General features: G+C 63.5%; 55 protein-coding genes and 2 tRNA genes (1 of these 57 only partly in view). 22 read left to right on the top strand and 35 right to left on the bottom strand.

The features are described from left to right. The 4 genes from sctQ to sctN form a co-directional block, all read right to left on the bottom strand. Positions 1-290, bottom strand: partial view of a type III secretion system cytoplasmic ring protein SctQ gene (sctQ, locus tag AC25MA_RS19165; protein WP_062361115.1) — the start only. Its footprint begins 634 nt before the window's first position; 290 of the gene's 924 nt are visible here — the first part of the coding sequence; it begins with the start codon at positions 288-290; the stop codon falls past the left edge of the window. Further along, a complete protein-coding gene (locus tag AC25MA_RS19170; protein WP_486972325.1) occupies positions 287-793 on the bottom strand; it encodes a type III secretion system needle length determinant in 507 nt (168 codons plus the stop codon). Before AC25MA_RS19170 ends, sctQ begins: the two co-directional genes overlap by 4 nt. Before the next feature lie 328 nt (positions 794-1,121). Beyond that, positions 1,122-1,592, bottom strand: a complete 471-nt coding sequence (sctO, locus tag AC25MA_RS19175; protein WP_083242053.1) for a type III secretion system stalk subunit SctO — start codon at positions 1,590-1,592, stop codon at positions 1,122-1,124. After that, complete coding sequence (gene sctN, locus AC25MA_RS19180; protein WP_062361198.1) at positions 1,583-2,911, bottom strand: type III secretion system ATPase SctN; 1,329 nt, start codon at positions 2,909-2,911, stop codon at positions 1,583-1,585. Before sctN ends, sctO begins: the two co-directional genes overlap by 10 nt. Before the next feature lie 208 nt (positions 2,912-3,119). On the opposite strand from sctN, the gene AC25MA_RS19185 reads away from it, so the two are divergent. The 11 genes from AC25MA_RS19185 (at position 3,120) to AC25MA_RS19235 (ending at position 12,480) form a co-directional block, all read left to right on the top strand. After that, a complete protein-coding gene (locus AC25MA_RS19185; protein WP_062361121.1) occupies positions 3,120-3,962 on the top strand; it encodes an HrpJ domain-containing protein in 843 nt (280 codons plus the stop codon). Then, positions 3,943-4,227 carry a TyeA family type III secretion system gatekeeper subunit gene (locus tag AC25MA_RS19190; RefSeq protein WP_062361122.1) on the top strand — a complete coding sequence of 95 codons (285 nt, stop codon included), beginning with the start codon at positions 3,943-3,945 and terminating at the stop codon, positions 4,225-4,227. Before AC25MA_RS19185 ends, AC25MA_RS19190 begins: the two co-directional genes overlap by 20 nt. 2 nt (positions 4,228-4,229) lie before the next feature. Beyond that, complete coding sequence (locus AC25MA_RS19195; RefSeq protein WP_051555750.1) at positions 4,230-4,601, top strand: type III secretion system chaperone family protein; 372 nt, start codon at positions 4,230-4,232, stop codon at positions 4,599-4,601. A gap of 95 nt (positions 4,602-4,696) precedes the next feature. Beyond that, positions 4,697-4,954: a type III secretion apparatus assembly protein SctX gene (gene sctX, locus AC25MA_RS19200; RefSeq protein WP_158216127.1), complete on the top strand. Its 258-nt coding sequence runs from the start codon at positions 4,697-4,699 to the stop codon at positions 4,952-4,954. 4 nt (positions 4,955-4,958) lie between these two features. After that, complete coding sequence (sctY, locus tag AC25MA_RS19205; protein ID WP_028692481.1) at positions 4,959-5,288, top strand: type III secretion apparatus assembly chaperone SctY; 330 nt, start codon at positions 4,959-4,961, stop codon at positions 5,286-5,288. Next, positions 5,285-7,384: a type III secretion system export apparatus subunit SctV gene (gene sctV / locus AC25MA_RS19210; RefSeq protein WP_028692480.1), complete on the top strand. Its 2,100-nt coding sequence runs from the start codon at positions 5,285-5,287 to the stop codon at positions 7,382-7,384. The genes sctY and sctV overlap by 4 nt, the downstream gene beginning before the upstream one ends. A 258-nt stretch (positions 7,385-7,642) precedes the next feature. After that, positions 7,643-8,491 (top strand): virulence-associated V antigen, encoded by an 849-nt coding sequence (locus AC25MA_RS19215; protein ID WP_486972314.1) that lies wholly within the window; start codon positions 7,643-7,645, stop codon positions 8,489-8,491. 8 nt (positions 8,492-8,499) lie between these two features. Beyond that, complete coding sequence (locus tag AC25MA_RS19220; RefSeq protein WP_081791636.1) at positions 8,500-9,006, top strand: SycD/LcrH family type III secretion system chaperone; 507 nt, start codon at positions 8,500-8,502, stop codon at positions 9,004-9,006. Beyond that, positions 8,996-10,156, top strand: coding sequence for a type III secretion system translocon subunit SseC family protein (gene sctE, locus AC25MA_RS19225; protein ID WP_158216128.1), 1,161 nt, complete (start codon positions 8,996-8,998; stop codon positions 10,154-10,156). Before AC25MA_RS19220 ends, sctE begins: the two co-directional genes overlap by 11 nt. Before the next feature lie 14 nt (positions 10,157-10,170). Next, positions 10,171-10,992, top strand: coding sequence for a hypothetical protein (locus AC25MA_RS19230; protein WP_486972315.1), 822 nt, complete (start codon positions 10,171-10,173; stop codon positions 10,990-10,992). A gap of 255 nt (positions 10,993-11,247) precedes the next feature. Next, positions 11,248-12,480 (top strand): hypothetical protein, encoded by a 1,233-nt coding sequence (locus tag AC25MA_RS19235; RefSeq protein ID WP_247284299.1) that lies wholly within the window; start codon positions 11,248-11,250, stop codon positions 12,478-12,480. 54 nt (positions 12,481-12,534) lie between these two features. On the opposite strand, the gene AC25MA_RS19240 is transcribed toward AC25MA_RS19235, so the two are convergent. The 5 genes from AC25MA_RS19240 to trhP form a co-directional block, all read right to left on the bottom strand. Next, a complete protein-coding gene (locus tag AC25MA_RS19240) occupies positions 12,535-12,972 on the bottom strand; it encodes a YqaA family protein (protein ID WP_028692475.1) in 438 nt (145 codons plus the stop codon). Then, positions 12,972-13,400: a DUF411 domain-containing protein gene (locus tag AC25MA_RS19245; protein WP_028692474.1), complete on the bottom strand. Its 429-nt coding sequence runs from the start codon at positions 13,398-13,400 to the stop codon at positions 12,972-12,974. Before AC25MA_RS19245 ends, AC25MA_RS19240 begins: the two co-directional genes overlap by 1 nt. Before the next feature lie 66 nt (positions 13,401-13,466). After that, on the bottom strand, positions 13,467-14,372 hold the full coding sequence (locus AC25MA_RS19250; RefSeq protein WP_088851415.1) for a copper resistance protein B: 906 nt from the start codon (positions 14,370-14,372) through the stop codon (positions 13,467-13,469). Then, a complete protein-coding gene (locus tag AC25MA_RS19255) occupies positions 14,365-16,101 on the bottom strand; it encodes a copper resistance system multicopper oxidase (RefSeq protein WP_486972316.1) in 1,737 nt (578 codons plus the stop codon). The genes AC25MA_RS19250 and AC25MA_RS19255 overlap by 8 nt, the downstream gene beginning before the upstream one ends. Positions 16,102-16,180: 79 nt before the next feature. After that, on the bottom strand, positions 16,181-17,515 hold the full coding sequence (trhP, locus tag AC25MA_RS19260) for a prephenate-dependent tRNA uridine(34) hydroxylase TrhP (RefSeq protein WP_486972317.1): 1,335 nt from the start codon (positions 17,513-17,515) through the stop codon (positions 16,181-16,183). 124 nt (positions 17,516-17,639) lie between these two features. On the opposite strand from trhP, the gene AC25MA_RS19265 reads away from it, so the two are divergent. Next, complete coding sequence (locus AC25MA_RS19265; RefSeq protein ID WP_069016833.1) at positions 17,640-18,704, top strand: AI-2E family transporter; 1,065 nt, start codon at positions 17,640-17,642, stop codon at positions 18,702-18,704. A 44-nt stretch (positions 18,705-18,748) separates the two neighbouring features. Here AC25MA_RS19265 and AC25MA_RS19270 read toward each other — a convergent pair whose 3' ends face one another. From AC25MA_RS19270 to AC25MA_RS19350, 17 genes are all read right to left on the bottom strand, one after another. Further along, positions 18,749-20,800 (bottom strand): TonB-dependent receptor family protein, encoded by a 2,052-nt coding sequence (locus tag AC25MA_RS19270; RefSeq protein WP_486972318.1) that lies wholly within the window; start codon positions 20,798-20,800, stop codon positions 18,749-18,751. A 151-nt stretch (positions 20,801-20,951) separates the two neighbouring features. Continuing rightward, complete coding sequence (gene nuoN, locus AC25MA_RS19275; RefSeq protein WP_028692468.1) at positions 20,952-22,421, bottom strand: NADH-quinone oxidoreductase subunit NuoN; 1,470 nt, start codon at positions 22,419-22,421, stop codon at positions 20,952-20,954. Positions 22,422-22,428: 7 nt separating this feature from the next. After that, the gene (nuoM, locus tag AC25MA_RS19280) at positions 22,429-23,961 is read right to left on the bottom strand and encodes an NADH-quinone oxidoreductase subunit M (protein WP_028692467.1); all 1,533 of its coding nucleotides are present in this window, start codon (positions 23,959-23,961) and stop codon (positions 22,429-22,431) included. Between the two features lie 40 nt (positions 23,962-24,001). After that, positions 24,002-25,855: an NADH-quinone oxidoreductase subunit L gene (gene nuoL, locus AC25MA_RS19285; protein ID WP_028692466.1), complete on the bottom strand. Its 1,854-nt coding sequence runs from the start codon at positions 25,853-25,855 to the stop codon at positions 24,002-24,004. After that, a complete protein-coding gene (gene nuoK / locus AC25MA_RS19290) occupies positions 25,852-26,160 on the bottom strand; it encodes an NADH-quinone oxidoreductase subunit NuoK (RefSeq protein WP_008096201.1) in 309 nt (102 codons plus the stop codon). The genes nuoL and nuoK overlap by 4 nt, the downstream gene beginning before the upstream one ends. Before the next feature lie 3 nt (positions 26,161-26,163). Further along, positions 26,164-26,664, bottom strand: coding sequence for an NADH-quinone oxidoreductase subunit J (nuoJ, locus tag AC25MA_RS19295; protein WP_023631348.1), 501 nt, complete (start codon positions 26,662-26,664; stop codon positions 26,164-26,166). 10 nt (positions 26,665-26,674) lie between these two features. After that, a complete protein-coding gene (gene nuoI, locus AC25MA_RS19300) occupies positions 26,675-27,223 on the bottom strand; it encodes an NADH-quinone oxidoreductase subunit NuoI (protein WP_003251442.1) in 549 nt (182 codons plus the stop codon). Positions 27,224-27,234: 11 nt separating this feature from the next. Continuing rightward, positions 27,235-28,242 carry an NADH-quinone oxidoreductase subunit NuoH gene (nuoH, locus tag AC25MA_RS19305; RefSeq protein WP_028692465.1) on the bottom strand — a complete coding sequence of 336 codons (1,008 nt, stop codon included), beginning with the start codon at positions 28,240-28,242 and terminating at the stop codon, positions 27,235-27,237. Further along, positions 28,239-30,953 (bottom strand): NADH-quinone oxidoreductase subunit NuoG, encoded by a 2,715-nt coding sequence (gene nuoG, locus AC25MA_RS19310; RefSeq protein WP_062361143.1) that lies wholly within the window; start codon positions 30,951-30,953, stop codon positions 28,239-28,241. Before nuoG ends, nuoH begins: the two co-directional genes overlap by 4 nt. A 132-nt stretch (positions 30,954-31,085) precedes the next feature. Continuing rightward, complete coding sequence (gene nuoF, locus AC25MA_RS19315; protein WP_028692463.1) at positions 31,086-32,453, bottom strand: NADH-quinone oxidoreductase subunit NuoF; 1,368 nt, start codon at positions 32,451-32,453, stop codon at positions 31,086-31,088. After that, entirely contained in the window at positions 32,450-32,947 is a 498-nt protein-coding gene (gene nuoE / locus AC25MA_RS19320) for an NADH-quinone oxidoreductase subunit NuoE (protein ID WP_012313767.1), read from the bottom strand. The genes nuoF and nuoE overlap by 4 nt, the downstream gene beginning before the upstream one ends. Before the next feature lie 2 nt (positions 32,948-32,949). Further along, on the bottom strand, positions 32,950-34,731 hold the full coding sequence (gene nuoC, locus AC25MA_RS19325) for an NADH-quinone oxidoreductase subunit C/D (RefSeq protein ID WP_232853811.1): 1,782 nt from the start codon (positions 34,729-34,731) through the stop codon (positions 32,950-32,952). Between the two features lie 79 nt (positions 34,732-34,810). Next, complete coding sequence (locus AC25MA_RS19330) at positions 34,811-35,488, bottom strand: NuoB/complex I 20 kDa subunit family protein (RefSeq protein WP_008096180.1); 678 nt, start codon at positions 35,486-35,488, stop codon at positions 34,811-34,813. 9 nt (positions 35,489-35,497) lie between these two features. After that, positions 35,498-35,911: an NADH-quinone oxidoreductase subunit A gene (locus tag AC25MA_RS19335; protein ID WP_028692461.1), complete on the bottom strand. Its 414-nt coding sequence runs from the start codon at positions 35,909-35,911 to the stop codon at positions 35,498-35,500. Between the two features lie 381 nt (positions 35,912-36,292). Continuing rightward, positions 36,293-36,955 carry a lysoplasmalogenase gene (locus tag AC25MA_RS19340; protein WP_062361147.1) on the bottom strand — a complete coding sequence of 221 codons (663 nt, stop codon included), beginning with the start codon at positions 36,953-36,955 and terminating at the stop codon, positions 36,293-36,295. Between the two features lie 265 nt (positions 36,956-37,220). After that, positions 37,221-38,546 carry an isocitrate lyase gene (gene aceA / locus AC25MA_RS19345; protein WP_050706488.1) on the bottom strand — a complete coding sequence of 442 codons (1,326 nt, stop codon included), beginning with the start codon at positions 38,544-38,546 and terminating at the stop codon, positions 37,221-37,223. Between the two features lie 494 nt (positions 38,547-39,040). After that, positions 39,041-39,805 (bottom strand): secretin N-terminal domain-containing protein, encoded by a 765-nt coding sequence (locus AC25MA_RS19350; RefSeq protein WP_238348096.1) that lies wholly within the window; start codon positions 39,803-39,805, stop codon positions 39,041-39,043. Between the two features lie 142 nt (positions 39,806-39,947). Between AC25MA_RS19350 and AC25MA_RS19355 the strand changes: the two genes are divergently transcribed. The 3 genes from AC25MA_RS19355 (at position 39,948) to AC25MA_RS19365 (ending at position 42,350) form a co-directional block, all read left to right on the top strand. After that, complete coding sequence (locus AC25MA_RS19355) at positions 39,948-41,390, top strand: SulP family inorganic anion transporter (RefSeq protein WP_028692458.1); 1,443 nt, start codon at positions 39,948-39,950, stop codon at positions 41,388-41,390. 158 nt (positions 41,391-41,548) lie between these two features. After that, positions 41,549-41,625, top strand: a tRNA-Val gene (locus tag AC25MA_RS19360). 155 nt (positions 41,626-41,780) lie between these two features. Continuing rightward, positions 41,781-42,350 (top strand): SPOR domain-containing protein, encoded by a 570-nt coding sequence (locus tag AC25MA_RS19365; protein ID WP_028692457.1) that lies wholly within the window; start codon positions 41,781-41,783, stop codon positions 42,348-42,350. 56 nt (positions 42,351-42,406) lie between these two features. Here AC25MA_RS19365 and AC25MA_RS19370 read toward each other — a convergent pair whose 3' ends face one another. Next, on the bottom strand, positions 42,407-43,426 hold the full coding sequence (locus tag AC25MA_RS19370; protein ID WP_197866915.1) for a helix-turn-helix domain-containing protein: 1,020 nt from the start codon (positions 43,424-43,426) through the stop codon (positions 42,407-42,409). Between the two features lie 136 nt (positions 43,427-43,562). Here AC25MA_RS19370 and AC25MA_RS19375 point away from each other — a divergent pair, with 136 nt between their 5' ends. Continuing rightward, complete coding sequence (locus AC25MA_RS19375; protein ID WP_028692456.1) at positions 43,563-44,384, top strand: class I SAM-dependent methyltransferase; 822 nt, start codon at positions 43,563-43,565, stop codon at positions 44,382-44,384. A 55-nt stretch (positions 44,385-44,439) separates the two neighbouring features. On the opposite strand, the gene AC25MA_RS19380 is transcribed toward AC25MA_RS19375, so the two are convergent. The 4 genes from AC25MA_RS19380 to AC25MA_RS19395 form a co-directional block, all read right to left on the bottom strand. After that, entirely contained in the window at positions 44,440-45,207 is a 768-nt protein-coding gene (locus tag AC25MA_RS19380; RefSeq protein ID WP_028692455.1) for an SDR family oxidoreductase, read from the bottom strand. A gap of 27 nt (positions 45,208-45,234) precedes the next feature. Next, positions 45,235-46,302, bottom strand: a complete 1,068-nt coding sequence (locus AC25MA_RS19385) for a phosphotransferase family protein (protein WP_197866916.1) — start codon at positions 46,300-46,302, stop codon at positions 45,235-45,237. Between the two features lie 196 nt (positions 46,303-46,498). Then, the gene (locus tag AC25MA_RS19390) at positions 46,499-46,816 is read right to left on the bottom strand and encodes an SCP2 sterol-binding domain-containing protein (protein ID WP_028692453.1); all 318 of its coding nucleotides are present in this window, start codon (positions 46,814-46,816) and stop codon (positions 46,499-46,501) included. A gap of 54 nt (positions 46,817-46,870) precedes the next feature. Next, complete coding sequence (locus AC25MA_RS19395; RefSeq protein WP_062361157.1) at positions 46,871-47,584, bottom strand: histidine phosphatase family protein; 714 nt, start codon at positions 47,582-47,584, stop codon at positions 46,871-46,873. Positions 47,585-47,783: 199 nt separating this feature from the next. Between AC25MA_RS19395 and sohB the strand changes: the two genes are divergently transcribed. The 3 genes from sohB (at position 47,784) to AC25MA_RS19410 (ending at position 49,395) form a co-directional block, all read left to right on the top strand. Continuing rightward, positions 47,784-48,800, top strand: coding sequence for a protease SohB (gene sohB, locus AC25MA_RS19400; RefSeq protein WP_028692451.1), 1,017 nt, complete (start codon positions 47,784-47,786; stop codon positions 48,798-48,800). Between the two features lie 144 nt (positions 48,801-48,944). Then, positions 48,945-49,018 (top strand) — tRNA-Cys (locus AC25MA_RS19405). Positions 49,019-49,179: 161 nt separating this feature from the next. Then, the gene (locus tag AC25MA_RS19410) at positions 49,180-49,395 is read left to right on the top strand and encodes a hypothetical protein (protein WP_486972319.1); all 216 of its coding nucleotides are present in this window, start codon (positions 49,180-49,182) and stop codon (positions 49,393-49,395) included. A gap of 69 nt (positions 49,396-49,464) precedes the next feature. On the opposite strand, the gene AC25MA_RS19415 is transcribed toward AC25MA_RS19410, so the two are convergent. Together AC25MA_RS19415 and AC25MA_RS19420 are read right to left on the bottom strand one after the other, a co-directional pair. Further along, positions 49,465-49,671 (bottom strand): DUF6434 domain-containing protein, encoded by a 207-nt coding sequence (locus AC25MA_RS19415; protein WP_062361201.1) that lies wholly within the window; start codon positions 49,669-49,671, stop codon positions 49,465-49,467. Positions 49,672-49,759: 88 nt separating this feature from the next. After that, complete coding sequence (locus AC25MA_RS19420; RefSeq protein WP_486972320.1) at positions 49,760-50,656, bottom strand: LysR family transcriptional regulator; 897 nt, start codon at positions 50,654-50,656, stop codon at positions 49,760-49,762. Between the two features lie 111 nt (positions 50,657-50,767). Between AC25MA_RS19420 and AC25MA_RS19425 the strand changes: the two genes are divergently transcribed. Together AC25MA_RS19425 and AC25MA_RS19430 are read left to right on the top strand one after the other, a co-directional pair. Beyond that, on the top strand, positions 50,768-51,418 hold the full coding sequence (locus AC25MA_RS19425; RefSeq protein ID WP_028692447.1) for a DsbA family protein: 651 nt from the start codon (positions 50,768-50,770) through the stop codon (positions 51,416-51,418). Further along, positions 51,415-51,807, top strand: coding sequence for a nuclear transport factor 2 family protein (locus AC25MA_RS19430; protein ID WP_028692446.1), 393 nt, complete (start codon positions 51,415-51,417; stop codon positions 51,805-51,807). Before AC25MA_RS19425 ends, AC25MA_RS19430 begins: the two co-directional genes overlap by 4 nt. A 66-nt stretch (positions 51,808-51,873) precedes the next feature. On the opposite strand, the gene AC25MA_RS19435 is transcribed toward AC25MA_RS19430, so the two are convergent. Then, positions 51,874-52,593, bottom strand: a complete 720-nt coding sequence (locus AC25MA_RS19435; protein ID WP_230962652.1) for an META and DUF4377 domain-containing protein — start codon at positions 52,591-52,593, stop codon at positions 51,874-51,876. 336 nt (positions 52,594-52,929) lie between these two features. After that, positions 52,930-53,286, bottom strand: coding sequence for a hypothetical protein (locus tag AC25MA_RS19440; protein ID WP_028692444.1), 357 nt, complete (start codon positions 53,284-53,286; stop codon positions 52,930-52,932). A gap of 184 nt (positions 53,287-53,470) precedes the next feature. Here AC25MA_RS19440 and AC25MA_RS19445 point away from each other — a divergent pair, with 184 nt between their 5' ends. Beyond that, positions 53,471-53,896, top strand: a complete 426-nt coding sequence (locus AC25MA_RS19445) for an anti-virulence regulator CigR family protein (RefSeq protein ID WP_028692443.1) — start codon at positions 53,471-53,473, stop codon at positions 53,894-53,896. Positions 53,897-53,995: the final 99 nt, after the last annotated feature.

Here is a 53,995-nt window from a genome sequence, read left to right on the forward strand (position 1 = left end):
GGGGTGTCCCGTTGCAGCACCGCCAGCTGCAGTGCGCTGGGGAGGCTGGCGAAGTCGGCTGCCTGCAACTGTGGTGCGAGCCATTGCGCCAGCTGCTGCCGACGACACAGCAGGCGAGCCGGCACGCCGTGCCAATCGATTAGCACGGTCAGGTCCAGGTCATCGCCTGGAGTGCTGACGCTCAGCGAGACCTGCCCTTGATCGTCGGCATAATGGGGTTGGCGATGGCTCAGTGACTGCTGCAAGCGCAGTTCCTGAGTGTGGGCGACAGGCAAGTTCGATGTACTCATGGTTCAGGCCAGCCTTCGTCCTCTACATGGCGCTTGTTGCGCGAGCCTTGATGGTTGTCGCCATTTGCGCCAAAGCCGAGGCTGACCGGCTGTGCGGGATCGAGTCGTTGCAGGCGCTCAAGCAGGTCCGTACCGGCCACCTGCAATTGCCGCAGGGCGGCCGGCGCAGCCTGGATCTCCACCTGCAGGCCAGCGCTCGCAGGGTTCATGCGTACTTCGACCTGGCCCAGCTGAGGTAACTGCACCTGCAACAGGGCCTGTTCGCGGTTGCCAGTCCTGCTGACGAACAGTTGCAGTTGCAGGCGCTCAACAAGCGTCTGCAGATCCTGGACGGGGGCAGCGACAGTTGATGACAGGCCCTTGTCGATCAGGGGGCGCTCGCTCGATGGGATGGGGGGGCAAGGATTGGGTCGATATCGCGGAGTAGCAGACGATCCGGCACGTTGTTGGTATTGTCGTGGACATTTTGAGGGCCCGCCTCGGCTCGACGTGCTTCGGTCAATGAGGTTGGCTCGACTGCATCAGGTATCGCTGGCATGGGCTCCGGAAGGGGACGTTCGATGACGTCCTCGAGCAGCGCAGGTCGTTCTGCTGCGCAGGCGCGCGGGCACTTTGCGATCAAGTCAGCCATGTTCAGGACCACTTGGGTGACAGGGCGTTCAGGGCAGGCTTCGTCCTGGGTGGGTCGATGGCCAGTCTCCTGCGGCGTCCTGCGCTTTATCCGTGGATCTTCCAGCAGGTGTTCGAACAACCGTCGCTGCTCGTTGCATGGCCTAAGTCCAGGCGTTTCAGGCAATCGGTTGTCCGGCAGCGCAGGGACAGGCTCGGTGTTCAGCATGGAGAACCTCCCTGGCCATGGCGCTCCTCCACTTCGAGCTCCTGGCTGTGCTCTGTACGCCGAGCGGTTTGCCGGGAAGCTTGCTCGTGCAGCTGCTTGAAACTGTCCAGCTGTTGTCTGGCCTTGGCGAGCTTCGTTTGCGCCTGCTGGCGTGCCGAGTGCTGGCGCATCAGCGCGTCCTCGCAGGCCACGACCTGTCCACGCAGGCTCGCTTCGCGCTCACCGAGCAGACCGACCTGTCGACGCCAGTGCTCCAGGCCATGGAGGTTGGTCAGGCGGCCCATCTGCGCATCGAACAGACGCTGTTCCTCCTCGAGGGCCCAGCGCCGATAAGTCAGATGCACTTCGAGCGATTGCGCCTGGTCCGCCTGGGCTGCCTGCAAGCGGACCTGTTGAGTGTGCGCTTCGCGCTCGGCCCGTTGCAGCCGGCGTTGCATGATGGATAACAGGGCGGTCAAGGACACCGGGCGATCTCCAGCAGTTGTTCGAGGCTCTGTTGCAGCGAACTGCGCTCATGCGGCGCCTGGCACAGCCAGGCGCGAATGGCATCGCGCTTGTCGATGGCCTGATCCACGGCAGGGTCCTGGCCTCGGGTGTATTCGCCGACTCGCAGCAGCAGCTCGACTTCTTCATAGCACGCCATCCACTGGCGCAACTGGCTGGCGGCGGCGCGGTGGGCAGGGCTGACCACCTGGTGCATCACCCGGCTGACCGAGCGCAGCACGTCGATGGCCGGGTAGTGGTTGGCCGCCCCCAGTGCCTGGGACAGCACGATATGGCCATCGAGGATCGAGCGGGTTTCCTCGGCGATCGGTTCGTTCAGGTCATCGCCTTCCACCAGCACGGTGTAGAGCGCGGTGATCGAGCCCTTGTCCGCGTGCCCGGCACGTTCGAGCAGGCGTGGCAACTGGGCAAACACCGACGGCGGAAAGCCGCGTCGAGTCGGCGGTTCGCCCGCGGCCAGGCCGATCTCCCGCTGGGCCCGGGCGAAGCGGGTCAGCGAGTCCATCAGCAACAGGACCTTGCGGCCCTGATCACGGAAATACTCGGCCACGGTGGTGGCGACGAAGCCCGCACGGGCCCGCTCCATCGCCGGACGGTCGGAGGTCGCGACCACCAGTACCGCACGGCGCAGGCCCTGTTCGCCGAGCTCATGGTGAATGAACTCGCGCACTTCTCGGCCGCGTTCGCCGATCAAGGCGAGGACGATCACGTCTGCCTGTGCGTTGCGCAGCAGTGAGGCCAGCAGCGTGCTCTTGCCGCCGCCGGCGGGTGCGAAGATGCCGACGCGCTGCCCTTCAGCGCAGGTGAGCAGGCCATCGATGCAACGGATGCCCAGGCTCAAGGGTGTGTCGACCAGCTTGCGGCTCAAGGGAGCCGGCGCATCCCGATGTACCGGGTACCAGGCTTGCGGCGCGGTCTGTACGTTGCCGTCGAGCGTGTTGCCCAGGCCGTCGAGTACCATTCCCAGCAGATGATCACCCACACCGACGCGATGCTGGCTACCGGTGGGGCAGACCTCGGTGCGCGTGCAAAGCCCCTGTATGTCGCCCAACGGGGCGAGCAATGCCTGGTCCTGTTGCAGGCCGATGACCTCGGCCAGCAGTTCCTGCTCATGGTCCGGCCTACGCAGCCGGCACAGTTCGCCGACCCGCACCCCAGGCGCCAGTGCACGGATCAGGGTGCCGGTGACCTGGGTGACCTTGCCGTTGACCTGGACCAGGGTGACGTCGTTCACGGCGGCTTTCAGGGCCTGGGGAATCTGGAGCAGCGATGGCGACATGGGAAGGGTGTTGGTGCGCAAAGGAAGGACGCCATTCTAGGAGGCTTGCCATGGGGCGGATTTCACTGTGAGTCGCATGTTTTTAGATTTCGGCCGCCCTCTTTGACGCCTTCCGAAAGGCTAAAAAGAAGCGCCCGGCAATGACAGTAAGGCTCATGGCAGGCCTCTAGCATGCCGCTCATTCATGTAGTTCGATAATGAGGTGGGCATGAGTGTAGGCATCGGCTTAGCGCAGGTTGAATCGGCGGTGGTCGTCGGGGGCGGATGGGAAGGGCAGGCAACCATCCAGGTGCGGCAGGTAACCCCGATGGGGCAGCAGGTCGAGATGGCGGAAGAGGTGTCGATGGCGTTCTCGTCGTTGGCCAATGCCCGGCTCGGTGCCCGTAGCCGCATCACCGATGCGCGCCAGCATGGCTTGCAGGCAGGCCAGGCGGCCGAGGAGATGCTGGCCAAGGTGCCGGATGTGCAGCGTCGTGCCCTGGATGAACTGGTGGCCTGGTTGCGCCAGCATCCCGATCTGACGCCGGGAGAGTTGCAAGCACGGCTGGATGGGTTTTCAGGCGAAGCCTGCCATCGCTACCTGGCCTTGGCCTATGCCCGTGCCGCATTGGGCAATATGGCTGATGACAGCGGCTTGCCTGGGAAGCTAGATCAGGCCATGGCGGGCATGGCGCAGGCGCAGGGCCGGATGATCGAGCTGGGAATCGAGATCGGTCCGCTGGCCCAGGCTACCCAGGAACAGGGGGTCGCCGAAGTGGCCGCGCTGCGTGGGGTGTACTGCGATTTTTTGTGTGGTTATCGCGGTCTCAAGCACGCCTGGGATGAGCTGCGCGCACGCTTCGGTGACGCGGCCATCGGCGATGTCGCCCAGTTCATGCTCAACGGCCTGGCCAGTCATATCAGCGGGCCGTCCTCGCACCTGGACAGCAATCAGCTGCAGCAGGTCATCGGCGACATGAAACTGGTGCAGGCCCTGAAGAAACTGGAAAGCGACACTACCGCGCTGTTCCGCCAGCTTGCCGGAGAGCCCAGTGGCGTACGGGCCTTCTGATCTGGTCAGCGACCTCTTGGCGCTGATCGACAAACGCTGGGCCGGCGAGCAGGACATCCTGCGCCTGCTGGCCGTGCTGCCGCTTGCTCCTGGCGGGCAACGCATCCACTGCCTGCGTGAACTGCAGCGCATCTTCCGGCTGTTGCCTCTGCAGGTTTTCAGCGATGAGACCCAGCGCGAGCACCTGCTGATGGTCTGTCAGTTGACCATGGACCGGCTCATCGACGATGAGGAAGCGTCGCTGCGTGGCGTGCGGGAGGAATGAGCATGGACCCTTGTAGCGAGGCCATCGTCCGGTTCTGCCGCGATCAAGGCGTGGTACTGGCGCATCTGCCGGAAACACGGCTACGCCTGGATCTTCCGGATATCGGTGTCCTGCAGTTCGAGCGGCTGGCGGGCCAGGTGACGCTTTGGCTGAGCTTTGCCGTGCAGGGCGCATTGTTCGAGCATGCCATGTCGAGTGCCCTCAGGCATGTCCAGGACCACCAGGTACCTGGGCAGCTGTTGCGATGCGGCCTGCTGCCTGACGAACGTCTGGTGTTGCTGGTCAGTCTCGATGAACGTCGCGTGACGAAACAGGTATTGCACGAGGCTTACCAGTTGCTGTCGCGGATGCGCGTCGAAGTGCTTGCGGCATGAGCCTGATAGAACGAGGCGGGCAGCTCCATGCCCCGTGGCTGCAATCCTTGGCAGCCGACACCGTGTTCCCCCGATCGGTTGGCGAACCGCTGCCGATGCCTGGGCAACCTGTGCAGGCACACCTGCGTGAGCTGTACCCGCAGTATCGGATGGCAAGCCTGCGGCTGTCGTACGCCAGTCCCGAACAGGAGCTGCGTGCCCTGTACGACCCACATCGCTTCGCCATGACGCTGGGCTCCCTGGCAAAGCAACTGCTGAGCGCCAAGGAGCGCCAGGCGGCGGTACTGCTGCAAGCGTTGCTGGCCGACCGGCACGCGCTGGCGTGCTACGCGAACCTTCTGCTCAAGGTATGAACAGATGCAATTGACGATCGAACAGTGTGATGTCCTGCAACTGTTGGCCTGGCTTCATCTGCGATGTGGACGACCTGACGGTGCGCAAACATTGCTGGAGGTGCTGTTGCGGGTTGATCCCGATCACCTCGCCGGGCGGCGCGCTTCGGTAGTGGCCGCCCTCGAGCTGGGCGACTGGGCGCGCGCCGAGCAGCAGTGCCTGACGCTGCGTGACGCCGGCGAGCAGCAGGCATCCTTATGGCTGTGCTTGAGCCAGGCGCAGCAGATGGCGGGCCGCCTGGAGCAGGCGCAGGCCACCTTCGCCGAGTACCTGCGACTCAAGGATCAGTCATGAACACCTTGACCCGGATGCTCGGCCATGTCGGCGCGCGCAAGGACCTGATGCTGGCGGTGATGCTGCTGGCAGTGGTGTTCATGATGATCCTGCCGTTGCCGCCGCTGTTGCTGGACCTGCTGATCGCCCTGAACATTACCATCGCCGTCGTGTTGATGATGATGTCGGTGTACGTTGTCTCGCCGCTACATTTCTCGGTGTTCCCGTCGGTGCTGCTGGTCACCACGCTGTTTCGCCTGGCGCTGTCGATCAGCACCACGCGGATGATCCTGCTGGAGGCCGACGCCGGGCAGATCGTGCAGACCTTTGGCGACTTCGTGGTCGGCGGCAACCTGGTGGTGGGCTGCATCCTGTTCCTGATCATCACCATCGTGCAGTTCCTGGTGATCACCAAGGGTGCCGAGCGGGTGGCGGAGGTCAGCGCGCGGTTTTCCCTCGATGCCATGCCGGGCAAGCAGATGAGCATCGACGGCGACCTGCGCGCCGGGGTCATCGACGTCAACGAGGCCCGTTCGCGCCGTGGCGAAGTGGAAAAGGCCAGCCAGATGTACGGGGCCATGGACGGGGCGATGAAGTTCGTCAAGGGCGATGCCATCGCCGGTTTGGTGATCATCGTGGTCAACTTGCTGGCTGGGCTGGCCATCGGCGTGATGCAGAAGGGCATGACGGCGGCCGACGCCTTGCAGCTCTACGCGGTACTCACCGTGGGCGACGGCATGGTCAGCCAAGTGCCGGCGCTGCTCATCGCCATCACCGCGGGCATCATCGTCACCCGCGACGGTGAAGGTGCCCGCGACCTGGGGGCGAACATCGGCAGCCAGGTGATGGCGCAGCCCAAGGCCTTATTGATCGGCGGCGCGCTGCTGGCATTGTTCGGTATTATCCCAGGGTTTCCGACGTTTACTTTCTTCAGCCTGGCGCTGTTGGTTGGCGGCGGTGGCTGGTGGGTAATCCGCCAGCGACGCATCGAGGAGGACGGCCGGCAGCAGAGCGGTGGCCTGCCGGCGCTGTTGGCCAACGGCGCCGGCGCGCCTACGCTCAAACCAACCGGCAGGGCGAAGTTGGCCGGTGATACACAAGCTTTTGCTCTGACCGTGCCCTTGCTCATCGATGTGGACAGTGGCCTGCAAGCCGCCCTTGAAGCCGTCTCGCTGAACGACGAGCTGGCGCGGGTGCGCCAGGCGCTGTACCTGGATCATGGCGTGCCGTTTCCCGGCATCCGCCTGCGTTTTACCAGCGCGCTTGGCCCCGGCGAGTACCGCATCCTGTTGCAGGAAGTGCCGGTGGCGCGTGGGCGGCTCATGCCGGAACGGCTACTGGTGCAGGAAAAACCCAGCCAGTTGGCGCTTGTCGGCGTGTCCTATGAGGAAGGCGAAGCCCTGCAGCCGGGGCGTGTGGCGCTATGGGTGGAGCAGGCGCAGCGTGAGCGCCTGGAGCGCGCCGGGTGCGCCTTCCTGGCGATCGACCAGGTGCTCGCCTGGCATCTTTCGCAGGTTTTGTGCGAATACGCCGGGGATTTCATCGGCATCCAGGAGACCCGCTACCTGCTGGAGCAGATGGAGCAGGGCTATGGGGAACTGGTCAAGGAGGTGCAGCGCATCCTGCCGTTGCAGCGCATCACCGAGGTCTTCCAGCGGCTGGTGGGCGAGGGCATCTCGATCCGCAACATGCGCTCGATTCTCGAGGCTCTCGTGGAGTGGGGGCAGAAGGAAAAGGATGTGGTGCAGTTGGCCGAATACGTGCGCAGCAGCCTCAAGCGCTACATCTGCTACAAGTACGCCAGCGGCCACAACCTGCTGCCGGCCTATCTGCTGGACCCTGCGGTCGAGGAGATGATCCGCAGTGGCATCCGCCAGACCAGCGCCGGCAGCTACCTGGCGTTGGAGCCGGCGCAGAGCGACGCCTTTCTCGCCCAGGTGAAAGCCGTGGTGGGCGACCTGCAGGATGTTCAAGCCAGGCCCGTGCTGGTGGTGTCGATGGATATCCGCCGCTATGTACGCAAGCTGGTCGAGGGCATCTATTTCGAGCTGCCGGTGCTGTCGTTCCAGGAGCTCACCACGCAGATCAACATCCAGCCGCTGGGGCGAATCGGCTGACGCTCATCGGGTGTCAGAAAGCGTTATCCGGAAACTACAAAATCGCGGCCGGGCCTGACGGAGCGGTTGTTCGCCCTTCAATAGACTCATCTGCATGTACCCCAAGAAGGGTACCTGGCCAACCGGATACAGATGATGAGCAGTTCTATTGAAGCAAGTAGTCGCCCTGTCCCATTGCCGTATGTAGACCGTGTCGCGCCGCCGGACACCTGGCAAGACATAAGGCGCCTGGAGGAGGTCCTGGATCAACACGGGATCATGGCCATGGGCGGCCAGGGGCAGCCGCTGGACCTGGTACATCGAGCGCAGGCCATCGAGCAGTTGTTGGGCCCCGAGGGGCAGGCGCGCCTGGTGCAGAGTCGTCCCTATTTCGAGGGGTTGCTGGCGCGACCGCTGCCTGAGCAGCATGTCGATGCGCTTTGCCAGTTGCTCGAGGCTTATGCCGGCTGGTTGCCGGGAGCTCCCTTGCAGTTGCAGAACCTGGGTGAGCGCTTGCGCATGGACGAGCTGGTGATGGCGGCGATGGGCCTGCGCATGCGCAAGCAGAAGGCCGAACGCACCGAGCTTAGCGAGCAGCTCAGGTGCCTCACGGCGGAGCTGAAGATCTTCAGCGTGATCCAGTCGAAGGTCAACGTGGTGATGGCTGACAAGGGCACCTTCAAGCTGGAAGACGGTAGTTTCAACCTCTTCGACCGCAAGCTCTATGACCTCGATGCGGACAGTTGGGAGAAGAGTTTCGAGCGCCGACTGCTCTCGAGCCTGGACACGTTCAAGCCCACCTTCAACGGCTCTGGGGTCGTCACGGTGCGGCATTTTCTCGAGGGCACGCAATCCGTCACTGCGTCGAGTGCAAGCGGTAGCCGCCTGCACAAGGTCAGTGGGCCGATGACCGATCTGAAAGCGCAGTACGCCTGGGACAAGGACAACAACCCGTTGGCCAATTTCTCCCAGGCATTGAGCGACCGCACCCGCATCGTCAACGACAAGGTGACCGAACAGACCACCCTGCTCAACGACGTGGGTTCGCGCTACACCACCTCCACCGAGGTGATGATGAAGTTCGTCGAGACCTGGTTCTCGATGCTGTCCAAGATTCTGCAGAACTGAGGTAGGAGATGACAGTAGTACAACAGATGGCCGGCGGCGATGCTGATGCCAACAACGTCGATGCGATCGAGCGCTTCTTCGGCGATGGCGGCACATTCGCCATGCTGCGCGGGGTTTGCGTGGCACAACTGGAAACGCTTTATGCCCAAGCGTTCAACTTCTACCAGGCGGGACGGCTGGAGGATGCGCTGACGATGTTCAAGGGGCTGGCGGCACTCAACCACTACGATCCCCGGGCGTTTCTGGGCGTGGCAGGTGCCTACCAGGCCCTTGAGCGCTACCAGGATGCATTGCCGGCTTATGCCTATGGCGCGATGCTCGCGCCGCAGGACCCGCGTTTCACCTTCCATGCCGCTCAATGCCACCAGCACCTGGGCGACCTTGCCTCGGCGCGCAGCGGTTACGAACAGGCGCAGATCCTGGCGGTGGACAGCGAACATGCCGGTCTGGCAGGTCAGGCACAGGTGCTGCTCGAGGCCCTGCAGCAGAAGGAGGGCGCACGTCATGCGAGCTGAACTTCTTCCTGTGGAGCAGCCGCTCCTGATGCCGGCTGAAATCGAATCGGAACCGCGTCTGCCGGGTGCGGCGATCCAGTTGCCCGGCGAGACCGGCACACCGTCCAGAATCGCAACGATCAAGCAGGACATGAATGTCCGGCTGGATCCTCCGGCGCCACTGGCGACGGGACAGCTACAGGGGCAGGTAGTCGACAAACTGTTCGACGCCGAAGGCCTCATGCAACCGGTGCTGGTCGCGGTACCCGATGTCGGGGCACTGATACTTGGGCAGCTCGCCGGGGACATCTCCGACGCTGAGTTGGATATTCGCCTCACCGAACTGCTGAGCCAGTTGGGTGCTCGCCAGACCGAGCTGAATCTGCAGCAGGTACGTCAGCTCACCGAGCAGAACCGCCAGCAGATGGCGCTCAACGCGCAAAAGATGGAGGAGGTGGCCCAGCGACACCGGGATGCTGGCACGGCGAGCGTGTTCGCCAAGGTTTTTGGCTGGGCCGCCGCCATCGTCTCCATCGTGGTGGGGACCGTCATGGTCGCCACCGGCCTGGGCGCCGTCGCGGGCGCGCTGATGATCGCCGGTGGCGTCATGGGCGTGGTGTCCATGTCGTTGAACCAGGCCGCCGAGGACGGGCACATCTCCAAGGAGGTAATGAAGTACCTCGGGCCGGTGCTGATGGCGGTGGAAGTCGCCCTGGCGCTGGCCTCGGTGGTGCTGACCTGCGGCGGTAGCCTCGCGGTGGTCGCTGCCCGGGTGGCCGGCAAGGTGAGTGGCAAGGTCGCTCAGGCGGTCCTGTCGGTGGGCCAGAAGATCCAGAGCGTCGCCTCCACCGGTGTCATCTCGACCGCCAGCGCGGGCACCCAGGCCAAGCTACAGATGACCCTGACAGGCGCCAGCATGGCGACCACCACGCTGTCCAGCGCCGGGCAGGCGGCCAGTTCGATCATGCAGGGGCTGGCGTTGCGCAGCGAGGCCCAGCTGGCGGAGATGCGCCTGCTGCTGGACCAGGGACACAGTTTTCTCGAGCAGTTGGCCAAGGCGCTGGAACAACTGCTCGCGGGGAAGGAGCAACGCTTCGAACAACTGCTGGAACTGTTGAACAACCGCAGCAAAGCCTGCGCCGATATTGCTTGCCGAAACGTCATTGCCTGATCAAGGAGTCAATCATGAGTCTGTCTATTTCCACTATTGATCATTCGTCCCACGTGAATGCCCAACTGCCGGTCACCGAGGGGCAGAAGGTTGGGCAGCCGCTGTGGGCGATGCTGGCCATGCCCGGTGCAGCGACGAGCGCGGCATTTGCCGAGAAGCAAGGGCGGGTAAGCCTGGATACGCCGCAGGCTACGCCCTGCAGCCAGGACCTGGAGAGCCTGCTGGCGATTCTCCGAGCCGCCATGCAGGTGCGCGATGGCAATGCGCAGGGGCGCAGGACCCAGGCCGAAGTCAGCGTGCTGGCGAGCAAGGAACAGATCGGCTGGATGAGAACCGCCAGCAATGCGCTGTTCGCCTCGGCGGCTGTCAGCGGTGCATTGGGTATGTTCACCCTGGTCAGCGGTACCACCGGGATGCTCAAAAATCTGGGGGATGCGCGGAGTATCAAGGGAGTGGAGCAAGCCAGTCATGCTGCCGAGTTTGCCAAGCCCGGTGAGGTGACGATGGCCTCAAAGAAGCTGATCGCCGAGAATCGTATCGAGGTCAAGCAACTGCAGAACGGCATCGACACCCGCAATACCACATTGCACACGCTCAATGGCGTGGCCCAGAGTGGCGCAGCCTTCGGCACGGGCATCGCCCATGCCATCAAGTCGTTGCAGGATGTCTGGGCCAAGGAGCAGGAGCTTGAGGCGGCGGTTGCCGGTAACCAGAAGGAGTTGTTCCAGCGCTGTACCGATGATTTGGCGAAGATGATCGACCAGGTGCGTCAGCTGATCCAGGAAATCCTGCGCAATGACAACCAGGGGCTCAGGGCTGCTGGCATCATGGCCTGAGAAGACCCGGTTTCTTGAAGGATGTTAGACGCCGCAAGGGTCCAGGCTCTTGCGGCTTTTTCATGCTTGCGTATCAACCAATACCGTGCCATCACACCAACGCCGAAAAGTGCAAAAAAGGCGATAAGGGCTGATGGGGCCTGATGTGCAGCGCCAGTATCGTTTGCTCAGCTTCCACCATGCTGGAGGCAAATTACTGCGGAGAAGACTTTTGTTCTTGCTGGAGTGAGAGCGGTCTTTTCCACAAGTTAAACGATGCTGCAAGAAGAGGTTTGCACGATGATTGAATCGGTTTCAACCAGTTGGGTGTGTGGCGCCGACCTGGACCCCGTCAACGCGGGCAGTGACTGCAAAGAGGTAAAAACCAGCGAAACGGCGCAGCGCCTGGCACGTCACGAGGAACCGCAGAAGCATGGCATCCTGATGCGCCTATTCATCGCGATTGCCGAGTTCCTCGGCTTTCGTTCCAGTGTGGCGACGGGGGGCGCGCAGGCCGCGGATTCGACGTCGGACGTGATGCGCTCTTTGAACGAGCAGGTGGCCAAGGGGCTGCCGGATGTCATGAGGTCGCAGGCCAACGGGATACTGGCGAAGCAGGAGCATCTGCCCACCGAGCAGTTCATGACCAGTTACACGGAACAGCTCACGGGTAGCAATATCATGCGTAACGCCAACTGCCTGTTGTCGAATATCGACATGCTGGGCAAGCTTGTGCCTGAGCTTAAGGTCGAGACAAGTATTAACAAGGTCGATATTGTCGGTGGGTACACCCTGATTGCAGCCCAGTCTCCGGACAGTATCGCGCTTATGCAGAACGACTCGATGGCTGCCGCCAAGGTGCTCGATGCGGTAATTTTCCTGGCCTCGCGATTTGCCGAGTTTCCGGATCCCGAGCAAGTGGGGGCTGAAGCGGTGGTGGAGTTTGTCAAAGAGGTCGATGCCGAGTTCATCGAACGGTTCGCCCAGAAGCCTGATCCAGTGGCGCCAGTTGTCGTGGGGGATGCAAGCGACCATACCCATCCGGTGGTGGCCGGCACATTAGCCCAAGCGAGCGCGGCACGGCCTGTGGAGCCTGAAGTGGCTTATCACGCGACGACCATCGAACAGTCTGATCCGGTAACGTCGCTCCAGGCCGTCAAGCTCGACTTTGTCAAGATTGATGATGAGGTCGCTCTGCCTACGCGTAATGACTTCAACGCGACCATCCATTCGCTACAGCGGCCGGCTAGTCCGCTCTCGCAGTCGTTCGAGCACCTGGAGCATCTTGCCGAAAAGGGCAGTGCTGCCGAAAAGGCAATCGCTTCAATGGTCCTGGACCACACGGCGGTGGGGCAGTCCCACTCCTTCGGCGACCTCTTCGGGCAGCGTAAACTGGAGCCCAATCTGTTGCAGTTCCACACCGCGCAATCGTTCATGGACACGTTGCAGAATAAGCTGGACAAGGCAGGGCGCCTACTTGGCAACCTGCAGGCTGCCAACGCGGCTTGAGCGTAACACTGGCTGAGGCCTTCGGGCTTCAGCCAGCGCTTCGAATCCCTCCGATCACCCTGTGTGAAACCCGCCCAGGGTGATCATTGCCACCACGATATAGCGCCCGCCCTTGGCCAGGGTGACCAGCAGTACGAAACGCCAGAACGGCTCGCGCATGATCCCGGCGATCAAAGTCAGCGGGTCGCCGATCACCGGCATCCAGCTCAGCAGCAGCGACCACTGGCCCCAGCGCTGGTAGCGTTGCTGGGCGCGTTCCAGCTGGCTGGCGCTGAACGGAAACCAGCGGCGTTCGCGCAGGTGATCGACGGCCCGGCCCAGCAGCCAGTTGACGATGGAACCGAGCACATTGCCGAGGGTGGCCACCAGCAGCAGAGTTGCCCAGGCACTCGGTTCGCGAATCAGCAGTCCGACCAGCACCGCTTCGGACTGCAGCGGCAACAAGGTGGCGGCGCCGAAGGCGCTGAGGAACAGCGCCCCAAGGCTGAGCATCAGTAGCTGGCGACCACGGTATCCTGGCCATCCAGGGTCACGCCGATGACTTGGTAGGCGTCCTTATGGTCACCCATCTCCATGCCCGGCGAACCCATGGGCATGCCCGGTACCGCGATACCCTTGAGGTCGTTGCGTCTGGCCAGCAGGCGTACCTGTTCGGCCGGCACATGGCCTTCGACGAACTTGCCGTCGATCACCCCGGTGTGGCACGACGCCAGGCGTGGCTCGACGCCCAGGCGTTGCTTGACCGCGCTCATGTTCGGTTCGACATGGTCGTTGACGGTGAAACCGTTGTCGCTCAGGTGCTTGATCCATTCCTTGCAGCAACCGCAGTTGGGATCGCGGTAGACATCGATGGTCTCGGCGGCCTGGGCCAGGCCGGTGACGGCCAGCAGGCCGAGGGTGAGCAGGTGTTTGCGCAGCATGGTGGAGCTCCTATGAAACAGCATGATTCATTGGCCAGGTGGCGGCCTGGTGGGAGCGCGTGTGCTTCAGAAGCGCAGGCGTAACCCCACCACCAGCCGAGTCTGGCCGATGTCCTCGCCATTCTCCCGGGCCTGGTCTGCACGGTCGCCGTGCAGGCGGTTGAAGCTGACGCCGACATAGGGCGCGAACGCGCGGGTGATCTCGTAGCGCAGGCGCAGGCCCACTTCGCTTTCGGCCAGCCCCGAGCCTTGCTCGCGCCCGGCATCATTGCGCCCGAAGAAGTTGGCTTCGACGGTCGGTTCGAGGATCCAGCGATTGGTCAGCAGCATAGCGTAACCGGCCTCCAGGCGCAGCGCGGTCTGCTGTCGCTCGCCGGCGTAGGCGGTGGCTTCCAGCTCCAGGCCGTAGAGCGGCGTGCCCTGGATGCCGAAGGCGGCCCAGCCCTGGCCGCTGGCGGGCTGGAAGTCCTGGCGTACACCGCCGACCAGTTCCCACCAGGGGCTGATGGCATGGCCCCAGAGGGCCTGCAGCTCGGCCTTGTGGGTCTTGCCTTGTTCCCGCTCACCCTCGGTGCGCAGCCATAGGCGGTCGATATCGCCGCCGACCCAGGCAGTGGCGTTCCAGTTCAGGGCGCCGCTGCTTTCGAAGTTCTGGTATTCCAGCTGGTCGACGATCACCGCCCAGTTGGTCGCCTGGTCGTGCACCTGATGCCCCGGAAGCGGCGGGAAAGCGGCACGGCGGTCGGCGTCGGTGATCACCGGAAGCGGTGTGCGCGGTTGGCTGGGGGGCGTCGCCGTGTGGTTCATCTGGCTGTGGTCCATGGGCATGCTGTCATGGTTCATTTGGCCGTGGTCCATCGGCATGGTGCCATGGTTCATGTGGTCCATGCCCGCGGCCAGGGCCCGTTCACTGGCCAGCAAGGCCATAAGCGCGACACAGGTGACGATGTGGCGGTTGCGGTTCTCATTCATCGACCCGTACCTCGCGGAACATGCCGGTCTCCATGTGGTAGAGCAGGTGGCAGTGGTAAGCCCAACGGCCCAGGGCGTCGGCGCTGACGCGGTAGCTGCGCCGGCTTCCGGGTGGCATGTCGATGGTGTGCTTGCGCACCAGGAAGCGCCCTTGTTCATCCTCCAGGTCGCTCCACATGCCGTGCAGGTGGATGGGATGGGTCATCATGGTGTCGTTGACCAGGATGATGCGCACCCGCTCGCCGTATTTCAGGCGCAGGGGCTCGGCATCGCTGAACTTGATGCCGTCGAACGACCAGGCGAAGCGTTCCATGTGGCCAGTCAGGTGCAGCTCGATGTTGCGCGACGGTTCGCGCCCGTCCGGATCGGGGTAGGGGCTGCGCAGGTCGGCGTAGGTCAGCACTCGGCGGCCGTTGCCGCGCAGGCCAATACCAGGATCGGCCAGGTTGGCGCGGGGGGCCATGGTCTGCATGTCCACCAGCGGGTTGTCGATCTCGCTGGCGGGGTGGCCTTGCATCATGGCCATACCGGCCATGTTCGAGTGGTCCATGCCCGCCATGTTGGCGTGGTTCATCGCTGGCATATTCGAATGCTCCATCCCACCCATGTCGCCGTGCCCCATGTCGTCCATGGTCAGCACCGGGCGCGGGTCTGGCTCGGGTACGGGGGCCTGCAAGCCCGCTGCACGGGCCAGGGTGCCACGGGCGAAGCCGGTGCGGTCCATGCTCTGGGCGTACAGCGTGTAGGCGGGCAGGTCGCCCACGGTGACCAGCACGTCGTAGGTTTCGGCCACGGCGATGCGTAGCTCGTCCACGCTCACCGGTGTCACTGGCAGGCCGTCGGCGGCGATTACCGAGAGTTTCAGGCCTGGAATGCGGAAGTCGAAGTAGGTCATCGCCGAGGCGTTGATCAGGCGCAGGCGCACGGTCTCGCCGGGCTGGAACAGGCAGGTGAAGTTGCCGTCCGGGGGCTGGCCGTTGAGCAGGTAGGTGTAGCTGGCGGCGCTGATGTCGGCCAGGTCGGTCGGGCTCATGCGCATTTTCGCCCAGGTCCAGCGGTTGTCGACGGCCTTGCCCCAGCCGTTTTGCGCGACATCGTCGACGAAGTCGCCGACCGTGCGCTTGTGGTAGTTGAAGGCGTCGGACTGCTTCTTCAGGGTGGCCATCAGCGCTTCTGGCGCCTGGTCCGACCAGTCGCTGAACAGCAGCACATGGTCGCGCTGGTACTGATGCGGTTCAGGCTCGCGGGGCTCGATGACGATGGCGCCGTACACGCCGGCCTGCTCCTGCAGCCCGGAGTGGCTGTGGTACCAGTAGGTGCCGCTCTGGCGCAGGGTGAACTGGTAGAGGTAGTCGCCGCCGGGTTCGATGCCAGCGAAGCTCAGGCCCGGCACGCCGTCCATGTTGGCCGGCAGGATGATGCCGTGCCAATGGATCGAGGTGGGCTGGTCCAGGCGGTTGCGCACGCGCAGGGTCACGGTGTCGCCCTCGCGCCAGCGCAGCTGCGGGCCGGGCAGGCTGGCGTTGATGGTCTGCGCGGTGCGCGGCCGGCCTGTGATGTTGACCGGGGTCTGGCCGATGAACAGGTCGAACTGCAGGCCGCTCAGCTCGTGCAGCGGCAGGCGGCCCTCGGCGGCCTGGGCCAGCGGGCGCCAGAGGCCGAGGCCGGCCAGGGCGCTGGCGGCACCCAGGCCCTTGACGAAGGTGCGGCGGGTTGGAGTCGGTGGCATGGCGTGCTCTCGCTACGGAACTGCCACGATCCTCGCCGCCCGCGCCTGTCAGCCACCTGAGGCGCGGATTACAGATTTGTCAGGCAGCGGCCTCGCCACTCTCCAGGTCGCGCATCAACAGGCCGAACTCCAGCGAGACCTGCTCGGGAATCGGCAGGTACACCACATGGCCGTCGCCCGGCGCCACCTCGATGGCCTGCTGCAGGCGGTCGCACAGGCGGTGCAGGTCGAAGTGGTAATTGCCGCGCGGGGTCATCAGCTCCAGGTGGTCACCCACGGCGAAGCGGTTCTTCACCTTCACTTCGGCCAGGCCGTCCACGCGCACTCCGGTCAGTTCGCCGACGAACTGCTGGCGCTCGGACACCGAGTTGCCGCGCTCGTAGTTCTGGTACTCGTCGTGCACGTGGCGGCGCAGGAAACCTTCGGTGTAGCCGCGCTGGGCGAGGGATTCGAGGTTACTCATCAGGCCGCGGTCGAACGGCCGCCCGGCCACGGCGTCGTCGATGGCCTGGCGGTAGGACTGCACGGCGCGGGCACAGTAGAAGTGCGACTTGGTGCGGCCCTCGATCTTCAGCGAGTGCACGCCCATCCGGGCCAGGCGCTCGACGTGCTGGATGGCGCGCAGGTCCTTGGCGTTCATGATGTAGGTGCCGTGCTCGTCCTCGAAGGCCGGCATCTCTTCGCCGGGGCGGTTGGACTCCTGGAGCAGGAACACCTGCTCGGTCGGCGCGCCGAGGCCCAGGGTCGGCTCGCACTCACGGACGATATCGCCGGTGGCATTCTCGGTGGCCGGGGTAGCCTGGTACTTCCAGCGACAGGCATTGGTGCAGGTGCCCTGGTTGGCGTCACGCTTGTTCATGTAGCCCGACAGCAGGCAGCGCCCGGAATAGGCCATGCACAACGCGCCGTGCACGAAGACTTCCAGCTCCATCTCTGGCACCTGCTGGCGGATCTGCTCGATCTCTTCCAACGACAGCTCCCGCGACAGGATCACCCGGGTCAGTCCCAGGCCTTGCCAGAACTGCACGCTGGCCCAGTTCACCGTATTGGCCTGCACCGACAGGTGGATGGGCATCTGCGGGAAGTGCTGGCGTACCAGCATGATCAGTCCCGGGTCGGACATGATCAGTGCATCCGGGCCCATTTCGATCACCGGCGCCAAGTCCTTGAGGAAGGTCTTGAGCTTGGCGTTGTGCGGGGCGATGTTGACCACCACGTAGAAACGCTTGCCCTGGGCCTGGGCCTCCTGGATGCCGAGGGCCAGGTTGGCGTGGTCGAACTCGTTGTTGCGCACCCGCAGGCTGTAGCGCGGCTGGCCGGCGTAGACCGCGTCGGCGCCGTAGGCGAAGGCGTAGCGCATGGTCTTGAGGGTGCCAGCGGGGGCGAGCAGTTCGGGCTTGGCGAGAGGGGTCATGGTGCGCACCGGGGGCAAAAGGCGCGGATGCTAAGACGGAGGCGATGTTCAGGTATTGATCTGGATCAACGGCACTTTTGCCGGCGCGCGGGGCACTAAATTGTTGAGCCCTCGAGGAATGCCCATGAACGAAACCTTATTGCAGAACAAAGCCCTGACCGTGCTGCTGGCACTGGTGACCATCGCCTTCATCTGGATCCTGTTGCCGTACTCCGGCGCGATCTTCTGGGCGGTGATCCTCGGGATTCTTTTCGCGCCTCTGCAACGCCAGCTGTTGCTGCGCTTTGGTGGGCGGCGCAACCTGGCCACGGCGACGGCGCTGGTCATCTGCCTGCTGATCGCTGTATTGCCGGTGATCGTCATCGGCGCCCTGCTGGTGCAGGAGGGCGCGACGCTGTATCAGCGCATCGAAAGCGGCCAGCTGGATATCGCCGGCTATATCGAGCGCGGCAAGGACATGCTGCCGGCCTACGCCCAGCATTTCCTCGACCGCATGGGTATGGGCAACCTCGATGGCCTGCGTGACAAGATCACCAAGTGGGCGACCCAGGGCAGCCAGTTCCTCGCCGGGCAGGCGTTCAGCTTCGGCCAGGGCACCTTCGAGTTCCTGGTGAGCTTCGGCATCATGCTCTATTTGCTGTTCTTCTTCCTGCGCGAGGGCGCGGAGGTGGCGCGCAAGGTGCGCCAGGCGGTGCCGCTGCCCGAGCAGCAGAAGCGCCGCCTGCAGTTGAAGTTCAAACGCGTGGTACGGGCCACGGTCAAGGGCAACCTGCTGGTGGCGATCACCCAGGGTGCGCTGGGCGGGCTGATCTTCTGGGTGCTGGGCATTCCCAGCGTGCTGGTGTGGGCGGTGCTGATGGCGTTCCTGTCGTTGCTGCCGGCGGTGGGCGCTGGGATCGTCTGGGGGCCGGTGGCGTTGTACTTCCTGCTGACCGGGGCGATCTGGCAGGGGATCGTGCTGACCGCGTTCGGTGTGCTGGTGATCGGATTGGTGGACAACCTACTGCGGCCAATCCTGGTGGGCAAGGATACGCGGATGCCGGATTACCTAGTGCTGGTGTCGACACTCGGTGGGCTGGCGGTGTTCGGGCTCAATGGCTTCGTGATCGGGCCGTTGATCGCGGCGTTGTTCATCTCCAGCTGGGCGATCTTTGCCTCGACCAAGCCGCAGGTGCAGTTGCCTTCATGAGGACCATCGTGGGGCAAGTCGCATCGGCGCACCGCCATTGGCGATTATCGGAAGCTGTAGGAAACCCCCGCATACACCCCAAACCCTTCACCCGGCGTCGAGCGGGCGATGTCTTGCCCGGCATCGTTGTACCCCGGCGTCACCGTCGCCGCGTAACGTTTGTTGGTCAGGTTGCGCAGGTCGAGCCAGGTCTGCCAATCCCGTTTCGGCGAATCCCAGCCCAGGCGCGCGCCGAGCAGGGCGTAGGCGTCGGCGTGGTAGCTGTTGGCGTAGTCCACCTGCACCTTGGAGGCCATCTGCGTGTTAACCCCGGCATGGAAGCCTCTCGGCCAGTCGTAGCGCAGTTCGGCCTGGTAGTAGTGCATGGGGATGCCGGGCAGGCGGTTGTCGCCGAACGTGTCGTCGTCGCGGTAGTGGAAGTCGCTGAAGGTGTAGGCCTGGCGCAAGCTGAGCTTGCCGGTGCCCGGTTGTTCCCAGAGGAGGCTGTCCAGGCCGGCCTCGATGCCCTGGTGCACGGTGGGGCTGGCGTTGAACTCCTTGAACGGCAAGCCTTGCACGACTTCCACGTTTAACAGTTCGTGGCGTACCTGAGCGTAGTACCAGGCCAGGTCCCAGCGTCCCAGTGCCGAATCGCCGCGGGCGCCTAGTTCCAGGGTGGCGGCGGTCTGGTTCTGCATCTTCATGGGTTGGTTGGCGACTGGCGCACTCCAGACCAGCGACCACGGGTGCGGCGGCTCCACCGAGCGACTGAGGTTGCCGTAGACCTGCAGGTCCGGGCGGAGGTCGTAACGCAGGCCCAGGCGTGGGGCGTAGTCCCAGTCATGCTGACTGACCTTGCCGCCACTGGTTGGGTAGGTGACGTCGCTTTCGCGGCGGGTGTAGATCATCGCCAGGCCCGTGGTCAGCCACAGGTCCGGAATCAGCTCCAGGTCGTTGCCTGCATGCAGCACGGTGTCCGAACCCTGGTAGCTGAAATCGCGGGTGCGGGCACCGAAATTGTCGCCGCCGGGGCGAGCGAACTGCGAAGCGCCGCTGTTGGGCAGGTGCTTGGTGGTGCGCCAGCCGAGGGTGGTCTTGCTCTCATGACCGAACAGCGTGTCGCGACGCAAGTAGTTCAGCGTGCCACTGACATCGGTGTAGGCGACCTTAAGGCGCATCGGGCCTTCACGCAGGTCCATGGGGTAGTCGTGATAGACCAGCCCCGCCTCCAGGCGCGAATCGTCATCCAGGAAGAAGGTGGTCTTGTTGCCCACCCAGGTGCTGCCCGGTTGCGGGCGTCTGTCGTCGCGGGCCAGGTAGGCTGGATTGGCGGCACGGGGATGGTGCTTGATCTGGTCCTTGGTCAGGCGTCCGGCCAGGTCGTTCTCGGTTTCCCGGTAGCGCAGGTAGAAGCGCGTCTCCAGGTTCGGGTTGAAGCGGTAGCCGACGTTGGCGGCGATGCCCTTGGCGCTGCCGCTGCTGTGGTCCTGATAGCCGTCGTACTCGGCATCGGTCAGGGCCACGTAGTAGTCGAGGTTGCCCAGCACCTGTCCGGTACTGATGTGCCGGCGCTGGTAGCCACGGCTGCCGACTTCGTAGCGCACCTGCAAGGGCGCGGCATCGTGACCGGTGTGGGTCACGTAGTTGATCGCGCCACCCAGGGCCAGCGAGCCCTGGTCGAAGCCATTGGCGCCGCGCAGCACTTCGGCGCGGCTCAGCCACAGCGCTTCGAACAGTTCATAGGGCGTGCCGCCCGGGCCGGTCAGCGGCAGGCCGTCGAACATCGTGTACACGCCCGAGCCGTGGGCGCCCGGCGCGCGGTTGATGCCCGAACCACGGATCGACAGCTTGATGCCGTCGTTGCCCGCCGACTGGGCGAACACCCCCGGCTGATAGGCCAGCACGTCCTGGTTGCTGGCCACCCGGCCCTGGCCCACCTTGTCCATGTCCACCAGGTTGCTGGCGCCGGGGATTTCGCGCAGCTGGTCGGCGGCGGCTTCCAGTTCGGATTGCTGCCGGTCCTGGATCAGCACCTGGTCGAGTTCGACGCGATTGGCGGCCTGGGCGGTGCCGGCGACGAACAGGGCCAGCAGGGAGTAGGGGAGGGTGGGGCGCATGGGTACGGGGTTCCAGATCGAATGCGGGAGTCTGACGCTGCAAAGGGCAGACGAAGCACAGTGGTCGATCGGTAATGGCCATGGGGCCGCAAAGCGGCCCCAAAAAAGAACACCCCGCCGAGGCGGGGTGTCTTGTGACGCAGTCAGCCGATCAGCCGATCAGTTGCAGACCCGCCTGCTGCACCATCTCCAGCAGCGGCTGCGGGTACACACCGAGCACGAAGGCGAGGATGGCGATGGCCAGCAGCATCACGCCGCCGGTGCGCTGTTCCCACTTCAGCGGAGCGTCGTGGCGACGCAGGTTCGGCTCGACCAGGTACAGGGTGACCATGACGCGCAGGTAGTAGTACACGCCGATGGCGCTGCCGATCACCAGGGCGCCGACCAGCCACCACAGGTGCGACTCGACGCCGGTGGCGATGATGTAGAACTTGCCGATGAAGCCCGCGGTCAGCGGGATACCGGCCAGCGACAGCATCATCACGGTCAGTACCGCGGTCAGGTACGGACGGCGCCAGAACAGGCCGCGGTACTCGTACAGGGCGTCGGCGTCACGGCCGGCATACGGCGAGGACATCAGGGTGATCACGCCGAAGGCGCCCAGGCTGGTGATCACGTAGGTGACCAGGTACACGCCCATGGCTTCCAGGGCCAGGCCCTTGCTGGCGACCAGGGCGATGACCAGGTAGCCGAAGTGGGCGATGGACGAGTAACCGAGCAGACGCTTGAGGTTGCTCTGAGTCAGCGCCAGCAGGTTGCCAATGATGATCGAGGCAACCGCGATCACCGCCAGCACGGTGCTCAGCACGCCGCTGCTGGCGGCAGGGGAGAGCATGAACAGGCGCACGACCACGGCGAACACCGCGACCTTGCTGGCGGTGGCCAGGAACGCGGCGACCGGCGCCGGGGCGCCTTCGTACACGTCTGGGGTCCACAGGTGGAACGGCACCAGCGACAGCTTGAAGGCCAGGCCGACCAGCATCATGCCCAGGCCCAGTTGCGCCAGCAGGCTCGGCATGCTGGTGGCGGCCAGGGCCTTGCCCAGCTGGTCGAAGGTCAAGCTGCCTGCGTCAGCGTACAGCAGCGCCATGCCGAACAGCAGGAAGGCGGAGCCGGCGGCCGACAGCACCATGTACTTGATGCCGGCTTCCAGCGAGCGCTTGTTGAAGAAGGCGTACGCCACCAGGCCGTAGACCGGCACCGACAGCAGCTCAAGGCCAATGAACAGGCCAGCCAGGTGGTTGGCGCTGACCAGCACCAGACCGCCCAGTGCCGACATCAGCAGCAGCAGGTACAGTTCTTCACGGTTGCCCGGGAAGCCCTTGGAGCCTTCGCCCAGGTAGGCGTGGGCGAGGGTGACGCAGGCCAGCGTCGCCACCAGGATGATCGCCATGTACAGGCAGGCGAACTTGTCGATGGTCACAAGCGAGGTGACTGCCAGCGGCGCGACCTTGAGCGCCGGCAGGATCGACAGCAGGGCCAGGTTCAGGCCCACGGTGGACAGCAGGAAGGTCTGCGAGTGGTTGCGCTTCCAGGCGATCGCCAGCATCACCACCACCGTGGTGAGCGTGGTGATCAGCATCGGCGCCAATGCGATGAAGTGTTGAGTGGTGAATTCCATAGCGCTCTTACCGGGCCGAAGCGAGTTGAGTGAAAGCGGAACCGAGCCACTGCTGCACACCGCTCATGGTGGCGGCAGAGGTGTCCAGGAACGGCTGCGGATACACGCCCAGCAGGATCAGCAGGCCCGCCAGGCCCAGCACCATGATCAGCTCGCGACCGTCCATGCCGGCCAGCACGGTGTCGGCCTTGGCCGGACCGAAGTAGGCACGGTGGATCATGATCAGCGAGTACACCGAGCCGAAGACCAGGCCGGTGGTGGCGATCACGGTGATCCATGGGACGTGGGCGAAGCTTCCGATCAGGATCAGGAATTCGCCGACGAAGTTGCCGGTGCCCGGCAGGCCCAGCGATGCGGCGGCGAAGAACAGGCTGATGGCTGGAAGATAAGCGATGCGGTGCCACAGGCCACCCATCTCGCGCATGTCGCGGGTGTGCAGGCGCTCGTACAGCTGGCCGGCCAGGATGAACAGCGCGGCGGCCGACAGGCCGTGGGCCAGCATCTGGATCACCGCGCCCTGCAGGGCCTGCTGGCTGCCGGAGTAGATGCCGATCAGCACGAAGCCCATGTGCGAGACGCTGGAGAACGCCACCAGGCGCTTGATGTCGGTCTGGGCGAAGGCCAGGAAGGCTCCGTAGAAGATGCCGATCAGGCCCAGGGTCATGGCGATCGGCGCGAACTCGGCCGAGGCGTTCGGGAACAGCGGCAGGGCGAAGCGCAGCAGGCCGTAGGCCGCGGTCTTCAGCAGGATGCCTGCCAGGTCCACGGAACCTGCGGTCGGCGCCTGGGCGTGAGCGTCAGGCAGCCAGGAGTGGAACGGCACCACCGGCAGCTTCACCGCGAAGGCGATGAAGAAGCCCAGCATCAGGAGGTACTCGACGCCGGCCGGCAGTTCGGCCTTGAGCAGGTCGCTGTAGTTGAAGGTGATCACGCCAGTGCTGTTGTAGTTGACCAGCACCAGGCCGAGGATCGCCACCAGCATGATCAGGCCGCTGGCCTGGGTGAAGATGAAGAACTTGGTCGCCGCGTAGATGCGGGTCTTCTTGCCGTCGGAGGAGCTGTGACCCCAGAGCGCGATGAGGAAGTACATCGGCACCAGCATCATTTCCCAGAAGAAGAAGAACAGGAACAGGTCCAGGGCCAGGAACACGCCGACCACGCCGCCAAGGATCCACATCAGGTTGAGGTGGAAGAAGCCGACGTGGCGCTGGATCTCTTTCCACGAGCACAGCACCGACAGCACGCCGAGCAGGCCGGTGAGCAGGATCATCAGCAGCGACAGGCCGTCGAGGGCCAGGTGGATGCTGATGCCGAAGCGCTTGATCCACTCGACCTTGTATTCGAGGGCCCAGGCGGGCTCCGCGCCAGGGGCGGGAGCCAGGGTGTAGTTGCCGTTCGCCCACAGCCACAGGCCGATGCCAAGCAGCAGGGACATGGTCAGCAGCGCGATCCAGCGCGGCAGGGTGGCGCCGAAGCGCTCACCCAACCAGCACAGGAAGCCGCCGATGAAGGGGATCAGGATCAGCCAAGGCAAAATCATGACGGGTTGGTTTCCTTTGGCAAAGTCGCAAGATTCATAGTCATACCGCGGCCACTACCACGGCACCGAGCACCAGCACGGCACCCACGGCGATCGAGGCGGTGTACCAGCGCAGCTGGCCGGTCTCGGTCTTGCTCATGGCGACGTGACCGCCGCGAGCCAGGCGAGGAATGAGGCCGATGCTGCGGTCAACCGGGTCCTTGCGCAGGATGTGGCTGATCAGCAGGTAAGGTTTGACGAAGAGCTTGTCGTAGATCCAGTCGAAGCCCCAGGCGGCGAACCACCAGGCCGACAGGACGCGACCGATACCGCTGTTGGCAACTGCGGTGACGAAGCGGCGCTTGCCCAGGAACAGCAGGGCCGAGAGCAGGATACCGGCGATGGCGATGGCGCCCGAGGCGATCTCCAGCGAGTGCTTGGCTTCGCCACCGGCGTGGCCTGCGCTTTCAGGCAGCACGCCTGCCAGCGGCGGGTGGATCCAGGCGCCGATGAAGGTCGACAGCACGATCAGCACGCCCAGCGGCAGCCAGTGGCTGATGCCGTGGCCGGCGTGGGCTTCGGTCTTGGCTTCGCCGTGGAAGGCGATGAAGATCAGACGGAAAGTGTACAGCGAGGTCATGAACGCACCGACCAGGCCGGCGTACAGCAGGCCGCTGTTGCCGCTGGCGAAGGCTTCCCAGAGGATCTCGTCCTTGGAGTAGAAGCCCACGGTCAGGATCGGCAGGGCGGCCAGGGCGGCGCCACCGACCACGAAGCTGGCGTAGGCCAGCGGCAGTTTCTTCCACAGGCCGCCCATCTTGAAGATGTTCTGCTCGTGGTGGCAGGCGACGATCACCGCACCGGAGGCAAGGAACAGCAGGGCCTTGAAGAAGGCGTGGGTCATCAGGTGGAAGATCGCCGCGTCCCAGGCGCCGACGCCCAGGGCCAGGAACATGTAGCCGATCTGGCTCATGGTCGAGTAGGCGAGGATACGCTTGATATCGGTCTGTACCAGGGCGGCGAAGCCGGCCAGGACCAGGGTCACGCCACCCACGACGCCGACCAGGTGCAGGACGTCCGGCGCCAGCAGGAACAGGCCGTTGGTACGGGCGATCAGGTACACACCCGCAGTCACCATGGTGGCCGCGTGGATCAGTGCCGAAACAGGAGTCGGGCCGGCCATCGCGTCGGCCAGCCAGGTCTGCAGCGGCAGCTGGGCCGATTTACCGACCGCGCCACCCAGCAGCATCAGGGTGGCCAGGACCATCCAGGTGTCACCAGCCTGGAACTTCTGCGGTGCCAGCACCAGCAGTTCCTGCACGTTCAGGGTACCCAGCTGGACGAACAGGATGAACAGGCCGATGGCCATGAACACGTCGCCGATGCGGGTGACGATGAACGCCTTGAGCGCCGCGTTACCGTTGTTGCGGTTGCTGTAGTAGAAACCGATCAACAGGTACGAGCACAGGCCCACGCCTTCCCAGCCGAAGTAGATGAACAGCAGGTTGTCGCCCAGCACCAGGAACAGCATGCTGGCGATGAACAGGTTGGTGTACGAGAAGAAGCGCGAATAGCCGGCTTCGCCACGCATGTACCAGGAAGCGAACAGGTGGATCAGGAAGCCCACGCCGGTGACCACGCCCAGCATGGTGACCGACAGGCCATCCACATACAGGGTGAAGTTCGGCGCGAAGCCGTCCACCGACATCCACTGCCACAGCAGCTGGCTGTACGCGCCGCCTTCAGGCGGGGCGACGTTGAACTGCCAGATCACATAGGCGGCGGTGGCCGCCGACAGACCGACCGAGCCGACGCCGATCAGCGCCGACAGGTTCTCGGACCAGCGGCCGCGCGAGAACGACAGCAGCAGGAAGCCGATCAGGGGGAATACGAACGTCAGGAAGATAAGGTTCATCCGCGCATCTCACTGGCAGCATCGATGTCGAGAGTGTGGAAGCGGCGATACAGCTGCAGCAGGATCGCCAGGCCAATGCTGGCCTCGGCGGCTGCCAGGCTGATCACCAGAATGAACATCACCTGGCCGTCGGGCTGGACCCAACGGGCACCGGCGACGATGAACGCCAGTGCGGAGGCGTTCATCATGACTTCCAGGCTCATGAGCACGAAGAGGATGTTGCGGCGGACCATCAGGCCAACCAGACCTAAGCAGAACAGGATGCCGGCGACCGCCAGACCATGCTCGAGAGGGATAGCACCCATGATTTACTCCTTCGCCTCGTTGCGGCCCAGGTGGAAGGCGGTGACGGCTGCCGCGAGCAGCAGCATCGAGGCCAGTTCGACCACCAGCAGGTAAGGGCCGAACAGGCTGATGCCGACTTCCTTGGCGCTGACGGTGGTACCGCTGATGGCGGCGCCCGACGGGGTGACGAACAGCACGTACAGCAGCTCCAGCAGCAGAAGGGCGGCGAGGATCACCGGCCCCGCCCAGATGCCGGGCTTGAGCCAGCCGCGCTCCTGGGCGACCGAAGCCGGTCCGAGGTTGAGCATCATTACCACGAACACGAACAGCACCATGATGGCGCCGGCGTAGGCGATCACTTCCAGGGCGCCGGCGAATGGCGCACCGAGGGAGAAGAAGATCATCGCCACGGAGATCAGCGAAATGATCAGGTAGAGCAGGGCGTGCACCGGGTTGGTGCCGGTCACCACGCGCAGCGTGGAGACGACGGCGACACCGGATGCGAAGTAGAAAGCGAATTCCATCTTTCTGTCCTTATGGGAGCAAGCTCTTCACGTTGATCGGCTCGGCTTCGTTCTGCGCAGAGCCTTTCGGCTTGCCAGCGATCGCCATGCCCGCAACACGGTAGAAGTTGTAGTCAGGGTTCTTGCCGGGGCCGGAGATCAGCAGATCTTCTTTCTCGTACACCAGGTCCTGACGCTTGAACTCGGCCATTTCGAAATCCGGAGTCAGCTGGATCGCGGTGGTCGGGCACGCCTCTTCGCACAGGCCGCAGAAGATGCAGCGCGAGAAGTTGATGCGGAAGAACTCGGGGTACCAACGGCCGTCCTCGGTCTCGGCCTTCTGCAGCGAGATACAGCCGACCGGGCAGGCCACCGCGCAGAGGTTGCACGCCACGCAGCGCTCCTCGCCGTCGGGGTCGCGGGTGAGGACGATGCGGCCACGGTAGCGCGGCGGCAGGTACACGGGTTCTTCGGGGTACTGCAGGGTGTCGCGCTTGCGGAACCCGTGGGAGAACACCATGGCCAGGCTGCGCAGCTGTGTGCCGGTGCCCTTAACGATGTCGCCGATATACTTGAACATGGGTCAAATCCTCACTGGGCCGCGACGGCTGGCGTGTTGTAGAGCACGATCGCAGCGGTCACCAGCAAATTGATCAGGGTCAGCGGCAGGCAGAACTTCCAGCTGAAGTCCATCACCTGGTCATAGCGTGGGCGCGGGATCGAGGCGCGCAGCAGGATGAACAGCATGATGAAGAACGCGGTCTTCAGGGCGAACCACAGGAACGGTACTTGCGGCAGGATACCGAACGGACCGTGCCAGCCACCGAAGAACAGGGTTACCAGCAGCGCCGAGATCAGGATGATGCCGATGTACTCACCCACGAAGAACATGCCCCATTTCATGCCGGCATATTCGATGTGGTAGCCGTCGGCCAGTTCCTGTTCCGCTTCCGGCTGGTCGAACGGGTGACGGTGAGTCACGGCGACGCCAGCGATGAAGAAGGTGCAGAAGCCGAAGAACTGCGGAATGATGAACCACAGGTTCTGGGCTTGATAATCAACGATGTCGCGCATGTTGAACGAGCCCACCTGCACCACCACGCCCATCAGCGCCAGGCCCAGGAACACTTCGTACGACACGGTCTGTGCCGAAGCCCGCAGGCTGCCCAGAAGGGCGTACTTGTTGTTCGACGACCAGCCGGCGAACAGCACGGCGTAGACCGACAGACCGGCCATGGCGAAGAAGAACAGCAAGCCGATGTTCAGGTCGGCCACGCCCCAGCCCGGGGTGATCGGGATGATCGAGAAGCCGATCAGCAGGGCGCTCATGGCCACGACCGGCGCCAGGGTGAAGATCATCTTGTCGACGAAGGGCGGGTTCCAGTCTTCCTTAAAGAACATCTTCAGCATGTCGGCGGCGATCTGGAACATGCCGAACGGGCCGACACGGTTCGGACCGTAGCGGTCCTGCCACCAGCCCAGCAAGCGTCGTTCGACGAAGCTGAGCAGCGCGCCGCAGACCACCACGGCCAGCAGCACCACGATGGCCTTGACGACCTGAATGATCACATCGATCACTTCGGGGGTGAACCAGCTCATTGTGCTGCCTCCTGCAGGCCTTCGACGGCTGCACCGAAGATGGCGGGCGGAATGCCGGCCAGGCCTTTGGGCAACGCAACCAGGCCAGCGCCCAGTTCTTCATTGATACGCAGCGGCAGACGCAGCGACACGCCGGCCACGTTCAGGCTCAGCAGCGCGCCGTCGTTGACGCCCAGGCGGTCGGCCTCGGACTTGGCCAGGGCGACGTAGGCGGCCGGGATGCGTTCCTGCACCGGGGCGGCGCGCGAGGAGGACTCTTCGCTGCCGAACAGGTGGAAGAACGGTACGGCGGTCCAGGTACCGCGGGCCGGGTTGAACGCGCCCGGAATGGCGGTGAACCAGTTCAGGCGGTCGCCCTGCGACTCGATCAGGCGCACGCCCGGGTCACCGGCACGCAGGTGGCCACCCACTTCGTCCTGGAACTTGTTCCAGGCTTGCGGCGAGTTCCAGCCCGGCGACCAGGCGAACGGCACTTGCTGGCGCGGCTCGGCCGAGCCCGAGTAGCCTTCCATGGAAAAGGCGAACGCGGTGTCCTTGTCCTGTGGGGTACGCGGCTCGTGCACGCTGATGTTGGCGCGCATGGCGGTGCGGCCCGAGTAGCGCAGCGGCTCACGGGCCAGCTTCATGCCCTTGATGCGGAATGCGGCGCTTGGTGCGGCGTTGACGATGCCGGCCAGTTGCGGGGCGGCTTCGGCGCAGGCGCTGGTGACGTGGTCCAGCTGGGTCCAGTCCACCGGCTTGTTGAGCAGGGTGGCACGCAGGGCGTGCATCCAGCGCCAGCCTTCGTGAATCTGGATGCTGCTGTCCAGGTACTGCGGGTCGAACACCTGGAAGAAGCGCTGGGCACGGCCTTCCTGGCTGACCAGGGTGCCGTCGCCTTCGGCGAAGGAGGCGGCCGGCAGCACCAGGTGGGCGCGGTCGAGGGTCGGGGTCTTGGAGTGGTCGGCAACGATCACTACCTTGGCGGCGGCCAGGGCGGCGTCGACCTTGGCAGCCGGTACGCGGGCGTACAGGTCGTTTTCCAGCACGACGATGGCGTCGGCCTTGCCGCTGATGACCGCGTCCAGGGCGGCGTCGACGGACTCGCCGCCCATCATCGCCATGCCGAGGCTGTTGGCCTCAGGCACGACCAGGCTCAGCGAACCGTTCTTCTCGCGCAGCTTGAGGGCCTTGGCGATGTTGGCGGCGGCTTCGATCAGCGCTGGATCCGCCAGGGAGGTGCCGGCGACCACCAGAGGGCGGTTGGCGGCGACCAGGGCGTCGGCGATGCGCTGGGCCAGGGCCTTGGCTTCCTCGTCCAGGCCGGCGACGGCAGGCGCGCTCGGGTCGATGGCGTGGGCCACGGCGAAACCGATGCGGGCGAGGTCAGCGGGAGCGGCGTGTACACACTCTTCGGCGACGTCGTCCAGCTTGGTTTCAGCCAAGGATGCGATGAACAGCGGGTACAGCGCGTGCTGGCCGATGTTCTTCACCGCGGCGTCCAGCCAAGGCTGTACGCGCATGGCGTCGGCCATGGCCTCGGCCTTGCCCTTGGTGGCCTGGCGCACGGCCAGGGCGAGGCGGGCGGCGGTCTGAGTCAGGTCTTCGCCGAGCACGAACACGGCGTCGTGGTCTTCGATGTCGCGCAGGGTCGGGACCGGCAGCGGGCTGTCATTCAGCACGTTCAGCGCCAGTCGCACGCGGGCCAGTTCGCCAGCTTCCATGCCCGAGTAGAAGTACTCGGCGCCGACCAGCTCACGCAGGCCGTAGTTGCTCTCGAGGCTGGCGCGTGGCGAGCCGATGCCGACGATGGTGCGGCCGCGCAGCAGGTCGGCGGCCTTGTCCAGGGCGGCGTCCAGGCTCAGCTTGCTGCCATCGGCGAGGAACGGCTGGCGTGGACGGTCCTTGCGGTTGACGTAGCCATAACCGAAGCGGCCACGGTCGCACAGGAAGTACTGGTTCACCGAGCCGTTGAAGCGGTTCTCGATGCGGCGCAGTTCGCCGTAGCGCTCGCCGGGGCTGATGTTGCAGCCGCTGGAGCAGCCATGGCAGATGCTCGGGGCGAACTGCATGTCCCACTTGCGGTTGTAGCGCTCGGAGTGGGTCTTGTCGGTGAACACACCGGTCGGGCAGACCTCGGTGAGGTTGCCGGAGAACTCGCTTTCCAGCACGCCGTCTTCGACGCGACCGAAATACACGTTGTCGTGGGCGCCATACACGCCCAGGTCGGTGCCGCCAGCGTAGTCCTTGTAGTAGCGCACGCAGCGGTAGCAGGCGATGCAGCGGTTCATCTCATGAGCGATGAACGGGCCGAGGTCCTGGTTCTGGTGGGTACGCTTGGTGAAACGGTAGCGGCGCTCGTTGTGGCCGGTCATTACCGTCATGTCCTGCAGGTGGCAGTGACCGCCTTCCTCGCACACCGGGCAGTCGTGCGGGTGGTTGGTCATCAGCCATTCGACGACGCTGGCGCGAAACGCCTTGGACTCTTCATCGTCGATGGAAATCCAGGTGCCGTCGGAGGCAGGGGTCATGCAGGACATGACGATACGACCACGGGTGTCGTTCTCGTCGGTGTACTGCTTGACCGCGCACTGCCGGCAGGCGCCGACGCTACCGAGCGCCGGGTGCCAGCAGAAATAGGGGATGTCGAGGCCGAGCGACAGACAGGCCTGTAACAGGTTGTCCGCACCGTTGACTTCGAGCGCTTTGCCGTCTACGTGGATAGTGGCCATTGTTCAAAGTTCTTCGTTGGCCCGCGTGGGCGGGCGTGGCTAATGGAAATCGGTGAGCTCGCGGCCAGCCACGAATCGTTCGGGCCGGCCGGCGAGCTGGCGGATGGCACGGACCATCCGCTGTTCATCTTGTTATGCGCCGACCACGATCGGCTTCGCCAGGTTCGGGCGCAGGGCTTCGCTACCAGCACTGGCTGGGGCTACACCGGCCTCGAATTCCGAGCGGAAATATTTGATGGCACTGCCCAATGGCTCGACGGCACCTGGTGCGTGAGCACAGAAGGTGCGGCCTGGGCCGAGGAAGTTGACCAGACCCAGCAGGGTCTCGATGTCTTCGGCGCGGCCCTGGCCTTTCTCCAGGGCGCGCAGCATCTTCACGCTCCACGGCAGGCCGTCGCGGCACGGCGTGCACCAGCCGCAGGATTCGCGGGCGAAGAACTCTTCCATGTTGCGCAGCAGCGAGACCATGTTGATGCTGTCGTCGACCGCCATGGCCAGGCCCGTACCCATGCGGGTACCGACCTTGGCGATACCACCGGCATACATTTGTGCATCGAGGTGCTCGGGCAGCAGGAAGCCGGTACCGGCGCCGCCTGGCTGCCAGCACTTGAGCTTGAAGCCGTCGCGCATGCCGCCGGCGTAGTCTTCGAACAGCTCGCGGGCGGTGACGCCGAACGGCAGTTCCCACAGGCCGGGGTTCTTCACCTTGCCGGAGAAACCCATCAGCTTGGTGCCGTGGTCCTCGCTGCCTTCACGGGCCAGCGACTTGTACCAGTCGTTGCCATTGGCGACGATGGCCGGCACGTTGCACAGGGTCTCGACGTTGTTGACGCAAGTCGGCTTGCCCCACACGCCGACCGCGGCAGGGAAGGGCGGCTTGGAGCGTGGGTTGGCGCGGCGGCCTTCCAGCGAGTTGATCAGCGCGGTTTCTTCACCGCAGATATAGCGGCCGGCGCCGGTGTGCACGAACAGCTCAAAGTCGAAGCCCGAACCGAGGATGTTCTTGCCCAAAAGGCCTGCGGCCTTGGCTTCGTCAATGGCGCGGTTGAGGTTCTTTGCCGCAGTGGTGTATTCGCCACGCAGGAATATATAGCCGCGGTAGGCTTTCAGCGCACGGGCGCTGATCAGCATGCCCTCGACCAGCAGATGGGGCTGTTGCTCCATCAGCATGCGGTCTTTCCAGGTGTTGGGCTCCATTTCATCCGCGTTGCACAGCAGGTAGCGGATGTTCATGGATTCATCTTTGGGCATCAGGCCCCACTTCACGCCAGTGGGGAAGCCCGCGCCGCCACGGCCCTTGAGGCCGGAGTCCTTGACGCTCTGCACGATGTCGTCGGCGGACATGTCGGCCAGAGCCTTGCGCGCGGCGGCGTAGCCGTTCTTGGACTCGTACTCGGCAAGCCAGACCGGCTCGCCGTCGTCACGCAGGCGCCAGGTCAGCGGGTGGGTTTCGGCGGTACGCGCAATGCGGTTGGCCGGGCCGAAGGAAGTGATGGTCATACGTAACCCTCCAGCAGCTTGGAGACGCCGGCAGGCTGCACGTCGCCAAAGGTGTCGTCGTCGATCATCAGCGCCGGGGCCTTGTCGCAGTTGCCCAGGCAGCACACCGGCAGCAGGGTGAAGCGGCCGTCTGCGGTGGTCTGGCCGAGGCCGATGCCCAGCTCGCTCTGGATCTGGCTGACCACCGACTCATGGCCGCCGATGTAGCAGACCATGCTGTCGCACACGCGGATGATGTGGCGACCGACCGGCTGGCGGAAGATCTGGCTGTAGAAGGTGGCCACGCCCTCGACGTCGCTGGCGGGGATGCCCAGCACTTCGCCAATGGCGTAGATGGCGCCGTCCGGCACCCAGCCGCGCTCTTTCTGGACGATCTTCAGGGCCTCGATGGACGCCGCGCGCGGGTCCTCGTAGTGGTGCATCTCGTGCTCGATGGCCGAGCGCTCGGTTTCGCTCAGGGCGAAACGGTCGGTTTGGATAAGCGTGCTGTTCATGCTTAGCGGTCCACGTCAGCCATAACGAAGTCGATACTGCCCAGGTACGCGATCAGGTCCGCGACCATGCTGCCTTTGATCACCGAAGGGATCTGCTGCAGGTGCGGGTAGCTCGGGGTACGGATCCGGGTGCGGTAGCTCATGGTGCCGCCGTCGCTCGTCAGGTAGTAACTGTTGATGCCCTTGGTCGCCTCGATCATCTGGAACGACTCGTTGGCCGGCATGACCGGGCCCCACGAGACTTGCAGGAAGTGGGTGATCAAGGTCTCGATGTGCTGCAGGGTGCGCTCTTTCGGCGGCGGCGTGGTCAGCGGGTGATCCGCCTTGTACGGGCCTTCCGGCATGTTGCGCAGGCACTGGTCGATGATGCGGATACTCTGGCGCATCTCCTCGACGCGGACCATGCAGCGATCGTAGGCATCGCCGTTGTGGGCCAGCGGCACTTCGAACTCGAAGTTCTCGTAGCCGGAGTAGGGGCGCGCCTTGCGCAGGTCGAAGTCGCAGCCGGTGGCTCGCAGGCCGGCACCGGTGGTGCCCCATTCCAGGGCTTCCTTGGTGTTGTACGCGGCGACGCCGATGGTACGACCCTTGAGGATGCTGTTCTTGAGCGCGGCCTTCTCGTACTCGTCGAGGCGCTTGGGCAGCCATTCGACGAAGTCCTTGACCAGCTTGTCCCAGCCGCGCGGCAGGTCGTGGGCGACGCCACCGATGCGGTACCAGGCCGGGTGCAGGCGGAAACCGGTAATCGCTTCGATCACGGTGTAGGCGCGCTGGCGGTCGGTGAAGGTGAAGAACACCGGGGTCATGGCGCCGACGTCCTGGATGTAGGTACCCAGGAACAGCAGGTGGCTGGTGATGCGGAAGAACTCGGCGAGCATGATGCGAATCACGTCGACTTTCTGCGGCACCTTGATACCGGCCAGCTTTTCCACCGCCAGGACGTACGGCAGGTTGTTCATCACCCCGCCGAGGTAGTCGATACGGTCGGTGTAGGGAATGAAGCTGTGCCAGGACTGGCGCTCGGCCATCTTCTCGGCGCCACGGTGGTGGTAGCCGATGTCCGGTACGCAGTCGACGATCTCTTCGCCGTCCAGCTGCAGGACGATGCGGAAGGCACCGTGGGCCGAGGGGTGGTTCGGGCCGAGGTTGAGGAACATGTAGTCCTCGTTGGCGCCGTGACGCTTCATGCCCCAGGCTTCGGGGTTGAAGCGCGCCGATTCCTCTTCAAGCTGCTGCTTGGCCAGGGTCAGGCTGTAGGGGTCGAACTCGGTGGCGCGGGCCGGGTAGTCCTTACGCAGCGGGTGGCCTTCCCAGGTCGGCGGCATCATGATGCGGCTCAGGTGCGGGTGGCCGGCAAAATCGATGCCGAACATGTCCCAGACTTCGCGCTCGTACCAGTTGGCGTTCGGCCAGATGCCGGTCACGGTCGGCAGGTTCAGGTCGCCCTCGCTGAGCGACACCTTGATCATCACGTCGCTGTTACGCTCGACCGACAGCAGGTGGTAGAACACGCTGAAATCGGCGGCGGGCAGGCCACGGCGCTGGGTGCGCAGGCGCTCGTCGACGCCGTGCAGGTCGTACAGCATGCTGTACGGCTTGGCGACGCCGCGCAGGAAGCTGAGCACTTCCTTGAGCTGGGCACGTTTTACCCACAGTACCGGCATGCCGGTGCGGGTTTCCTGGGCGACGAATGCCTCGGCGCCAAAACGGTTGTGCAGTTCGACGACCACATCCTGGTCGTCAGCCTTGTAGGGCGGAATATAAATAGCGTTGTCCGCTGTCATGGTCTCGGTCGCTTTGGGTCAGCGTTAAGAATGAAGCCAGGCCGCCGGCTCCTTCGGGAGCGGGCGGCAGGTCGCTGGATCAGACTTCGTCGGGGCTGCGCAGGTTGGTTACCGCAATGCGCTGTTCGCGACGCAAGTCTTTCTGGGCTGGCATCTCGGCACGGTAGATGCCTTGATCACCAACCACCCAGGAAAGCGGGCGTCGTTCTTGGCCGATCGATTCCTGCAGCAGCATCAAGCCTTGCAGGAATGCCTCGGGGCGCGGCGGGCAGCCAGGCACATAGACGTCCACGGGGAGGAACTTGTCGACCCCCTGAACGACCGAGTAGATGTCGTACATGCCGCCGGAGTTGGCGCACGAACCCATGGAGATGACCCACTTGGGCTCGAGCATCTGCTCGTACAGGCGCTGGATGATCGGCGCCATTTTGACGAAGCAGGTACCGGCGATGACCATGAAGTCGGCCTGGCGCGGCGAGGCCCGGATGACTTCGGCGCCGAAGCGGGCGATGTCGTGGGGCGCCGTGAAGGCCGTGGTCATTTCCACGTAGCAGCAGGAAAGGCCGAAGTTGTACGGCCAGAGGGAGTTCTTGCGACCCCAGTTGACCGCGCCACGCAGCACATCTTCGAGTTTCCCCATGTAGATGTTCTTGTGGACCTGGTCTTCCAGCAGTTGATCGGTGACGGTTTCCCGCTCACCGACCGGATACTGCTCGTTGGGTGCGTCCGGATCGATTCTGGTGAGATTGTATTGCATGCCAAAGCCTCATTGTTTCAGCTTCGCTTGCCGCTTGCGGCGACCTTCGGGAGCCCAATCGAGCGCCCCGACGCGCCATAGGTAGACAAGACCTGCCAACAGAATTGCTATGAAAATGAGAGCTTCGACGAATCCGGTCCAGCCGCTTTCGCGGACGGACACAGACCATGCATACAGGAAGAGGGCTTCGATATCGAAGATCACGAACAGCATCGCGACCAGATAGAATTTGGCGGACAGGCGCAGGCGGGCGCTGCCGACGGGCAGCATGCCGGATTCGAAGGGTTCGTTCTTGGCGCGACCCCAGGCCTTGCTACCGAGCAGGCTGGACAGGCCGAGCATGAAGGCACACAGGCCGACGACACCCAGGAGGAAGATGGCAAAGCCCCAGTTGTGGGCGATGAGTCCTGCCGAATCGGACATGCTAGAAATCCTTATACAGAGACCCAGCTCTGCAGTCTGAAATAAAGTAGAGCGGCGACGTGGTGTCGCAGACGCAGTGACCAAATGTCGCAGCTGAATCAATCGCGCTGATTTTATGGGTAAACCCAGTGCAAGTAAAATTTCCGTTGCAAATTTATTCGTAGGTTTAAGAACAAAAATCTTTCGTAACTGGCTGAAACCCTTGAGTTTCGGGCATTGGGCGCGGATTTGTTAATTATGTTTCTTGCCCCGCGTAATGACGGGCTAATTGCGTAATGATAATTAATATCATTTGATCTGGCCTGTAATGTTTTTGCTGTTCTGGCCCTTGCAAAGTTCATCTGCCGAGCGCCCCTCTTGCAAATGCGAAAAACTCTCGTTCTAGCAGCTTCCGGCGCTGCGCGTACCGCTCTGGATCAATACTTTGTCGCTTGCGTCGCGGCTGACCGACGCGGCGATCAGCCACTGGCCGAGCCAGTAGAAGAGGATGATCAGGTACTCGGCGGCGGCGAACGGGCTGACGAAGCGGTCGATGCCGATCAGGCTGTCGGAGAACACGAAGGCGCAGGCGCCCAGCGCGGCCAGGCCACCACAGGCCAGGGCGCGCCAGAGCATGGCGCCGATGGTCAGGGCGTAGAGTACCACCGGGATCAGCAGTGGACCCAGGCCATGGCCGGCGAGCAGGCCGAACAGCGAACCGCCGATCAGCACGGCGAAGGCCAGGGCCGGGTAGGCCGGGCGCCATGTGAGGCTGCAATAGCCGCGCAGGTAGGCCAGGTGGGCGCAAAGAAACGCCGCGAGGCCGAACACGAACAGGTCACGGGGAATGGCCAGGAGTATGTCGCCAAGCACTGAGAAGGCCAGGCCGACGATGATCCAGCGACGATAGGGTGTGACGGGGGTGGTGCTCAGCCAGGCAATCAGGGCGAGCACCGGAATGGGTTTGACCAGCAGGCCGAGCAGGGCGTTGTCGCTGGTCAGCGCATATAGATAGACGGCGGCGGCTGCGACGGCGAGGGTGAGCAGGTGGCCAGGGCGGGGCATGGGCAGTCCTTGCTGTGGGGTAGCCACAAGCTTAGACCTGATCCTGGGTTTTGCCGGCGACGCGATCCCTGTAGGAGCGGCCTTGTGTCGCGAAAGGGGCGCGGAGCGGCCCCAGGGTTTCAGCGTTGACGCAAAGATCGCCGGGGCCGCTTTGCGGCCCTTTCGCGACACAAGGCCGCTCCTACAGGGGGCGTTTGGCCTGAAAACAATGAAGAAGGCCCGGAATCCTCGCGAATCCCGGGCCTTGCTCAACAGCTCACTGCGCTCAGTGGAACTGCTCTTCCTCGGTCGAACCGGTCAGTGCGGTCACCGACGAGGCGCCACCCTGGATCACGGTGGTCATGTCGTCGAAGTAGCCGGTACCGACTTCCTGCTGGTGCGCCACGAAGGTGTAGCCTTTGCTCGCGTCGGCGAATTCCTGCTCCTGCAGCTTCACGTAGGCGGTCATGTCGTTGCGGGCGTAGTCGTGCGCCAGGTTGAACATGCCGTGCCACATGTTGTGGATGCCGGCCAGGGTGATGAACTGGTGCTTGTAGCCCATGGCCGACAGCTCGCGCTGGAACTTGGCGATGGTGGCGTCGTCCAGATTCTTCTTCCAGTTGAAGGAAGGCGAGCAGTTGTACGACAGGATCTGGTCTGGGTATTCCTTCTTGATCGCCTCGGCGAAGCGACGGGCTTCTTCCAGGTCCGGCTTGGCGGTTTCACACCAGATCAGGTCGGCGTACGGGGCGTAGGCCAGGCCGCGGGCGATGGCCTGGTCGAGGCCGGCGCGCACCTTGTAGAAGCCTTCACGGGTACGCTCGCCGATCACGAACGGCTGGTCGTACGGGTCGCAGTCGCTGGTCAGCAGGTCGGCGGCGTTGGCGTCGGTACGGGCCAGGATGATGGTCGGCACACCCGAGACGTCGGCGGCCAGACGCGCTGCAACCAGCTTCTGCACGGCTTCCTGGGTCGGCACCAGGACCTTGCCGCCCATGTGGCCGCATTTTTTCACCGAGGCCAGCTGGTCTTCGAAGTGCACGCCGGCGGCGCCCGCTTCAATCATGTTCTTCATCAGCTCGTAGGCGTTCAGCACGCCGCCGAAACCGGCTTCGGCGTCAGCCACGATCGGTGCGAAGTAGTCGATGTAGCCATCGTCGCCCGGGTTCTTGCCGGCTTTCCACTGGATCTGGTCGGCGCGGCGGAAGGCGTTGTTGATGCGCTTGACCACGGTTGGTACCGAGTCGACCGGGTACAGCGACTGGTCGGGGTACATCGACTCGGCCGAGTTGTTGTCGGCGGCAACTTGCCAGCCGGACAGGTAGATGGCCTGGATGCCAGCTTTTACCTGCTGCACTGCCTGGCCACCGGTCAGGGCGCCCATGCAGTTGACGAAATCTTTTTCTGGGCGGAAGGATGGGTGGGCACCTTCGGTGACCAGCTTCCACAGTTTTTCTGCGCCTTGGCGAGCAAAGGTGTGCTCTGGCTGCAGCGAGCCACGCAGGCGAACGACATCAGCGGCGGTGTAGGTACGGGTCACGCCTTTCCAGCGCGGGTTTTCGGCCCAGTCTTTCTCGAGGGCTGCAATTTGCTGTTCGCGTGTCAGTGCCATGGAAATAAACCTCGTCGCATCGATCTTGAGTGTAATTGTGCTGATGCTCGGATACGCGGATCAGAAGCCAGGCGGCTGTCCTGTCCGGGGGCGTGCGGCGGCGAACGCAGAAGGCTCGAAGGGGGAAGGGGTGTGCGGCCAGGCGAAGGTGTGCCCTGCAGGTCGGCTCGTGGTTGCCTTGCTGCGGTGCGACGCGATTGCCAGAACTGCGGTGATGCGCTTCCGTCCCTCGGGACAACTTCTTCGTTGCAGTCGCAATCCCGTCGAACCGCCTTGTGGGCCGTATGGACACGAGGTGCCTCCACGGTGGGAGGAGCGCACCTCGAAGACCCTTGCCAGGGCCTCTGATTAGCGGGAGCGAGGCCATCATGCCCTTGGCGAAAAGAGCCTGTCAAATGTTTTGTAGTGCTTTTTTCTGCTTACTACATCTTTGGTCTAATGCGACTTGGCGGTCAGTTTCAAGGCCTTTGGTCGAGGCCTTGAATTGCCTGGGTTCAGTCGAGAAGGTCGACTTTGACGCGCAGAGTCATGTTTTCACCGCGCTGAGTGCTGTAACTGAGGCTTGAAGCGCTGCGTTCGGATTGGCTCTGCTGGTTGAACCCGGCCAGGGTGATCCACTCGCCGAGCTTGCCGGTGACGGTCGTGTCGGTGCTTTGAACTTTCACTACATCGGCACGTTCCTGACTCATTCGATCATTATTGGTGCTGATTTGCAGACGAACCGTGTCGCCGCTCAGGCGTGGCGTGACGTAGAAGCCTTGGGTGACATTGCGGTATTCGGTGTTGCTCTGGAGGCGCCCGTAACCATCGGTTTCGGTGCTGGTGACGGGAATGCTCTGGCCCACCTGGATCAGTGCCGGCTGCCCGTCGCTGGCCTGCACCTGCTGCATGCCGCCTTCGCGATTGGCTGTGCCGTAGCGGATCACGCGGGCGTTGCCGTGGTTGTCCTGGAAGTTGCTGTCGTTGTTGTCGACGCTGATCAGCAGGCGCTTGGGCGCGGTGTCGAGCTGTTGCAGCAGGGCGCGCAGATCGTCGATGCGTTCCTGGCTGGCGTTGACGATCAGCTTGTCCTCGAAGGTGCTGACGCTGCCGTCCTTGCCCAGGAACGACTGGGCGGCGGGCAGCAGTTCGGCGCTGCTGCGGTGTTGCAGGGGGATGACCTCGGTGGCGGCCTGGGCGGTGAGGCTGGCGGCCAGCAGCAGGGAGGCGAGCAGGGGGCGTAGCGGCATGTCCATGATCTCCGCGGGTGGAATGGACATGATGGCAAATTTGCGTGCAACTTGCCGTGCGGATTGGCGGTGGCTGCTGTCAGACAAAATCCGTAACATCGCGCCCTCGATTTTCAGGCTCATTACTCAAGTCTCCACAGCGTGGGAGCTTGAGGTTGTCTACAGGACCTCCATGAAACCCGCCCGACTACGCGCCGACCTGCTCGCCGGCCTCACCACTTCGTTCGCCTTGGTGCCGGAGTGCATCGCCTTTGCCCTGGTGGCACACCTCAACCCGCTCATGGGGCTGTATGGTGCCTTCATTATCTGCACCCTGACCGCCTTGTTCGGCGGTCGTCCCGGCATGATCTCCGGCGCCGCCGGCTCCATGGCGGTGGTGATCGTCGCCCTGGTGGTGCAGCACGGCGCCCAGTATCTGCTGGCCACGGTGCTGCTCGGCGGTGTGGTGATGATCCTGTTCGGCGCGCTGCGCCTGGGCAAGCTGGTGCGACTGGTGCCTTACCCGGTGATGCTCGGCTTCGTCAACGGCCTGGCCATCGTCATCGCCCTGGCCCAGCTGGAGCACTTCAAGGACGGCGAGCACTGGCTTGGCGGGACGCCGCTGTACCTGATGATCGGCTTGGTGGCGCTGACCATGCTGGTGGTCTACGTCCTGCCAAAGCTGACTCGTGCGGTGCCACCGGCGTTGGTCGCGATCCTCGGTGTCGGTCTGCTGGTCTATCTGCTCGGCCTGCCGACCCGTACCCTCGGCGACATGGCGCACATCGCCGGCGGCCTGCCGATCCTGGCCTTGCCGCAGGTGCCATGGAACCTGGAAACCCTCAAGATCATTGCTCCCTATGCAGTGCTGATGGCCATGGTCGGCCTGCTGGAAACCCTGCTGACCCTCAACCTCACCGACGAGATCACCGAGAGCCGCGGCTATCCGGACCGCGAGTGTGTGGCGCTGGGCGCGGCCAACATGGTCTCGGGCCTGTGCGGTGGCATGGGCGGCTGCGCGATGATCGGCCAGACCGTGATCAACCTCAGTTCCAATGGCCGTGGGCGCCTGTCGGGCGTGGTGGCCGGGGTGATGATCCTGCTGTTCATCCTGTTCCTGTCGCCGCTGATCGAGCGCATTCCGCTGGCGGCGCTGGTGGGGGTGATGTTCGTGGTGGCCCAGCAGACCTTCGCCTGGGCCTCCCTGCGGGTGCTGCACAAGGTGCCGGTAAGTGATGTGCTGGCGATTATCGCCGTGACCGTGGTCACGGTGTTCACTGACCTGGCCACGGCGGTACTGTTCGGCATCGTCATCGCCGCGATCAACTTCGCCTGGCAGCATGCGCGGGAGTTGTATGCCGACAGTCATGTGGACGGCGAGGGCAGCAAGCATTACCAGGTCCATGGCACGCTGTTCTTCGCCTCGACCACGCCGTTTCTCAACCAGTTCGATCCGGCCAATGATCCGGCCAGGGTCACCCTGGACTGCCAGCACCTGAGCTTTGTCGATTATTCTGCGGTGGCGGCGCTGAAGACCTTGCGCGAGCGGTATGCCAAGGCAGGTAAGCAGTTGCGGGTGGTGCACTTGTCGGAGCGTTGCAGGAAGCTGCTCAGGCGTGCGGGGGAGCAGCACTGAGTGTGTGCTGGCGAGCAGGATTGTTGTAGAGGGTCTTGGGCCTGGGCACTGCGCGTCCAAGCAGAGGTCGCGTTAAGCTGATTCGCAAAGTTTTTGATTTTTTTGAAAAAACCGCTTTACAGACGCACGATCGATGACTAATATGCGCCCCACACGACAGGCACATAGCTCAGTTGGTTAGAGCACCACCTTGACATGGTGGGGGTCGTTGGTTCGAGTCCAATTGTGCCTACCAAACCTGAAGAGGGCGATCCGTAAGGATCGCCCTTTTTGCTTTGTGCCGTTCCACCGTTGCCGACATACGCTGCAACCTTCCACCTTCGCCTCATCCCTGCGGCCGAGCTGTCCGCTCATGTTAGAATCCGCCCCTTCGAATCTGGAGGTACAGGCGTGCGCAAACTGGCGGTGGTAATGGCGGTGTTGGCCCTGGCGGGCTGTAACAACGAGGTCGAAGGCGTACACAAGCAGGTGGCCGAACACCTGAACAACCCCAAGACGGCCAAGTTCGCCAACGTGCGCTTCGACACCCAGGGCTCTATCTGCGGCCAGGTGCGTGGCAAGGACGACGCCGGGCAGTACGAAGCGTATCGCAGCTACGTGGCGATCAAGCATGATGGGCAATACGAAATCCTCATCGACGAGACCGGCAACAACCTGCGCATTCGTGAAGTCTGCGGGGGCGCCGACCTGCAGCGTCGCGCCGAGGCCCTGGCCGACCAGCCGGCGCCGGAGGGCTGGGACGTGGAGGTGATCCAGGGGCCGAACATGGGCGCCCTGACCGACATGACCGCGCGCCTGATCGAGAAGGGCATTCCGTCCTGGGTCGAATACCGCGAGGGCAAGCCGGTGGTGCTGATGGGGCCGTTCCCGGCCAAGGCCGATGCCGATGCGCGCAAGGCCGAAGTGATGGCCAAGCTGGGCACTGACTCGATCGTCATCCAGCACGGCGTCCAACGCTGATTGTCGACCGTGGCCTGGAGGCGTTGCCCAGGTTGCGGTGCGGACCGCTTCAACGGCTAGCGATCAGTGCTGATGTCCTCGAACACGCTGATCAGATGCTGCGGTTGCCCATCTGCTCGGCGTTCCAGCGAGGTGCGCGCCCGCACCCAGATATAGTGCCCGTCCTTGTGGCGCACGCGTTTCTGCACCTCGTAACGGTCGATCTCGCCGGCCAGCATGCGCCTCAGTAGCGCCAGGTTGTCCGGCAGGTCGTCGGGGTGGGTGATCTGCTGGAAGGTCGTGCCGTACAGTTCGTCTTCACTGTACCCCAGCAGCTCGCAAAAACTGCCGTTGACCCGCTGCCAGCTGCCATCTGGGTCGATGTAGGCCAGCGCGCCCCAGGCCAGTTCGAAGATGGTGCGAAAACGCGCTTCGCTCTGGCGCAGCTCCTCTTCGGCCACCTTGCGCTCGGTGTTATCCATGCTGATGCCGACCATTTTCACCGGGCGCCCGCCACTGTCGCGCAATACCGTGGCGCGCGAGGCGATCCAGCGCTGGCCGCCGTCGGGGCGGGTGATGCGAAAATCGCATTCGCAGCCGGTGCCGTCGGCCACCGCCTGGGCATACATGCCCTGCATGTGTTGGGCGTCATCGACATGGATGTGTTCCCAGAAGTCCTCGTTACGACGCAACGGCCAGCCATACACCGCCTCGACGTTGGGCGAGTAGGTCACTTCGTCGGTGACCAGGTTCCATTCCCAGGTGACGATGCGCGCGCCCTCCTGGGCCAGCTTCATGCGCGTCTCGCTTTCCATGATCTCGGCGGTGTAGCGGCGGCGCACGTCGGTCATCGGCAGCTCGACCACCTCGGCCTGCTGCACGCTGTGCAGGGCCTCCTCGCCGTAGCGCAGCCAGATCCAGTTGACCTTGAGCAGGTCGGCCAGGCGGCGCAGGTTGTCGTAGTCGATCTCGCCGCCGCGGGTCCACTTGTGCACCGCGGTGCGCGAGATTCCCAGCGCCGTGCCCACGGCTTGCAGGGTCAGCTTGTGGTGTTCGAGCAGTTCCTTGAGGCGAAAGGCGAAGCTGTTTTCGGTCATGGGCGCTGGATCCTTGGGCGGGCACGAAGGGGGCAGTATACCCGAGCTGTCAACTTGAGGTTGACGGGGTGGTTGCCGGGCATGTCGGGGCCGGTTAACGTGGCGCCTGACTCACTCAGGACAGGGAAGCACCGCAATGAGCCGATCACTGGAACTCAACCGCGCCAGCTGGGACGAGCGCGCGCCCCTGCACGCCGCCTCCGGGGACTACGAAGTCGAGCGCTTCGTCGCCGAGCCCGGGCATCTGTCCGAGGTGGTGCGTTTCGACCTGCCGCGTCTGGGCGATATCCACGGCCTGCGCGCCGTGCACCTGCAATGCCATATCGGTACCGACACCCTGTCGCTGGCGCGCCTGGGCGCCGAGGTCTGCGGCCTGGACTTCTCCGCGGCCTCCCTGGCTCAGGCGCGCCAACTGGCCGAGCGCTGTGGTGCGGGCATCGGGTATGTCGAATCGGACGTCTATCAGGCCGCGCAGGTACTGCCTGCTGAGGCATTCGACCTGGTCTACACCGGCATCGGCGCGCTGTGCTGGCTGCCGTGCATCGAGCGCTGGGCGCAGACCGTGGCGGCTTTGCTCAAGCCGGGCGGGCGGCTGTTCCTGCGCGACGGCCACCCGATGCTGATGGCCGTGAACGAGGACCATCAGGACCGCCTGCAACTGGAGTATCCGTACTTCGAGCGCGAGGCGCCGACGGTGTGGCACAGCGACGAGACCTACGTCGAGACCGACCAGGCGCTGACTCAGACCGAAACTCATGAGTGGAACCATGGCCTGGGCGAGGTGATCACCGCGTTGCTGAACAATGGCCTGCGCATTACCGGCCTGGAAGAGCACCAGAGCATTCCCTGGGAAGCGCTGCCGGGGCAGATGACGCTGGGCGATGACGGCGAGTGGCGCCTGAACGAGGCGCCGTGGCGGTTGCCGCTGAGCTATACGCTGCAGGCGGTGAAGGGGTAGGCGCTCGGACCTATGGTATGCGTCACCACCCCTTAGGAGCGTGCATGAATCCGGATCAGGACAGGAATCCACCGTCGACATTGAGCGCGGTGCCGGTGGTATAGCTGGAGGCATCACTGGCCAGGTACAGCACCGCGCCTGCCATCTCGCTCGGGTCGGCCACGCGCTTGAGCGGGATCTGCTGCAGCGCGGCGTTGCGGATGCTGTCGTTCTTCACCAGCGCCGAGGCGAACTTGGTGTCGGTCAGCCCCGGCAGCAGGGCGTTGCAGCGGATGCCGAACTGCGCGCACTCCTTGGCGAAGACCTTGGTCATGTTGATCACCGCCGCCTTGGTCACCGAGTAGATGCCCTGGAACAATCCGGGCGAGACGCCATTGATCGAGGCCACGTTGATAATGCTGCCGCCGCCGTGCTCGCGCATCAGCTTGCCGGCTTCCACCGACATGAAGAAGTAACCGCGGATATTGACGTCGACGGTCTTCTGGAACGCCCCCAGGTCGGTGTCCAGGACGTTGCAGAACTGCGGGTTGGTGGCGGCGTTGTTGACCAGGATGTCGAGGCGGCCGAACTGTTCGCGGATGGCGGCGAACACCTGCTGGATCTGCTCCATCTCGCCAATGTGACAGGCCATCGCGGTGGCCTTGCCGCCGGCGGCGACGATCGCCTCGGCCACCTGCTGGCAGCCGTCGAGCTTGCGGCTGGAAACGATCACATGGGCACCTTGCTGGGCCAGCAGGTGGGCGATGGCTTCGCCGATGCCGCGGCTGGCGCCGGAAACGAAGGCGATCTTGCCGTCGAGGTCGAACAGGTGGGTCTTGGACATGCGCATATTCCTTGTTGTCTGCCGAAGTTACAGGCTGGATTTGCCGATCAGTTGCAGGCTCATCTGCTCCAGCAGCCGGTTCATGTGGATGAACTGGGCGAAGCGCTTGTCCTGGGTCTGGCCGTGGAAGAAGCGGTAGTAGATCTGCTGGACGATGCCGGCCAGGCGGAACAGGCCGTAGCAATAATAGAAGTCGAAGTTGTCGATGCGGATGCCGGCGCGCTCGGCGTAATAGTCGACGAACTGCTGGCGAGTGAGCATGCCGGGGGCGTTGCTCGGCTGGCGGCGCATCAGTTGCACCGGCGCCGGGTCGCCCGCCTCGATCCAGTAGGCCAGGCTGTTGCCCAGGTCCATCAGCGGGTCGCCGATGGTGGCCATCTCCCAGTCCAGCACGCCGATGATGCGCATCGGATTGGCGCTGTCGAGGATGACGTTGTCGAAGCGGTAGTCGTTGTGCACGATGCCCGGGCGCGGATGGTCGGTGGGCATCTTCTCGCGCAGCCAGGCGATCACCTGCTCCCAGCGCGGCGCGTCGGGCGTCAGGGCTTTTTCATAGCGGCTGGCCCAGCCTTCGATCTGGCGCTGCACATACCCTTCCGGCTTGCCCAGGTCAGCCAGGCCGCAGGCCTGGTAGTCGACCTGGTGCAGCTCGACCAGGCGATCGATGAAGCTCTTGCACAAGGCTTCGGTGCGGCCAGCATCAAGGTCCAGTTCGGCAGGGATGTCCGAACGCAGGATGATGCCGTTGACCCGTTCCATTACATAGAACTCGCCGCCGATCAGCGATTCGTTGGTGCAGTGCACGTAGGCCTTGGGGCAATAGGGGAAGCCGGCGTTGAGCTGGTTGAGGATGCGAAACTCACGGCCCATGTCGTGGGCCGACTTGGCCTTGTGACCGAACGGTGGGCGACGCAGCACGAATTCACGATCCGGGTAGCTGACCAGGTAGGTCAGGTTGGAGGCGCCGCCGGGGAACTGGCTGATGCTCGGCGTGCCGTCGAGGTCGGGAATGTGATCCTTCAGGTACGGATCGATGACGGCCGCGTCGAGTTCTTCGCCGGGGCGTGCCTGGGTGGACTGGTCGGTGAGCGTCATGCGATTTCCTTATGATCGGTAGCAAGGACTATTGGCTAATCTAATTTCCCGTCAAAGCTGGTACAAGCGTGCCAGACATTTATTGGCCTGGGTGTTGCCGGACGATCAATCGCCCTGATGGATGGGCCTAGCGGCGGGCGAAAAAAAACCGAAGCCCGTCAGGCTTCGGTTTTTCATTGGCGATTCGCCGCGCCGATCAGGATGGGAACAGCTCGCTGAGCTTCATCGACAGCATCATGTCGCCTTCGACGCGCAGCTTGCCACCCATGAAGGCTTGCATGCCGTCGGTTTCACCGCTGACGATGCCCTTGAGGGTCTCGCTGTCCATCACCAGGGTGCAGTTGGCGTCGGCATTCTCGCCTTCCTGGATCTCGCAGGTGCCATCCTTGACCAGCAGGGCGTAGTGCTTGTCTTCATCGGTGATGTTGAAGCCGAACACCAGGTCCAGGCCGGCGGCAGCGGATGGGTTGAATTTTGCCTTCATCGCCTCGACGGCTTTAGCTACATCGCTCATGGTGTATTCCTTGTTAAGTGATATTCGCGTCCGCAAGGACACAACAGACCGGGCTCATCGGTAGGTGACGAGCTCCGGCAACCGCAACAGCCGCACATGGGCTTGGCTGTTGAAGGAAGCCAGGGTGACGTCGCGGCCCCGGAATTTCAGGTGGCTGAGCGACGTGTTGATGATCTGCCAGTTCAGGGTGAACGCCTGAGCCGGCGTGATTCCGCTCACCAGGTGAAGCAGGGCAGCGATGGTGCCGCCGGAGGTGAACAGGGCGATGTTGTCGCCGCTGGCGGCGCTGTCGAGCAGCCGTCGCAGACCATCGCCGACCCGGCCGGTGAAGGCCTGCCAGGTTTCCAGGTGTTCATCGTGGGCATGCTCGCCGTCGTGCCAGCGCTGCACCATCAGGGCGAACAGACGTTGGAACTCGCCGCGGTGCTGGGCGCCATTGCGCAGTACATGCAGGGCCTCGGGCTCTTCGGGCAGCAGGGCAGGGAGCAGGGCACGGATCACGCCGTCGGCGTCGAACTCGTTGAAGGCCGCGTCGGTCTCAATGGTCGGGACTGCCTCGCCATGTGCCTGCAGCGCGTCGAGGGCCAGGCGGGCGGTGTCCTGCTGGCGACGCAGGGTGCCGGCCAGGCAACGGTCCAGGCGCACGCCCAGCTGAGCGAGGTGCTCGCCCAGTGCCCGGCTCTGACGCTCACCGACCGGCGAGAGCACGTCGTAGTCAGCGGCACCGAAGGAGGCTTGGCCATGTCGGATCAGGTAGAGATTGCCCACGTTGAAGTCCGGCCCGGTTGGAGGTTGTTGCGAGGTTAGGTTGCCCCAGGCGGGCTGTCAACGAAAAAACATACAAGCGTTTGAAAAGGTCGTTTGAACTGTGTTGCCAGCATTTTCACCGGCTGGCAGCGGCTCTGGCGCCCCGGTATGCTTGCATCCAGTTCGCGCCGTTGCGGCGCTGGTTTATCAAGGAGTCAATGTGGAGTTTCTTGCCGAATACGCAAGCTTTCTCGCCAAAACCGCCACCCTGGTGATCGCCATCCTGGTGGTGCTGTCGGCCATCGCCGGCCTGCGTGGCAAAGGGCGGCGCAAGCCGGGCGGGCAGTTGCAGGTCACCCGTCTCAACGAGTTCTACAAGGAGCTGCGCGAGCGCCTGGAATCGGGCCTGCTCGACAAGACCCAGCTCAAGGCCCTGCGCAAGCAGCAGGCCAAGGCGGAAAAACAGCAGAAGAAAAAGCCCGAGGACAAGCGCCGGGTGTTCGTCCTCGACTTCGACGGTGACATCAAGGCCTCGGCCACCGAGAGCCTGCGCAACGAGATCACCGCGCTGCTGACACTGGCCACCCCGCGTGACGAGGTGGTGCTGCGTCTGGAGAGCGGCGGCGGTATGGTGCACAGCTACGGTCTGGCTTCCTCGCAGCTGGCGCGTATCCGCGAGGCCGGCATCCCGCTGACCATCTGCATCGACAAAGTCGCCGCCAGCGGCGGCTACATGATGGCCTGCATCGGCGAGAAGATCGTCAGTGCACCGTTCGCGGTGCTGGGCTCGATCGGCGTGGTGGCGCAGATGCCCAACGTCAACCGGCTGCTGAAGAAGCACGACATCGATTTCGAAGTGCTCACCGCCGGTGAGTACAAACGCACCCTGACCGTGTTCGGCGAGAATACCGACAAGGGCCGGGAGAAGTTCCAGGAAGACCTGGACATTACCCACCAGCTGTTCAAGGACTTCGTTGCCCGCTACCGTCCGCAGCTTCATATAGACGAAGTGGCGACCGGCGAGGTCTGGCTCGGCATCGCCGCGCTCAATCGCCAGTTGGTCGATGAGCTGGGCACCAGTGACGAGTACCTGAGCCGCAGCGCCCGCGAGGCCAATGTGTTCCACCTGCGCTTCGCCGAGCGCAAGAGCCTGCAGGAGCGCATCGGCGTGGCCGCCAGTGGGGCGGTGGAGAACACCCTGGTAGGCTTGTGGAGCAAACTAGGGCGTCTGCGCTAACACCTTGAACCCCTTGAAGATTTTTTTCTTCAAGGGGGTTGCAAGGTCCATCGAATGCCGACATAATGGCGTCCATCGAAACGCAGCTGACTTGAAAAAGCCCAGCGGTTTCAAGGGGATAGCGAAAGCTGGCTCCGACTTTGAGGCCGAGTAGCAAAGTGGTTATGCTCCGGATTGCAAATCCGTCTACGCCGGTTCGATTCCGACCTCGGCCTCCACTATTCGAAACCCCGCAGACCGCAGGTCTGCGGGGTTTTTTAATGCCTGCGAATTATTCGTCGTCCCACTATCTGGGACAAATCGTGGGACACTAAGGAAAGTGTGTGACCACCAGTAAATCCGCGGTGATCTTCTACTGGTTATTCAAGGATGAAACGCAATGAAGAAGCTCAAAGAGCTGGACGCAGCCGCCACCCGTTACCTGAGCAGGTACTCCCGCAAGCAGTTTTTCTCGATTTTCGTTGTGATTACGGCGATCAACTATTGGTGCGGCTACAACGTAGAGGGATACAAATCGATCTGGCTGGCAATGATTGGCGGCTGGTTCTTCGGTATGACCTTCGCGCCGTTCCACGCTAAAAAGGGCCAATCCTGAAGGCAGCTACTGGGTAGTGGTCTTGGGTGGTAGCAAGGGCGGCCAACGTTGGACAGCGAACCGCCTTGATCAGCCGCGTCTGCGCAGCCACTCATCCGCGACGTCCCCCATGGTGGCAGGCGCAGCGCTCTTGATCCAGGCCATGAAGGCGCGGTCGAGCTTGAAGGCCTCGCCACATTCATTAACCAGGAACTGTCGGACCTTCTGCGTATTCCGGTAGTGCCTGTCCAGCGGGGTGGTGCGGGTGATCGGCCCAGCGTGCCAGTCGAAGCTCATCTTCATTCCCTTGGATGGCCATGATCCTCGGAGCGTAGCACTGTCTGCGGCTGTGCGGGCGTGCGCTCACCTGATGGTCAGTGCCGTCTCATTGAGCCAGGCGGCTTGCCAGAAGCTCGACAAACGCCCGCACCTTGACCGGTCGAAAGCGAGCCGTTGGAAAGACTGCATGGATCTCGCCTCGGGGTAGCGACCATTGCGGCAGCACCTCGATCAGCCGGTCTGCTTGCAGGTCAGGTTCCGCCACATAGTCCGGAAGGACCGATAGCCCGGCCCCGAGCAGCGTGGCTTCGCGCACTGCCAAGGTGGCGTTGAGCGACAGGCTGGCTCTCATCTCAACCGTTTCGCGCTGTGAGGTGTCCTTGGCAAATACCCAGCGGGTTGGTTCTCGCAGCGCCAGGTTCGCCACGATCGGCAACTCGGCCAGCTCCGCTGGGGTCTGCAGTTTGTCTACCCGCGCTTGCCACTGAGGGGCGGCCACCAATCGTTGCGCAAACTGGCCGATTCGTCGGGCCTGCAGATGTTGCTCGGTAATCCAGCCAACGCGAATGGAAAGGTCCAGATCGTTGGCGCCCAGATCCAGGGTTTGGTCGCTGAAATGGGCCTCGACCTTGCACTGCGGATATCGCTGCGAGAATGCGGTGATGGCCGGCACCACGACACCGATGCCGTAATCGAAAGGGGCGGTCAGGCGTAGGGTGCCCGTCGGCTCACTGGCGGCCTCGGACAATTCTTCGAAAGCCTCTTCCGCCTCTTTGAGGATCAGAGCACAGCGGTGGTAGAACTGTTGGCCTGCCTCGGTGGTGCGGACTTTTCGCGTGCTGCGCACCAGCAGTGTGGTGCGGCAGTCGCTTTCCAGCCGCGCTACCTGCTGACTGACCACGGCCTTGGTGATGCCGAGGCGTTCGGCAGCGGCGGTGAAGGAGCCGGTCTCGACCACTGCGGTGAAGTACGCAAGCCTGTTCAGGCTGGAAGCGCCGGTCATTGATAGATCCTCAATGTATGGCTATAGCATACGGTGTGTTTATTTCGTATGTATTTAAATGTCAATGCCTGCGCGGTAGGATTTGAGGCATTCCATTTAAGGCGATCTACTATGAGCAGGACTCTGGTTTACCTCTTCGATCCACTGTGCGGCTGGTGCTACGGCGCAGCTGGACCGCTGCCTCAGGTCCTCGAGTCCACTGGCCTTGCGTTGCGCTTGGTACCGACGGGGCTGTTTTCCGGCAGCGGTGCGCGCGTCATGGATGACGACTTTGCGGCCTATGCCTGGAGCAACGACCAGCGTATCGAACGCCTGACCGGGCAAGTCTTCAGTGAACGCTATCGCGATCATGTACTCGCCGACCGTCTTCAGGCGTTCGACAGCGGCCCATCTACCCTGGCGCTCAGTGCAGTGAACCTGACAGCGCCTGAGCGCGAGTTCGAAGCGCTCAAGGCGATCCAGGCGGCGCGCTATGTCGATGGCCTGGACGTGACTCGAGTGGAGACGTTGACCGCTGTCCTGGCAAACCTGGGCTTGGATACCGCCGCCGAGCGCCTGACGCGTCCGGATTCGGCCTTGCTGCAGGTCAACGACGATCGTGTGGGGCAGGGGCGTGCCTTGCTGCGTCGTGTGGGCGGCCAAGGCGTACCGACATTCGTTCTGCAACAAGCGGACGATGCCCTGCAGTTGTTGCCTGCCAGCGCTATCTTTTCAGATCCACGAGCCTTCATTCGCGAGCTGAACGCGGGGGTAAAATCATGAGCAAGGGCAACCTGGACATCATCCGAGCCTCGTACGAAGGCTCAGCCGAACAGAATGGCCAGAATCTGCTGGCGGCGTTGGCTGCGGACGTGACCTGGACCGAGGCGGCCGGCTTTCCTTATGCCGGTACCTATGTCGGCCCCCAGGCGATCATGGAGGGTGTGTTCCATCGCCTGGCCACCGAATGGGATGGCTACCAGGCCAAGGTGCATACCTATGTGGCCGAGGACGACCGAGTTGCCGCCTTTGGCGTTTACTCGGGGACCTATCGCAAGACCGGGAAAGCGATGACCGCAACCTTTGCCCATCTGTACCGTTTGACGAACGGCAAAATTGTCAGCATGGAGCAATACGTCGACAGTGCGCAGGTCAACGCGGCGCTCACCTGAGCCGTTTCACGGTCGCCGTTGGCTTAAGGCGCAGGCCGCCGCAGAGCGGCCTGCACCGACAGGCAATTACTTGCCCGAAGCGTCCTGCTCGACCACCAGGTCAAGCACATAGACCTGCGACGAGGCGTCGGCCGGCGGGTTCTTCCATTCGTATTGCTTCACGCGCAGCACGGTGCGCACGCCGTCGCGGTGCTCGTAGCCTTCGATGGATTGGTACAGCGGGTGCCAGCTGTCCTGGGTCGCCAGTTGCAGGCCGGCGTCGTCATAGCGACGCTCGCGCACTTGCAGGCACTGGTAGTTGGGGATCAGCGGGTGGCTGCACTTGACGGTCTTGGCGGCCACTTCCAGGAACTTGATCTCGCCCTTGCTGCCATAGCGGGTCTCTGGGGTGGCTTCACCCTGGAATTTCAGCACCGAACCGTCCTGGGTGGTCAGTTGCAGCACCGGCTCCCCGGCATCGTCGGAGAAGGTGGTGCGCAGGTCGCCCTTGAACAGGCGCCCGACCTGGGCGTCCAACTCCATCAGGGGCTTATCGCAGGCCTTCAGGGTCGAGGCCAGTGATTGCACCTTCAATACGCCGTCCTTGTAGGAATAGCCGCCGAACTGGTTGTTGCAGCCGCCATTGATGTTCAGGTTACGCTCGGCGAAGTTCAGGCGCAGCTTGCCCTCGATGCCAGGCGCCATGGCGGCGATGGCCTTGCCCGACGCATCGTTGGCAGCGACCAAGTTCCAGTAGTAGGCCGAGAGTTTGGGCTGGGTTGCGGGAGAGGCGGCAGTAGCAGGCATGGAAGGCGTCCCTTCATGGGAAGTGGAAGCCGGAGCGCACGCCTGGAGCAGGGCGGCGCAGACGGCAACGAGGAGAATATTCTGTTTCATGGTTCGCTCTTTCAGCCTTGAAAAGTGGGGGGCGGCATCCTCGACAGGCGGGATGCGCGCGCCGGTAAACCGGGATATCGAGACCGTTTCAGGATCGCTTCGCGATGTGGACCTTGCCACGCCTGTGAGCGCTATCGGACGGCCTCGGCAGTAACCGATGGCAATGGGACAGCATCGATTCCATTGAGTTTCATCAACGGGGTGGCCTGCAAGTGTTGCCGGATTTTGCAGGAAAGCCAGCGCCCTCTAGACCTGCGGGCCTTTGCAGGGATATCCACTCATTTTCGCGGCCTGCAGCGCACGCTCCCTGGCCAAGGGCGTGAGTGCCCCTGCTGCATAGCCGTTCTTGATGTAAAGAAAATAGTTGCCCTGCAGGTCGTGGAAGATCCGGTAAACATCGGCAGCTCTATGGGGGGTTGGTAGCGTGACTTTATCGACCATCAGTTCGTAGCCGTCGATATCCAAACTGCCCAGCCTGGCCGTGAAGTCTGCCTCTAAGGCTGCGCGCCAGCGATTGCGCTCGTAGGTGCATGCCCAGAAGAGGGCGATCAGTACCAACAGTCCAGCGCACAGAAAGGCGATGTCGGTGAGCAGTTTCAGCATGTCGTTCCTTTGACCTATGGTCCTTCAATACCGGCCGTATGCCACTTTACCAAGTCGCAACGGGAGAGTGCGCATCCGCCGTGGTGTTGATATGCCTGATCGCTCAAGTAGGGGTATGAGAAAGCTTCTTGTCGTTGTCGTGGGCTAGGATTGCACAGACCCCAATCTGCAGAGGCAAACAGCAATGAGCAAATACCGCACCGTCATTGCCACATTGACATCCATCGCACTGGTACTGGCGCCCTGCATATCCTTCGCCGACCCGGGGAATGGCAAGGGGAAATCCCAGCAGAACCATGGCAACCCGGGGGCGGGCAAGCACGATGGTGGTCATGGCGGCCCCGTGATCGACCGTGGCGATGTGCTCGGTATCCTGGGGGGGCACCGTGACTACTGGAGTCCTGGGCCAGCGCTTCCTCCGGGTATCCAGAAGAACCTGGCGCGTGGCAAGCCTCTGCCCCCTGGCATTGCAAAGAAGCTCGATGGCCGGCTGCTGGGCCAACTGCCGCGTTATGACGGTTACGAATGGATGCAGGCGGGTGTCGACCTGATTCTGGTGGCAGTCGCCACGGGGGTGATCTACGAAGTACTCAACGGTGCTTTCGACTAGCGCGCAGGCAAAGAAAAGGCCCGCTGGGGAGGGCGGGCCAAGTGTTTCACGGATGAGTCACTACCTTGGCACGGCAGACGTGAAAATGTTGTCAATTGC

The sequence above is a fragment of the Pseudomonas sp. P65(2024) genome, assembly GCF_057480955.1.

What these genes read in the sequence shown, in the direction of transcription:
- AC25MA_RS19265 (WP_069016833.1), top strand. Translation starts at nt 17,640, where the DNA reads ATGAACGAAACCTTATTGCAGAACAAAGCCCTGACCGTGCTGCTGGCA.
- AC25MA_RS19245 (WP_028692474.1), bottom strand. Translation starts at nt 13,400, where the DNA reads ATGCTGCGCAAACACCTGCTCACCCTCGGCCTGCTGGCCGTCACCGGC.
- AC25MA_RS19350 (WP_238348096.1), bottom strand. Translation starts at nt 39,805, where the DNA reads ATGTCCATTCCACCCGCGGAGATCATGGACATGCCGCTACGCCCCCTG.
- AC25MA_RS19255 (WP_486972316.1), bottom strand. Translation starts at nt 16,101, where the DNA reads ATGCCACCGACTCCAACCCGCCGCACCTTCGTCAAGGGCCTGGGTGCC.
- trhP (WP_486972317.1), bottom strand. Translation starts at nt 17,515, where the DNA reads ATGACCCCTCTCGCCAAGCCCGAACTGCTCGCCCCCGCTGGCACCCTC.
- AC25MA_RS19215 (WP_486972314.1), top strand. Translation starts at nt 7,643, where the DNA reads ATGGCCATGGGCGGCCAGGGGCAGCCGCTGGACCTGGTACATCGAGCG.
- AC25MA_RS19230 (WP_486972315.1), top strand. Translation starts at nt 10,171, where the DNA reads ATGAGTCTGTCTATTTCCACTATTGATCATTCGTCCCACGTGAATGCC.
- AC25MA_RS19375 (WP_028692456.1), top strand. Translation starts at nt 43,563, where the DNA reads ATGAGCCGATCACTGGAACTCAACCGCGCCAGCTGGGACGAGCGCGCG.
- AC25MA_RS19370 (WP_197866915.1), bottom strand. Translation starts at nt 43,426, where the DNA reads ATGACCGAAAACAGCTTCGCCTTTCGCCTCAAGGAACTGCTCGAACAC.
- aceA (WP_050706488.1), bottom strand. Translation starts at nt 38,546, where the DNA reads ATGGCACTGACACGCGAACAGCAAATTGCAGCCCTCGAGAAAGACTGG.
- AC25MA_RS19220 (WP_081791636.1), top strand. Translation starts at nt 8,500, where the DNA reads ATGACAGTAGTACAACAGATGGCCGGCGGCGATGCTGATGCCAACAAC.
- AC25MA_RS19385 (WP_197866916.1), bottom strand. Translation starts at nt 46,302, where the DNA reads ATGACGCTCACCGACCAGTCCACCCAGGCACGCCCCGGCGAAGAACTC.
- AC25MA_RS19430 (WP_028692446.1), top strand. Translation starts at nt 51,415, where the DNA reads ATGAGCAAGGGCAACCTGGACATCATCCGAGCCTCGTACGAAGGCTCA.
- sctY (WP_028692481.1), top strand. Translation starts at nt 4,959, where the DNA reads ATGCAATTGACGATCGAACAGTGTGATGTCCTGCAACTGTTGGCCTGG.
- nuoG (WP_062361143.1), bottom strand. Translation starts at nt 30,953, where the DNA reads ATGGCCACTATCCACGTAGACGGCAAAGCGCTCGAAGTCAACGGTGCG.
- AC25MA_RS19420 (WP_486972320.1), bottom strand. Translation starts at nt 50,656, where the DNA reads ATGACCGGCGCTTCCAGCCTGAACAGGCTTGCGTACTTCACCGCAGTG.
- AC25MA_RS19410 (WP_486972319.1), top strand. Translation starts at nt 49,180, where the DNA reads ATGAAGAAGCTCAAAGAGCTGGACGCAGCCGCCACCCGTTACCTGAGC.
- AC25MA_RS19440 (WP_028692444.1), bottom strand. Translation starts at nt 53,286, where the DNA reads ATGCTGAAACTGCTCACCGACATCGCCTTTCTGTGCGCTGGACTGTTG.
- AC25MA_RS19335 (WP_028692461.1), bottom strand. Translation starts at nt 35,911, where the DNA reads ATGTCCGATTCGGCAGGACTCATCGCCCACAACTGGGGCTTTGCCATC.
- AC25MA_RS19425 (WP_028692447.1), top strand. Translation starts at nt 50,768, where the DNA reads ATGAGCAGGACTCTGGTTTACCTCTTCGATCCACTGTGCGGCTGGTGC.
- AC25MA_RS19185 (WP_062361121.1), top strand. Translation starts at nt 3,120, where the DNA reads ATGAGTGTAGGCATCGGCTTAGCGCAGGTTGAATCGGCGGTGGTCGTC.
- sctX (WP_158216127.1), top strand. Translation starts at nt 4,697, where the DNA reads ATGCCTGGGCAACCTGTGCAGGCACACCTGCGTGAGCTGTACCCGCAG.
- nuoH (WP_028692465.1), bottom strand. Translation starts at nt 28,242, where the DNA reads ATGAGCTGGTTCACCCCCGAAGTGATCGATGTGATCATTCAGGTCGTC.
- sctN (WP_062361198.1), bottom strand. Translation starts at nt 2,911, where the DNA reads ATGTCGCCATCGCTGCTCCAGATTCCCCAGGCCCTGAAAGCCGCCGTG.
- nuoK (WP_008096201.1), bottom strand. Translation starts at nt 26,160, where the DNA reads ATGGGTGCTATCCCTCTCGAGCATGGTCTGGCGGTCGCCGGCATCCTG.
- AC25MA_RS19435 (WP_230962652.1), bottom strand. Translation starts at nt 52,593, where the DNA reads ATGCCTGCTACTGCCGCCTCTCCCGCAACCCAGCCCAAACTCTCGGCC.
- AC25MA_RS19270 (WP_486972318.1), bottom strand. Translation starts at nt 20,800, where the DNA reads ATGCGCCCCACCCTCCCCTACTCCCTGCTGGCCCTGTTCGTCGCCGGC.
- AC25MA_RS19355 (WP_028692458.1), top strand. Translation starts at nt 39,948, where the DNA reads ATGAAACCCGCCCGACTACGCGCCGACCTGCTCGCCGGCCTCACCACT.
- nuoI (WP_003251442.1), bottom strand. Translation starts at nt 27,223, where the DNA reads ATGTTCAAGTATATCGGCGACATCGTTAAGGGCACCGGCACACAGCTG.
- nuoN (WP_028692468.1), bottom strand. Translation starts at nt 22,421, where the DNA reads ATGGAATTCACCACTCAACACTTCATCGCATTGGCGCCGATGCTGATC.
- AC25MA_RS19240 (WP_028692475.1), bottom strand. Translation starts at nt 12,972, where the DNA reads ATGCTCAGCCTTGGGGCGCTGTTCCTCAGCGCCTTCGGCGCCGCCACC.
- sctV (WP_028692480.1), top strand. Translation starts at nt 5,285, where the DNA reads ATGAACACCTTGACCCGGATGCTCGGCCATGTCGGCGCGCGCAAGGAC.
- nuoF (WP_028692463.1), bottom strand. Translation starts at nt 32,453, where the DNA reads ATGACCATCACTTCCTTCGGCCCGGCCAACCGCATTGCGCGTACCGCC.
- AC25MA_RS19380 (WP_028692455.1), bottom strand. Translation starts at nt 45,207, where the DNA reads ATGTCCAAGACCCACCTGTTCGACCTCGACGGCAAGATCGCCTTCGTT.
- AC25MA_RS19340 (WP_062361147.1), bottom strand. Translation starts at nt 36,955, where the DNA reads ATGCCCCGCCCTGGCCACCTGCTCACCCTCGCCGTCGCAGCCGCCGCC.
- AC25MA_RS19390 (WP_028692453.1), bottom strand. Translation starts at nt 46,816, where the DNA reads ATGAGCGATGTAGCTAAAGCCGTCGAGGCGATGAAGGCAAAATTCAAC.
- sctE (WP_158216128.1), top strand. Translation starts at nt 8,996, where the DNA reads ATGCGAGCTGAACTTCTTCCTGTGGAGCAGCCGCTCCTGATGCCGGCT.
- nuoJ (WP_023631348.1), bottom strand. Translation starts at nt 26,664, where the DNA reads ATGGAATTCGCTTTCTACTTCGCATCCGGTGTCGCCGTCGTCTCCACG.
- AC25MA_RS19445 (WP_028692443.1), top strand. Translation starts at nt 53,471, where the DNA reads ATGAGCAAATACCGCACCGTCATTGCCACATTGACATCCATCGCACTG.
- AC25MA_RS19330 (WP_008096180.1), bottom strand. Translation starts at nt 35,488, where the DNA reads ATGCAATACAATCTCACCAGAATCGATCCGGACGCACCCAACGAGCAG.
- AC25MA_RS19235 (WP_247284299.1), top strand. Translation starts at nt 11,248, where the DNA reads ATGCTGCAAGAAGAGGTTTGCACGATGATTGAATCGGTTTCAACCAGT.
- nuoC (WP_232853811.1), bottom strand. Translation starts at nt 34,731, where the DNA reads ATGACAGCGGACAACGCTATTTATATTCCGCCCTACAAGGCTGACGAC.
- AC25MA_RS19195 (WP_051555750.1), top strand. Translation starts at nt 4,230, where the DNA reads ATGGACCCTTGTAGCGAGGCCATCGTCCGGTTCTGCCGCGATCAAGGC.
- nuoE (WP_012313767.1), bottom strand. Translation starts at nt 32,947, where the DNA reads ATGAACAGCACGCTTATCCAAACCGACCGTTTCGCCCTGAGCGAAACC.
- nuoL (WP_028692466.1), bottom strand. Translation starts at nt 25,855, where the DNA reads ATGAACCTTATCTTCCTGACGTTCGTATTCCCCCTGATCGGCTTCCTG.
- nuoM (WP_028692467.1), bottom strand. Translation starts at nt 23,961, where the DNA reads ATGATTTTGCCTTGGCTGATCCTGATCCCCTTCATCGGCGGCTTCCTG.
- AC25MA_RS19415 (WP_062361201.1), bottom strand. Translation starts at nt 49,671, where the DNA reads ATGAGCTTCGACTGGCACGCTGGGCCGATCACCCGCACCACCCCGCTG.
- AC25MA_RS19250 (WP_088851415.1), bottom strand. Translation starts at nt 14,372, where the DNA reads ATGAATGAGAACCGCAACCGCCACATCGTCACCTGTGTCGCGCTTATG.